At 40.0% G+C, this 57,671-nt stretch carries 52 protein-coding genes and 1 tRNA gene (1 of these 53 running past the window's edge); 39 read left to right on the top strand and 14 right to left on the bottom strand.

What is annotated here, in order from left to right; genetic code table 11:
• The 6 genes from phoU to ACH8E3_RS11215 form a co-directional block, all read left to right on the top strand.
• Positions 1-281: the 3' end of a phosphate signaling complex protein PhoU gene (phoU, locus tag ACH8E3_RS11240; RefSeq protein ID WP_458632727.1), read on the top strand. 379 nt of this gene lie to the left of the window's left edge; the window shows 281 of its 660 coding nt (coding positions 380-660); the start codon falls outside the window, past its left edge; the stop codon is at positions 279-281.
• A 107-nt stretch (positions 282-388) separates the two neighbouring features.
• Entirely contained in the window at positions 389-3,049 is a 2,661-nt protein-coding gene (polA, locus tag ACH8E3_RS11235) for a DNA polymerase I (protein ID WP_458632726.1), read from the top strand.
• 51 nt (positions 3,050-3,100) lie between these two features.
• On the top strand, positions 3,101-3,928 hold the full coding sequence (gene mutM, locus ACH8E3_RS11230; protein ID WP_458632725.1) for a DNA-formamidopyrimidine glycosylase: 828 nt from the start codon (positions 3,101-3,103) through the stop codon (positions 3,926-3,928).
• A 134-nt stretch (positions 3,929-4,062) separates the two neighbouring features.
• Entirely contained in the window at positions 4,063-4,746 is a 684-nt protein-coding gene (gene ytaF / locus ACH8E3_RS11225) for a sporulation membrane protein YtaF (RefSeq protein WP_458632724.1), read from the top strand.
• Positions 4,747-4,754: 8 nt separating this feature from the next.
• Positions 4,755-5,354, top strand: a complete 600-nt coding sequence (gene coaE / locus ACH8E3_RS11220) for a dephospho-CoA kinase (protein WP_458632723.1) — start codon at positions 4,755-4,757, stop codon at positions 5,352-5,354.
• Complete coding sequence (locus tag ACH8E3_RS11215; RefSeq protein ID WP_458632740.1) at positions 5,351-5,917, top strand: lytic transglycosylase domain-containing protein; 567 nt, start codon at positions 5,351-5,353, stop codon at positions 5,915-5,917. Before coaE ends, ACH8E3_RS11215 begins: the two co-directional genes overlap by 4 nt.
• 63 nt (positions 5,918-5,980) lie before the next feature.
• Here the strand turns inward: ACH8E3_RS11215 and ACH8E3_RS11210 are convergent, their stop codons facing one another.
• Positions 5,981-6,199, bottom strand: coding sequence for a small, acid-soluble spore protein, alpha/beta type (locus tag ACH8E3_RS11210; protein ID WP_458632722.1), 219 nt, complete (start codon positions 6,197-6,199; stop codon positions 5,981-5,983).
• Between the two features lie 137 nt (positions 6,200-6,336).
• Between ACH8E3_RS11210 and nrdR the strand changes: the two genes are divergently transcribed.
• Positions 6,337-6,804 (top strand): transcriptional regulator NrdR, encoded by a 468-nt coding sequence (gene nrdR / locus ACH8E3_RS11205; RefSeq protein WP_458632721.1) that lies wholly within the window; start codon positions 6,337-6,339, stop codon positions 6,802-6,804.
• Between the two features lie 66 nt (positions 6,805-6,870).
• Positions 6,871-6,946, top strand: a tRNA-Ala gene (locus ACH8E3_RS11200).
• Positions 6,947-7,260: 314 nt separating this feature from the next.
• On the opposite strand, the gene ACH8E3_RS11195 is transcribed toward ACH8E3_RS11200, so the two are convergent.
• Positions 7,261-8,061 carry a helix-turn-helix domain-containing protein gene (locus tag ACH8E3_RS11195; protein ID WP_458632720.1) on the bottom strand — a complete coding sequence of 267 codons (801 nt, stop codon included), beginning with the start codon at positions 8,059-8,061 and terminating at the stop codon, positions 7,261-7,263.
• 307 nt (positions 8,062-8,368) lie between these two features.
• Here ACH8E3_RS11195 and ACH8E3_RS11190 point away from each other — a divergent pair, with 307 nt between their 5' ends.
• From ACH8E3_RS11190 to ACH8E3_RS11180, 3 genes are all read left to right on the top strand, one after another.
• Positions 8,369-9,259: a hypothetical protein gene (locus ACH8E3_RS11190; protein WP_458632719.1), complete on the top strand. Its 891-nt coding sequence runs from the start codon at positions 8,369-8,371 to the stop codon at positions 9,257-9,259.
• A 40-nt stretch (positions 9,260-9,299) separates the two neighbouring features.
• Entirely contained in the window at positions 9,300-13,643 is a 4,344-nt protein-coding gene (locus tag ACH8E3_RS11185; protein WP_458632718.1) for a discoidin domain-containing protein, read from the top strand.
• Positions 13,644-13,777: 134 nt separating this feature from the next.
• Positions 13,778-14,014 carry a hypothetical protein gene (locus tag ACH8E3_RS11180; RefSeq protein WP_458632717.1) on the top strand — a complete coding sequence of 79 codons (237 nt, stop codon included), beginning with the start codon at positions 13,778-13,780 and terminating at the stop codon, positions 14,012-14,014.
• An 81-nt stretch (positions 14,015-14,095) separates the two neighbouring features.
• On the opposite strand, the gene guaD is transcribed toward ACH8E3_RS11180, so the two are convergent.
• On the bottom strand, positions 14,096-15,466 hold the full coding sequence (guaD, locus tag ACH8E3_RS11175) for a guanine deaminase (RefSeq protein ID WP_458632716.1): 1,371 nt from the start codon (positions 15,464-15,466) through the stop codon (positions 14,096-14,098).
• 220 nt (positions 15,467-15,686) lie between these two features.
• On the opposite strand from guaD, the gene ACH8E3_RS11170 reads away from it, so the two are divergent.
• Both ACH8E3_RS11170 and ACH8E3_RS11165 read left to right on the top strand, forming a co-directional pair.
• The gene (locus ACH8E3_RS11170) at positions 15,687-16,247 is read left to right on the top strand and encodes a hypothetical protein (RefSeq protein WP_458632715.1); all 561 of its coding nucleotides are present in this window, start codon (positions 15,687-15,689) and stop codon (positions 16,245-16,247) included.
• A 13-nt stretch (positions 16,248-16,260) separates the two neighbouring features.
• On the top strand, positions 16,261-17,520 hold the full coding sequence (locus ACH8E3_RS11165; protein WP_458632714.1) for a DEAD/DEAH box helicase: 1,260 nt from the start codon (positions 16,261-16,263) through the stop codon (positions 17,518-17,520).
• Positions 17,521-17,526: 6 nt separating this feature from the next.
• Here ACH8E3_RS11165 and ACH8E3_RS11160 read toward each other — a convergent pair whose 3' ends face one another.
• From ACH8E3_RS11160 to ACH8E3_RS11150, 3 genes are read right to left on the bottom strand one after another with little or no spacing between them, the layout of a single operon-like run.
• Positions 17,527-18,684, bottom strand: a complete 1,158-nt coding sequence (locus tag ACH8E3_RS11160) for a DHHW family protein (protein ID WP_458632713.1) — start codon at positions 18,682-18,684, stop codon at positions 17,527-17,529.
• Positions 18,685-18,720: 36 nt separating this feature from the next.
• The gene (locus ACH8E3_RS11155) at positions 18,721-20,106 is read right to left on the bottom strand and encodes an MBOAT family O-acyltransferase (protein WP_458632712.1); all 1,386 of its coding nucleotides are present in this window, start codon (positions 20,104-20,106) and stop codon (positions 18,721-18,723) included.
• A gap of 5 nt (positions 20,107-20,111) precedes the next feature.
• Entirely contained in the window at positions 20,112-20,603 is a 492-nt protein-coding gene (locus ACH8E3_RS11150; RefSeq protein WP_458632711.1) for a DUF4358 domain-containing protein, read from the bottom strand.
• Positions 20,604-20,844: 241 nt separating this feature from the next.
• On the opposite strand from ACH8E3_RS11150, the gene menA reads away from it, so the two are divergent.
• A complete protein-coding gene (gene menA / locus ACH8E3_RS11145; RefSeq protein ID WP_458632710.1) occupies positions 20,845-22,371 on the top strand; it encodes a 1,4-dihydroxy-2-naphthoate octaprenyltransferase in 1,527 nt (508 codons plus the stop codon).
• Positions 22,372-22,684: 313 nt separating this feature from the next.
• Here menA and ACH8E3_RS11140 read toward each other — a convergent pair whose 3' ends face one another.
• The 3 genes from ACH8E3_RS11140 to ACH8E3_RS11130 form a co-directional block, all read right to left on the bottom strand.
• Positions 22,685-23,887, bottom strand: coding sequence for an MFS transporter (locus ACH8E3_RS11140; protein ID WP_458632709.1), 1,203 nt, complete (start codon positions 23,885-23,887; stop codon positions 22,685-22,687).
• Positions 23,888-23,912: 25 nt separating this feature from the next.
• Positions 23,913-24,503 (bottom strand): TetR/AcrR family transcriptional regulator, encoded by a 591-nt coding sequence (locus tag ACH8E3_RS11135; RefSeq protein WP_458632708.1) that lies wholly within the window; start codon positions 24,501-24,503, stop codon positions 23,913-23,915.
• Between the two features lie 181 nt (positions 24,504-24,684).
• Positions 24,685-25,263 carry an LURP-one-related family protein gene (locus tag ACH8E3_RS11130; protein ID WP_458632707.1) on the bottom strand — a complete coding sequence of 193 codons (579 nt, stop codon included), beginning with the start codon at positions 25,261-25,263 and terminating at the stop codon, positions 24,685-24,687.
• 199 nt (positions 25,264-25,462) lie between these two features.
• On the opposite strand from ACH8E3_RS11130, the gene ACH8E3_RS11125 reads away from it, so the two are divergent.
• The 5 genes from ACH8E3_RS11125 (at position 25,463) to nspC (ending at position 33,666) form a co-directional block, all read left to right on the top strand.
• A complete protein-coding gene (locus ACH8E3_RS11125; RefSeq protein ID WP_458632706.1) occupies positions 25,463-27,223 on the top strand; it encodes a methyl-accepting chemotaxis protein in 1,761 nt (586 codons plus the stop codon).
• A gap of 135 nt (positions 27,224-27,358) precedes the next feature.
• Positions 27,359-29,206, top strand: coding sequence for an assimilatory sulfite reductase (NADPH) flavoprotein subunit (locus ACH8E3_RS11120; protein WP_458632739.1), 1,848 nt, complete (start codon positions 27,359-27,361; stop codon positions 29,204-29,206).
• 35 nt (positions 29,207-29,241) lie between these two features.
• Positions 29,242-30,966: an assimilatory sulfite reductase (NADPH) hemoprotein subunit gene (cysI, locus tag ACH8E3_RS11115; protein WP_458632705.1), complete on the top strand. Its 1,725-nt coding sequence runs from the start codon at positions 29,242-29,244 to the stop codon at positions 30,964-30,966.
• Positions 30,967-31,310: 344 nt separating this feature from the next.
• Positions 31,311-32,510 carry a saccharopine dehydrogenase family protein gene (locus ACH8E3_RS11110; RefSeq protein WP_458632704.1) on the top strand — a complete coding sequence of 400 codons (1,200 nt, stop codon included), beginning with the start codon at positions 31,311-31,313 and terminating at the stop codon, positions 32,508-32,510.
• A gap of 16 nt (positions 32,511-32,526) precedes the next feature.
• Positions 32,527-33,666 carry a carboxynorspermidine decarboxylase gene (gene nspC, locus ACH8E3_RS11105; protein ID WP_458632738.1) on the top strand — a complete coding sequence of 380 codons (1,140 nt, stop codon included), beginning with the start codon at positions 32,527-32,529 and terminating at the stop codon, positions 33,664-33,666.
• A 53-nt stretch (positions 33,667-33,719) separates the two neighbouring features.
• Here nspC and ACH8E3_RS11100 read toward each other — a convergent pair whose 3' ends face one another.
• A complete protein-coding gene (locus ACH8E3_RS11100; RefSeq protein ID WP_458632703.1) occupies positions 33,720-34,628 on the bottom strand; it encodes a LysR family transcriptional regulator in 909 nt (302 codons plus the stop codon).
• Positions 34,629-34,841: 213 nt separating this feature from the next.
• Between ACH8E3_RS11100 and ACH8E3_RS11095 the strand changes: the two genes are divergently transcribed.
• The 4 genes from ACH8E3_RS11095 to pstB all read left to right on the top strand — a co-directional run bounded on the left by ACH8E3_RS11095 (position 34,842) and on the right by pstB (position 38,421).
• A complete protein-coding gene (locus tag ACH8E3_RS11095) occupies positions 34,842-35,765 on the top strand; it encodes a phosphate ABC transporter substrate-binding protein (RefSeq protein ID WP_458632702.1) in 924 nt (307 codons plus the stop codon).
• Positions 35,766-35,854: 89 nt separating this feature from the next.
• Positions 35,855-36,760 (top strand): phosphate ABC transporter permease subunit PstC, encoded by a 906-nt coding sequence (gene pstC / locus ACH8E3_RS11090; RefSeq protein ID WP_458632701.1) that lies wholly within the window; start codon positions 35,855-35,857, stop codon positions 36,758-36,760.
• Positions 36,757-37,653 carry a phosphate ABC transporter permease PstA gene (gene pstA, locus ACH8E3_RS11085; protein ID WP_458632700.1) on the top strand — a complete coding sequence of 299 codons (897 nt, stop codon included), beginning with the start codon at positions 36,757-36,759 and terminating at the stop codon, positions 37,651-37,653. The genes pstC and pstA overlap by 4 nt, the downstream gene beginning before the upstream one ends.
• 12 nt (positions 37,654-37,665) lie before the next feature.
• The gene (gene pstB / locus ACH8E3_RS11080) at positions 37,666-38,421 is read left to right on the top strand and encodes a phosphate ABC transporter ATP-binding protein PstB (protein ID WP_458632699.1); all 756 of its coding nucleotides are present in this window, start codon (positions 37,666-37,668) and stop codon (positions 38,419-38,421) included.
• 93 nt (positions 38,422-38,514) lie between these two features.
• Here the strand turns inward: pstB and ACH8E3_RS11075 are convergent, their stop codons facing one another.
• On the bottom strand, positions 38,515-39,093 hold the full coding sequence (locus tag ACH8E3_RS11075; protein ID WP_458632698.1) for a helix-turn-helix domain-containing protein: 579 nt from the start codon (positions 39,091-39,093) through the stop codon (positions 38,515-38,517).
• Between the two features lie 188 nt (positions 39,094-39,281).
• On the opposite strand from ACH8E3_RS11075, the gene ACH8E3_RS11070 reads away from it, so the two are divergent.
• The 8 genes from ACH8E3_RS11070 to ACH8E3_RS11035 all read left to right on the top strand — a co-directional run bounded on the left by ACH8E3_RS11070 (position 39,282) and on the right by ACH8E3_RS11035 (position 44,669).
• Positions 39,282-39,707, top strand: coding sequence for a phage holin family protein (locus ACH8E3_RS11070; RefSeq protein WP_458632697.1), 426 nt, complete (start codon positions 39,282-39,284; stop codon positions 39,705-39,707).
• An 80-nt stretch (positions 39,708-39,787) separates the two neighbouring features.
• A complete protein-coding gene (locus tag ACH8E3_RS11065; RefSeq protein WP_458632696.1) occupies positions 39,788-40,075 on the top strand; it encodes a Dabb family protein in 288 nt (95 codons plus the stop codon).
• A gap of 39 nt (positions 40,076-40,114) precedes the next feature.
• On the top strand, positions 40,115-40,567 hold the full coding sequence (locus ACH8E3_RS11060; RefSeq protein ID WP_458632695.1) for a DUF86 domain-containing protein: 453 nt from the start codon (positions 40,115-40,117) through the stop codon (positions 40,565-40,567).
• Positions 40,564-41,493 (top strand): DUF4261 domain-containing protein, encoded by a 930-nt coding sequence (locus tag ACH8E3_RS11055; protein WP_458632694.1) that lies wholly within the window; start codon positions 40,564-40,566, stop codon positions 41,491-41,493. Before ACH8E3_RS11060 ends, ACH8E3_RS11055 begins: the two co-directional genes overlap by 4 nt.
• Positions 41,494-41,601: 108 nt before the next feature.
• Positions 41,602-41,886 (top strand): YtxH domain-containing protein, encoded by a 285-nt coding sequence (locus ACH8E3_RS11050; RefSeq protein WP_458632693.1) that lies wholly within the window; start codon positions 41,602-41,604, stop codon positions 41,884-41,886.
• Between the two features lie 188 nt (positions 41,887-42,074).
• Complete coding sequence (racE, locus tag ACH8E3_RS11045) at positions 42,075-42,887, top strand: glutamate racemase (protein WP_458632692.1); 813 nt, start codon at positions 42,075-42,077, stop codon at positions 42,885-42,887.
• Between the two features lie 105 nt (positions 42,888-42,992).
• On the top strand, positions 42,993-44,192 hold the full coding sequence (locus ACH8E3_RS11040) for a M14 family zinc carboxypeptidase (RefSeq protein ID WP_458632691.1): 1,200 nt from the start codon (positions 42,993-42,995) through the stop codon (positions 44,190-44,192).
• Positions 44,193-44,432: 240 nt separating this feature from the next.
• Complete coding sequence (locus ACH8E3_RS11035) at positions 44,433-44,669, top strand: YuzB family protein (protein ID WP_458632690.1); 237 nt, start codon at positions 44,433-44,435, stop codon at positions 44,667-44,669.
• A 122-nt stretch (positions 44,670-44,791) separates the two neighbouring features.
• Here ACH8E3_RS11035 and ACH8E3_RS11030 read toward each other — a convergent pair whose 3' ends face one another.
• Positions 44,792-46,720: an LTA synthase family protein gene (locus tag ACH8E3_RS11030; RefSeq protein WP_458632689.1), complete on the bottom strand. Its 1,929-nt coding sequence runs from the start codon at positions 46,718-46,720 to the stop codon at positions 44,792-44,794.
• A 131-nt stretch (positions 46,721-46,851) separates the two neighbouring features.
• On the bottom strand, positions 46,852-48,009 hold the full coding sequence (locus tag ACH8E3_RS11025; RefSeq protein WP_458632688.1) for a THUMP domain-containing class I SAM-dependent RNA methyltransferase: 1,158 nt from the start codon (positions 48,007-48,009) through the stop codon (positions 46,852-46,854).
• Positions 48,010-48,235: 226 nt separating this feature from the next.
• Between ACH8E3_RS11025 and ACH8E3_RS11020 the strand changes: the two genes are divergently transcribed.
• Positions 48,236-48,835 carry an O-methyltransferase gene (locus ACH8E3_RS11020; protein ID WP_458632737.1) on the top strand — a complete coding sequence of 200 codons (600 nt, stop codon included), beginning with the start codon at positions 48,236-48,238 and terminating at the stop codon, positions 48,833-48,835.
• A 30-nt stretch (positions 48,836-48,865) separates the two neighbouring features.
• Here the strand turns inward: ACH8E3_RS11020 and ACH8E3_RS11015 are convergent, their stop codons facing one another.
• Positions 48,866-50,074 (bottom strand): MFS transporter, encoded by a 1,209-nt coding sequence (locus ACH8E3_RS11015; protein WP_458632687.1) that lies wholly within the window; start codon positions 50,072-50,074, stop codon positions 48,866-48,868.
• Positions 50,075-50,274: 200 nt separating this feature from the next.
• Between ACH8E3_RS11015 and hemE the strand changes: the two genes are divergently transcribed.
• From hemE to ACH8E3_RS10980, 7 genes are all read left to right on the top strand, one after another.
• Positions 50,275-51,318: a uroporphyrinogen decarboxylase gene (gene hemE / locus ACH8E3_RS11010; RefSeq protein ID WP_458632686.1), complete on the top strand. Its 1,044-nt coding sequence runs from the start codon at positions 50,275-50,277 to the stop codon at positions 51,316-51,318.
• A 41-nt stretch (positions 51,319-51,359) separates the two neighbouring features.
• The gene (hemH, locus tag ACH8E3_RS11005; protein ID WP_458632685.1) at positions 51,360-52,295 is read left to right on the top strand and encodes a ferrochelatase; all 936 of its coding nucleotides are present in this window, start codon (positions 51,360-51,362) and stop codon (positions 52,293-52,295) included.
• Between the two features lie 144 nt (positions 52,296-52,439).
• Positions 52,440-53,729 (top strand): CapA family protein, encoded by a 1,290-nt coding sequence (locus tag ACH8E3_RS11000; RefSeq protein ID WP_458632684.1) that lies wholly within the window; start codon positions 52,440-52,442, stop codon positions 53,727-53,729.
• 58 nt (positions 53,730-53,787) lie between these two features.
• Positions 53,788-54,411 carry a fumarylacetoacetate hydrolase family protein gene (locus ACH8E3_RS10995; protein WP_458632736.1) on the top strand — a complete coding sequence of 208 codons (624 nt, stop codon included), beginning with the start codon at positions 53,788-53,790 and terminating at the stop codon, positions 54,409-54,411.
• A gap of 3 nt (positions 54,412-54,414) precedes the next feature.
• Positions 54,415-55,212, top strand: coding sequence for a DUF92 domain-containing protein (locus tag ACH8E3_RS10990; RefSeq protein WP_458632683.1), 798 nt, complete (start codon positions 54,415-54,417; stop codon positions 55,210-55,212).
• A gap of 47 nt (positions 55,213-55,259) precedes the next feature.
• Positions 55,260-57,194 carry an ABC-F family ATP-binding cassette domain-containing protein gene (locus ACH8E3_RS10985; protein WP_458632682.1) on the top strand — a complete coding sequence of 645 codons (1,935 nt, stop codon included), beginning with the start codon at positions 55,260-55,262 and terminating at the stop codon, positions 57,192-57,194.
• Positions 57,195-57,401: 207 nt separating this feature from the next.
• Complete coding sequence (locus ACH8E3_RS10980) at positions 57,402-57,554, top strand: hypothetical protein (RefSeq protein WP_458632681.1); 153 nt, start codon at positions 57,402-57,404, stop codon at positions 57,552-57,554.
• Positions 57,555-57,671 lie beyond the last annotated feature (117 nt).

Genomic DNA, 57,671 nt, shown 5'->3' with positions numbered 1-57,671 from the left:
TTGTAGATGTTATGATCTCTGAAGCGATTACTTCCTACTTAGATGAGAATACCGATTTGGCATTAAAAATGGCCAGAGATGATGATGAAGTGGATCATTTATATGGTCAGATTATAACAGAACTGTACGGGTTCATACCCTCGCATCCCGAATCCGTATCACAAGTGATGTTGATGACTTTAGTAGCTCGATACATTGAACGTATTGCCGACCATGCCACCAACATAGGTGAAAGTGTCATCTATCTCGTGACAGGAACAAGACCTGATCTTAATCAATAGCATCGAAGGATTTCAAGGAAGCATCGACAAATGTCGGTGCTTTTTCTCGATTATAGGGTACATATGGTATCATGATAGAAGAATGTTCTAAAAAGGGAAGGTGCTCTATGGAAAAGTTAATTCTTATTGATGGAAATAGTATTATATATCGTGCTTTTTTTGCTATGCCACCGCTTACGAATACGAAGGGTTGGCATACGAATGCAGTATATGGATTTACGAATATGTTGCTTCGAATTATCGAGGATTATAAGCCAACACATATGATGGTAGCTTTTGATGCGGGTAAGATCACGTTTCGACATGACACATACAAGGAATATAAGGGTGGAAGAGCTAAGACACCTCATGAATTATCGGAACAATTTCCCTTATTGAAGGAACTTTTGCAAGGATTAGGTATAGCCCAGTTTGAGCTGAGTGGATTTGAAGCAGATGATATCATTGGTACGCTAGCTAGACAAGCAGATGAGGCAGGACGTAAGGTGCTTATTATATCTGGAGATAAAGATATGTTCCAATTGGCATCAGATCATGTTCAGATTGGAATGACTCGTAAAGGAGTTACCGATATTGAGATATACGACCCCGCACAGATTCAAGAAAGATATGGTCTAGAACCACACCAGATCACTGATTTGAAAGGCCTTATGGGAGATACATCGGATAATATTCCTGGTGTACCAGGTGTAGGTGAGAAGACAGCTCTGAAGCTTCTACATCAATACGGTACGGTAGAAGAGGTTCTAGCTAACACACATGAGTTAAAGGGTAAAATGAAGGAAAAGATTGAGGCACATGCAGATGATGCCATCATGAGTAAGAAATTAGCTACGATATATCGTGAAGTTGAATTAAACAAAACAATTGATGAGCTAATATTCAATGGTCTGCAAGAGGAGACCGCTGGTCCAGCATTGGCACATTTAGAGTTCAAATCACTACTAGAGAGGCTATCTTTCACAAGTGATGGAGGAGATGATGGCGCAGCTAGTTCTCAACCTGCTCTGAATGTAGAGGTTACTATCATTACCGAAACGAATATGGACGAGTTGATTACTCGCCTTCCACAGATTGAAGTACTGCATGTGGAGACACATGGTGATAATCCACATCGCGCATCCATCATTGGAATCGTCTTTTCATCGCATGAACATCATGATTACGTGTCATTAGATGTATTAAGAACGCCATCTGCGGCACCTCTTCTAGATTGGTTACAAGATTCTTCCTATCCGAAACGAGGGTATGATTTGCATCGTATGGATCTGGCATTGCATTGGAATGAGATCCCTTTTGCAGGTGTTGAATTTGATGTGCAGTTGGCCGCTTACTTGCTTGATCCAACAGAATCTAATCAGACCGTGAGTGCCTTAGCATCTAAATATGGTCTGTTATCTATAGCAAATGAAGAAGAAGTGTTCGGAAAAGGTGCGAAATACAAGGTACCTGACTTAGATATTCTTAGTGAACATTTAGCACGGAAATCTGCAACGATACTCAGTATTATTCCGAAACAGGAAGAAGAATTAGCAACCAACGAGATGCTGTCGCTATTCCACGACTTGGAAATGCCTTTATCACGTATCTTGGCAGATATGGAGAAGCAAGGAATCAAGGTGAATTCTGAGGGGTTACAACAGCTAGGCAAAGAATTAGAAGAGCAAATTCATCACCTAGAGGAAGAAATCTATCGTATAGCGGATACAAAGTTCAATATTAATTCACCGAAACAGCTGGGAGAGATTCTATTCGTTAAGCTGGGACTTCCTGCTGTGAAAAAGACGAAGACTGGATTCTCCACGGATGCAGAAGTATTAGAAAAGTTAGCACCTTATCATGAAATTGTTCAACTTATTCTACAATACCGCACACTTGCGAAACTGCAATCAACGTATGTAGAAGGATTGTTGAAAGAGATCTCTCCGAAGACAGGTAAAGTGCATACGTATTATCGTCAGACGATTGCTGCAACAGGTAGATTGAGTAGTCAATTCCCCAATCTACAGAATATTCCGGTTCGACTTGAAGAAGGTCGTAAAATTCGTAAAGCGTTTGTACCTTCTGAATCAGGATGGTCGATCTTGGCGGCGGATTATTCACAGATCGAACTACGAGTATTGGCTCATATCTCGGATGATATCAATCTGAAAGAGGCCTTTGTCCAAGATATGGATATTCATACGAAAACGGCTATGGATGTGTTTGGCGTTAAGCCAGAAGAGGTTGATTCCAATATGCGACGCTCCGCGAAGGCCGTTAACTTTGGAATCGTATATGGCATTAGTGATTATGGATTATCGCAAAATCTGAACATCACACGTAATGAAGCTGCGAAATTTATTGAGCAATACTTCGAAGTATTCCAAGGTGTGAAGAAGTTCATGGGTGATATTGTGAAGGAAGCGAAAGAAAAGGGATATGTCACGACACTCTTAGGTAGAAGAAGATATCTTCCAGAGATTAATGCCAGTAACTTTAATATTCGATCTTTTGCAGAGCGTACTGCTATGAACACACCTATCCAAGGCACAGCTGCAGATATTATTAAGCTTGCTATGGTACATATGGATCAGGCACTTACGGATAAGAAACTCAAAAGTCGGATGTTACTTCAGGTTCATGATGAATTGGTCTTTGAAGTTCCGCAAGACGAACTTGAACTGATGAAATCACTTGTTCCGGAAATTATGGCCAAAGCGCTTGAACTAGCAGTACCCCTGAAGGCGGAAGTGAGTTACGGTAATAACTGGTATGAAGCTAAATAGTGCCCCTAAGCTAGCGTGAATCCGTTATAATGGGGGAGAGGTGAACGCATTATGCCGGAATTGCCGGAAGTAGAGACGATAAAGAATACGTTGAACATATTAGTGAAAGACAAAACTATAGATCGAGTCAGCGTTCATTTAGCACGAATTATACAGCGACCTGATGATATACATGAATTTTCCTTTAAGCTTGCAGGGCACACGATTCAAGGTGTCGAACGTCGCGGGAAGTTTCTTCGAATTGTAATGGATGGTCTTGTCCTCGTATCCCATTTGCGGATGGAAGGAAGATACGGATTGTATTCAAGCGAAGATCCAATTGAGAAACATACACATGTTATTTTTCATTTCAATGATGGTACTGAATTGCGTTATAAAGATGTTCGACAATTTGGCACCATGCATCTATTCCCAACGGGTGAAGATTTAGCGAATTTACCTTTATCTAAGCTAGGCGTAGAACCACTAGATGAGTCATTTACAGTACAACAATTCAAGACAATATTAAAAGGGAAGAAGACGAAGATTAAATCGGTTCTTCTAAACCAGGTATATGTCGTTGGGATTGGGAATATCTATGTGGATGAGTCTTTGTTTGAAGCGGGCATCCACCCTGAGCAACCAACAGATGCTATTGGGGACAAGCAGCTTACAGCATTACATGGTTCCATTGTCGGAATATTATCTAAGTCCATTGAAGCTGGAGGATCCTCAATCAAATCATTTGTGAATGGTCAAGGAGAGATGGGTATGTTCCAACAAGAACTTCAAGTATATGGACGCGAGAATAAACCTTGTATCCGCTGTGGCATGCTTATTCAGAAAATCGTTGTTGGCGGAAGAGGAACGCATTTCTGTCCAAGCTGTCAAAAGTTATAAAAAAAAGAATTCATCATAAGATTGTGCACCCACTCCTTTTCTCATCCATATACTATCGGAGGACATATCGACGGGGGTAAAGTAATGTTGGAATATGCATCCAACATCTTTACACGAGATAGGGAGGGAACTGGGTGCTCAGTCACATGTTTGCACTGATGTTACTAGCTTTCGCGGTTAGTTTGGATAGTTTTGGAGTGGGGATTACATATGGGCTAAGGCAAGTGAAAATCCCCTTGTTATCAATTGTGATTATTTCTACTCTTTCTGGTATTGTTATTTATTGTTCTATGCAATTAGGTGTTCTGTTATCGAATTTCGTATCTCCTTACGTAGCATCTGCAGTAGGGGCAAGTATACTCATTGTGATGGGATGTTGGTCACTCCTGCAGATGTTAATACAGAAAGAGAAGGAACAATTGGAGCAAGTGGTCATTGTTGATGAGGTGAAGATATCTCCCCAACCTCCAGTGGAACGCCAAGTATTCTTAATAGAAATTCGTAAAATGGGGCTTGTTATTCAAATTCTACGAACACCATCTTCGGCGGATGTGGATAAATCAGGTAGTATATCCGGTTATGAAGCGATGTGGTTAGGGATTGCATTATCACTAGATGCATTGGGTGCAGGGCTAGGAGCAGCATTATTAGGATTTAATCCTGTATCTACATCATTAGTGATCGCCGTCTTTAGTGGGAGTTTCTTGGTTATGGGCATGAATACAGGTTTTCGCTTCGCTACGAAATCTTGGACGCGACATATGGCCGCTTTACCAGCTTTAATGTTAATAATAATGGGAATAATGAAGCTATTATGAGGTGAAATATGAATATAGGATTAACAGGAGGAATAGCAACGGGAAAGAGCACGATATCCTCCCTTCTAGTACAGAGGGGAGCGTTGCTCATTGATGCGGATGCAATTGCACGAGACGTTATGCTTCCGGGGCAACCTGTACTTGCTGCAGTAACGGAATTTTTTGGACAAGATATATTACAAGCTAATGGAAATTTAGATCGTAAGAAGCTAGGGGATATTGTGTTTAATGACCAAGAAGCACTTCAAGTATTAAATCGTATTACTCACCCTGAAATACGTAAACAAATACACCAGCGTATGGAGAAGTTAGAGGAATTGAATCCTGATAAGCTCATTATAGTTGACATCCCTTTATTATTCGAATCAGAACTACAATCGATGTTTGAGCAAGTCTTGGTCGTGTATGTACCTAGGGGAATACAGAGATTGAGATTAATGAAGCGGGACGAGCTGACTACCGAACAAGCGGAGATTCGACTCCAGTCGCAAATGGATATCGAACTAAAGAAGTTACAAGCAGATCTAGTTATAGACAACAGCGGTAGTCTACATGCTACAGAGCAACAAGTAGATGCCATATGGCTCAAGCTAGGTCAGCAGCCATGAGAGTGTTTCGGAAGAAAAGGGTTCTCTTGCTTCTGTTCACATCATTTGTATTGTTATTATTCTTTAATAGTAATTGGATGTCTTGGGTGTATCCAATTCATTATAAAGAAGAAATTAAGATTCAAGCAGAGCATTATGAAGTAGATCCTTATTTAATAGCGGCCATCATTCGTGTAGAATCTAATTATAAAGCAGGTAAAGAATCCAGTAAGGGCGCTCTTGGAATTATGCAACTGATGCCTAGTACGGCAAATTGGGCAATGGAGATGGCGAATACGCCTCAAATATCTTTAGACCGGATTAAACATGAAGTGAGTCCTAATATTCAACTAGGAACATGGTATTTCTCCTCCTTAATGAAGCAATATGATGGGAATAAGGCCTTAGCCATTGCAGCCTATAATGCAGGTCCAGGAAATGTGAAGAGCTGGATGAGCAAAGGCTTGTGGAATGGACAAGCGGATACGGTAAAGGAGATTCCTATTGATCAGACTAGGCATTATGTAACTCGTGTATTATATTATTATGAGAAATACACTCGTCTTTACGAAGAGTTTGAATAACATATATGAAAAGAAGCATGGGTCAGCTCGTCAGCTAGACCAATGCTCCTTATCTAAAACATATTAGCTATATTGTCCAGCTAATTGTTGTTCTGCAATGGTTACCAATCGTTTGGTGATATATCCCCCGATGGATCCATTCTCATATGAAGTCATATTACCTTGATATCCATCTTGAGGAATGCTGATTCCAAGTTCTTGAGCAATTTCATATTTCATTTGTTCAAGTGCTCCAGTGGCTTTTGTTACAACTAAGTTGTTAGAGTTGCTGCTTGAGCTCATTGTTGTTCACCTCCTCGCTGTTGGTAAAAGTATTATGTGTCTTAAATACGAATTTCATTACAAAAATAAATAGAAAAATAAAGGAAATAAAATTGACAATTGCTGTCATACATTACGAAAAGGAAGTGTTGATAACCATGAAGTGCCCTTTCTGTGACTATTCCGGAACGAAAGTATTGGATTCTCGTCCAGCTAATGATAACAAATCAATTCGTCGCAGGCGTGAATGTGAACAATGTGCACGGAGATTCACGACATTCGAAATGGTCGAAGCTACACCGTTAATCGTCATTAAGAAAAATGGCAATAGAGAAGAGTTCAGTCGGGATAAAGTTCTTCGTGGATTGATCCGTGCCTGCGAGAAACGTCCTGTATCTGTAGAACAGTTCGATATGATCGTCTCAGAGGTCGAGAAGGCTCTTCGTAATACGGCTGTATCTGAAGTAGACAGTCAGCAAATCGGAGAATTGGTAATGGAAGAGCTATATCAAGTCGATGAGGTGGCTTACGTAAGATTTGCTTCTGTATATCGCCATTTTAAAGACATCAACATGTTCATGAAGGAGCTCAAAACATTATTGTCCAAAAGTCCTGCAGAGGAATAAGAGACAAATGGTTATTGACTTAACCTTCATTATTTGATAAGTTATTAGTTGTTGTCAAAGTTCAATGGGGCCTTAGCTCAGCTGGGAGAGCGCATCGCTGGCAGTGATGAGGTCAGGGGTTCGATCCCCCTAGGTTCCACCATACAAATAATTCAAGCCACTTCCTCGGAAGTGGCCTTTTGTTGTGGCGGAATGTGTTCTAAGGGAAACCCAAGCCCTTAATGTAATCAATATGACGTATTCCGATATCTAACGGAAATGAGAGACTTTATTAGGTGTATTTCTCCATAAACATGCCTGATTTCCACAAATAGAGCCATTCATTTCCGCTAAAATTCAACACTTGCGATAATGCTCTAAATAGCGTCAATGGTTTCCGTTAGAAAGACGCTAATGTGACACTAGGATAATTCAGCAACTGAAGTATGCGGTATCGCTACAATCCCAATGTCCTAACTACCCGATATTTCTAAGGCTGAATTCCCGTCGGTACTGCACGGGACTGTGACCTGTGATTTGTTTGAAGGCAGCAGAGAAGTGACCTGAATTGCAATAGCCAAGTTCTAATGAAATCTCCGAAATGTTCAGCGTTGTATTCTCGAGATATTCCTTACCTAATTCGATACGCACCCCATGGAAGTATTTAATAGGGGAAGTCCCTAATTCTTTATTGAAAATATAGATAAGTGTGCGTGTTGGTATGTTGATGAACTCAGAGAGTGCCTGCACAGTGAACTCTTTTAAATTATCCTTCATATATTCAAGGCACTTATTGATGACCGTTAAGTCATAAGACTTTACATGATGTACTAATTTATTAACAAGAATGCTATAGAAAAGGTAAAAGTAAGCAGAGGAAAGCTGTTGTTCTCCTTCCTTCAGGCTAAGAAGGGTCTGGTCGCATAAGTTGAAGAACTCCATTTGAAAGGGTAAATGATATAGGTAGTTAGCTTTTAATAATAAGGGTTCTGTCTTAAATTCAAAGAGCCAGAAATTCCATGTATCACTAGCACAATTATAAGCGAGGGACTTGGAAGCGTTTGCAAATATAAGGGTGTTTGCCTTCGTCTGAAAGACTTGACCATCCACTTGAATCACACCATTCCCATCTAAGGTGTAGAATAATATATATTTACTACTTTCTATAATGCGATGATTGATATCATATTCTTGTGTTGTGTATAATTTATAGACCGTTTTCACACTCATTGGATATGTCTTTGTCCAATCATTCAGCGAATAAAAATCGAAATACATATTACACGAACACCACCTCGTTATTTTTTTGTTTCACAATACAGCTAATAGTATACATAATGCTCCGTACGAAACATGCTTGTTTTTGTCGATGCATCAACATTTATTTAGCTTGATAGTGTTAAATCAATTCCATGGCATATCACCTCTTCTATATTGAAGGGGTTGTTTGTATTTTTGCGTTTTTTTATAATTGTTGCTCGTTTATAGATTTACATAAAATATAACTTCCATTAACCTTTTGATAAGGAAGAGATATGGTATAGCTGATTTCGTGAAATTTGGATTTATGAAGGGCGTGTCAATTGTGGGAATAAAAGGGATTATACCAATAATACTAAAAAAGCCGTTTGTAGTAGGAGTTGGAATTTTACTATCCATCGTGTGCGTGATTGCTTTGGCAGGTTTTTTAGTGATGCCCGATGAAACTTCACAACATGGCATAACAGATGACATCCGATCTTACTCAGGCTATACCCGTGTTATAGAACAGCCGGAATATGACTTCTATGCGTCTTTAGCTCAAAGAGAATTGGATGATAAAACGAATAGCGAGTTACTTGCACAAAAGACAAAACAATTCATCCAAACAGCGAATGCTCAGTTTTATTTGGCTAATCAATTAGGATTATATCAGCCTTACTCTTTTGAGAATATGCAAGAACAGATGAAACATGAGAACGCCAGACGCAAGATGGACAAGGAAAAGGGGCTTCCAATCTATGGCCCTGAAACCTTCGATATTGTTAGATATTATCAATATGTCTCAAGTAACCTAGAGGTTGATATTATCGACTATTTAGCTACACATGCAGATGAAAGAATGGTGAATGAAGCGGAAAATTATTTCATAGAAAATATAGATAAATACGATCATAGGGAACAAATTGTTTATGTGATTACAGAAAATGGAGAAGTAGTGGAGCATACCGTGGATTGGAAACAATTAAGCACATTGGAAAAGGCGGACTCACAACTAGGTGAATTTCTGAGAGTGGGTGATGAAAACCAGACGTTAACTTATAACTTCGGCAACATAGAAAGGCAAGTGAAGATTCAATCTATGACGTATGTGTCGACAGAATTCGAACAGCACAAGACTGAAATTGTAAGCGATTACCTAAGGGGTGGACAATATAAAAGGCTTCTGAGAGAGGTTGAATTGAATAACCCTGTAGAATTTGTTGAAATAAATTAATGTACCTTAACCACTAAGTATAGAAGAGAGAGGGAATCTGATGATGGGAATAATGAAGAAATACGGATTTTTGAAAAAAATGATGGCGATATCCATTGTGGTTTCGTTGGTATTCTCTATGGTACCACAGAATTTCTCGATGGCTGCATCTAGCGTTGTATTAGAAGAGAATTATCTCAAACACTCCACCTTTGAGGAAACAGATGTAAGTCTCTCCACAGACTTTCCGACTGATAAATTCGGTAACTGGTACGCTTTCCAAGGACCTATTAAAGTTCAAGGCAATGCTCATGAGGGAGATTGGTCGGTGAAGATGTCTACTGCGGGTCAATCGCTAGAACAGGATGTGAAAGGTTTACAGCCAGGTTTAACTTATGAATATGCTGTGTGGGTTAAAGCAGATGATGTAACGAAAGGCGCATTAAAGGTAGGTGTTAAAAACCATGGTAGCAGTGAAGCCAGAGTTACTGCGACTAGCAATGACTGGAAAAGGTATTCGCTAGAGTTCACTTCTACCACGGGTCGCGTTCGTACTTATGCGTGGCTAGATACCAATACTGCAGGCAACAACTTTTATATGGATGACGCGACATTGACACTTAAGAGCGATCTTAAACAAGTCGATGTTGTAAATGGTATGGTTACAGCACAATTTAAAGATGACTATTCGGGTATTCCTGATCCCAATTCGTTCGAGGTTACTTATTCATCATCTCTCGAACCTAACACGATCTTACCAGTTACCATTACGGATTCAAGCATTGCCACAGGCAACAAGATCCTTTCACTACATTTCACTCCGCTAGCAGCACAACCTCAAGCGCAGTTGATCACGATGTATGTGAAGTATAAGAAGAATAACACGAACCAGACGGTGACATTAGATTTCCCTATCGAAGCCTCGGGAGAGCAAGTGATTACAGCAGAGGTACAGACACTTGCCGCCACGAATGGCACGATTACAGCCGTACTGAATCAGGCTCCAACCATCGCACCTGTAGCTTCTGATTTCACGGTTACCTACAGTGTGAACGGTGGTACATTCAATAATTTAATTACTAAGGATTTTGAATACGACAAGAATTCGCATAACGTAACCTTTAACTATAATCAGTTATCATCATCACCAAGTGAGCAGACAGTTATCGTGAAAGTCATCTATCAGGGAAAAGAAACAACAAGCCAATTTATAATTGGTGTTGAGGAAGGTGTGACATATTATGTGTCCAACACTGGTTCCGACAGCAACAATGGATTATCGCCAGAAACAGCTTTCCAAACGATTGAGAAGTTGAACACCATGACATTTAAGCCGGGTGATCATATTCTTTTTAAAAAGGGCGATGTATTTAAAGGAGCATGGAAACCTATTGGATCTGGTTCACAAGGGTTTCCAATTATAGCTTCTAGCTACGGTCCTGAAGGAGCGCCAAGACCAGTATTAAATCCTAGTGACACGAATTGGTCGGCAACACTGATGAGTGCGGAATTTAGTTCAACCGTTACCGTTAATAATGTAATCTCATTTTACAATCAACAATATTGGGAAGTAAGAGATCTAGAACTCTCGGGTCCTAATCATGCACCTGATCAAAGTGTATATCGCAGAGGGATCAACATTACAGGAGAAGATGCCGGAGATCTGAATCATTTCTATTTCGATAATTTGGTTATTCACGGATTCCATGGACCTAACAGTAATTCTGGGAAATCATCAGGAGGAATCCTGATGGAGGTGCAAGCTACGGCGAACACACCAGCATCAGCACATATACCAACGTCTATTAACGATATTCGCATCACGAACAGTGAGCTATATGATCTTGGTCGTTCTGGGATAAACTTCGTATCGGTGTGGGCACGTAGAGCAGATACGACGGATACGAAATGGGGACCTTATCCAAGTAATCATGCTCCAGGTAGAGCGGGCTACACTTGGAAACCGTATGAAGACTTTTATCTAGCAAACAATCTCATTTATGATATTGACGGAGATGGAGCAATTATTGATAACACCAAGGATGCTGTGGTGGAGAATAATCTGGTATATCGTACTATGAAAGGTGCACCCTATGCGGTGGGATTGTTTAACTGGAATTCCGACAACACGATATTCCAATTCAATGAAGTGTACGATACCCAAAGAGGTGGCGATGGGCAGGGGATAGAGATCGATGCCCTGAATGATACGACATATGTGCAGTATAATTATCTTCATGATAACGCAGGCGGAACCTTTATGTGGTGTAACACACCAGGCTTATACGGTTTTAACGGAGTTTACCGGTACAATATTAGCCAGAATGACGATACTGAACATGGTGTGATTGATTGGCGTGGGGGGACCTTTGGTGCTCAGGCCTACAATAACACGATCTATATGAAAAAGGATGGTTATAAAAAGTTTGTTTACGGTAATGGGGGTAGCTCGGATGCTAAGTTCTATAATAATATTTTCTACTATCCAGGGGATACACCATTCCAAGTGACTAGCTTCAGCGAGAATAACATCGATTGGAAGAATAATATATTCTATAATTTCTCCAATACGCCTAGCAATGATAACGCTGTGATCACCTTAGATCCAATGTTCGTTGATCCAGGCAAAGGCGGTACAGGTGTAGGTAAGCCTGTTGATGTTGCAAGTCTTAATGGCTACAAGCTTAAACAAGGTTCGCCGGCGATAAATGCGGGTAGACCCATTGCGAACAATGGTGGCAGAGATTATTTCGGAAATCCACTGACGGGGATTCCAGATATCGGGGCATATGATTCTGGTCTAACCTCTATGAATGTTGGATCGACTGTCTACAATGTAAACCAAGCGCTAAGAACAATTTCGATAGCTGACACTGAAACATTAAACGTCACAGCACTTTTATCCAATCTTACTTATGATGCTGGTGTTCACTTGAAAGTCTACAGTGGGGCGGTTGAGATCACAGGAATGGAGATGTTTAAGGCAGGCGATACTTTGAAAGTCATAAGTGGTGTCGATGAAGTAATATATACCCTTTCCATTGTTCGTAATCCATCTTCCGATGCTAAGGATATTCCTTTGGCTAAGTTATCAGCTAATGCGGGTAGCTGGGAATCTAGTGGGGGAGCGTCTGAAGGACCTGCAAGTTTAGTGCTGGATAATAAAGTGAATACAATATGGCATTCTAAATGGGCCGGTGACTCTAGAGATAATCTTCATATTACGATTGCTCTTTCCGATGATGCTTATATGGTGGATGGCTTACGCTATCAGCCGCGTATAGGTGGCGGTGGTAATGGGATTATTAAGCAATATAAGATTCAGTACAGTACGAATGGTACAGATTTTGTGGATGTACCTGGTGCGACTGGAACTTGGAATACGACCGGATGGCAGAATGTTCAGTTTGCTCCGGTGGCTGCAAAATCCATACGTCTATATGCGATTGATTCCATAAGTGCAGAGAATAATAAATTATTCGCGAGTGCGGCAGAAATTCGATTGACTGGATTTGAAAAGGAAATGGTGGACACGACCCCTCCAACCGCTCCATCCAATCTGACGGTGTCGAATGTAGGAGATACAACAGCGATGATTACGTGGGTAGCTTCTACAGGGAATGTAGCGATTACAGGATATGAAGTGTTTGTAAATGACGTTTTATTCGATACAGTGAACACTACAAACCTTACGCTTACAGGCTTAATGAGCAATGTCGACAATCAAGTTAAAATTAGAGCGATGAATGCGAATGGGTTCAAATCGGACTTTAGCTCTGTTGTTGTAACAACTACGGTGGCTCCTTCAGAACCAATGGGTGTACTTTCAGGCAGTCAAGTAGTTCAGTTGGACGAAGAGTTTAACGTAGTATATGGATTGAATAATATAACGGATACTGTGTACGGGCAAGATATTACGTTTACGTATGACTCTGATAAGCTTGAGCTAGTTAATGTAAATGCTAGCCATGACCATTTCAGAATAGTTCAAAGTATCGATAACATACCTGGACAACTTCGTCTACTATCTGCAGGCTTAGGAAGTGGTATTATGAATGAGGAGACCTTAATAATTACCTTTAAAGCTAAGGCGGTTATAAACACACCGGGTACTGTAATTCATGCAGTAAATGGAATTGTCGCGAATGGGGTCGGGCAAGAAGTAAGCTTAAAGGATGCGGCATTGAATATTGTTATTACGGATATTCCTGTGGTTACGATTCCAGGAGATGTTAACCTAGATGGCAAAGTGTCCATTGGTGATTTGGCACTTATCGCTGTTGCCTATGGTAAGAATTCAACAGATCCAGATTGGAATAAATACCGCATACTTGATGTCAATAAGGATAATCAGATCAATATTGAAGACTTGGCATTCGTGGCATCTAAGATACTAGGTAACTAAATCATAAAACATGAGTCACAAGGATAGGGATACTCCCCATACAATTCCTTATATAGGATTGTCCTCTGTAATAAGATATAATAGATTCAATCGTCATCATACACGTTATAAAAGGATCTATATAAGGAGACAACATGGGGAATTATCAGATTTGTGATTATTGCGGGAATTTACATGAGAAAAGAAATAAAAGGATTTGTCTGAAATGCGAGAATGAATATCAAAGATTACGTAGCGTAGTTGAAGAACATCCAGATACAATAGTGCTAGAACTTGCTAACCTAACGGGTGTAGGAGTAAGTCGAATTCTATCCTTCGTAAGTAACGGATATTTCATCATGAAGGAAGGTTCTATAGCGCTTTTTGAATAACCTAAACATGACGAAGAAGCTTGGAAGGTCTACACAGACTCTCCAAGCTTCTTTCATGTTTATATCTATGGGGAATGATGGCTATATCGTACGTGAATGCACCATTTCTCCCTGTACCCATACTTCGCGGATATTCTCAGGACGTGCAAGATATAGAATTTTCTGAAAAATATCATTTAAATCTTCATCTACTTGAAAAATAGGGATCTTTGCAGAAGCGACAGTGGTATCAATGATTTGAACATCCCAAACATAGTCCTTTTCTATGCGACCGATTGGCAAGCTAAGGCTATCACCACCGCCAGCTGTAGCGAGATAGAATGCTTCGTTCACCGTAATGCGTGAATTCGGTACACCACGTTCTTCAGCAGGAAGAGCTGTATTCACACCATCTTCCAGCATTCTGGACGAGATGACAGCTTGTCTGATGTTATCAAATAGGCTTGGTGAGAAACCACCAGAGAGATCGGAGCCCAAGCCAATCTCGACGTCCTTGGTATGCAGATGTGCAATGGGAATCACACTATTAGCGAAATAAGCATTCGAGATCGGACAATGGCATACGGCCGTACCCGTCTGTGCGAATAAATCAGCATCGTCATCATTTATGAAGTTGCAATGGGCCATGATGGACTTATCTCGTAATAGTCCGAAGTCATGTAAGGCAAAAGCATCATTCTTATCGAAACGATCTTGAACATAGCCATGGGCCCAATCACTTTCGCTGCAATGCGATTGTACATAAGTATTATGCTTGGCAGCTAAAGCACCTAATCCTTCTAACGCTTCATCAGTACAGCTTGGAATAAACCGGGGCGTAACTACAGGGTACACCCCTTGTTTCGTAGACTTAGCTAATTCCTTTATCGCGATAATAAATTCCTCTGTATCAGCTAACGCTGTTTGCGTATCAGCGTCACGATAGTATGCCGGGTTGTTCTCAGGATGGTCCATAACCACTTTACCAACTAATCCGCGTTGACCTTGTTCGGCACAAATCTCAGCTAGCAATATACTTGCTTCTTTATGAATTGTGGCGAAATATAGTGCGGTAGTCGTTCCATTAGCAAGCAAAGTCTTTACGACATCTTGATAGACGACTTGTGCGAAATCTAGATTAGAGAATTTAGATTCTAATGGAAACGTGTACGTGTGTAACCAATCGTGGAGCGGAATATCTAGTGCCGTTCCAGCTTGGGCCCATTGCGGGGCATGTACATGTAAATCGATGAACCCAGGTAAGAAATACTGCCCTTCATTTAAACGATGGAAGTAATCCTTGTCTTGATGTGCATCGATTAGAGTCTGATAATGTGTATCTTCTGGTGCAATAACTTGATCAATCATACCGTTACTAAGTACAACAAAAAGATAATCTTGTAAAATATTCACTTCAGTTAGAGATTGGGAGGAAAATGCGGTACCTTGGAAAATCTGCGTATGTTTATCCATAAATTCCACCTTAATATTCGTATTATTGTTGAATGATATTGATAGTATAGGGCATGAGAAATATAAAGTCTATTGTTCAAAGTTATTAAAATATGGTATAATAAACTCTTTCGTAAAAATGCATGCTACTTATGGGCTGAGCATGATAAGGGTCGTATAATGGGATGTTGTTAGGAAACAATAGTTAGATGAACAGAGAAGAAATATTGGAGGTAACAACATGAGAAATACTAACATTAGTTTGAAAAAGAGAAGTTCTATTCTGTCGATACTCCTTATCTGCGTAGTCCTACTTCTAAGCAGTTGTGCTAAGGCACAACCCGAAGCACAAGAATCAACGTCTATGGAAGAAGATGTACCTTCGACGCAAACGAATACGAACGATGCTCCTGAGCTAACCGATCCACAATCAGATATAGTAGACACCCCAACGGTTGGACTTCCGGAAGGTGTTACTGTTAAAAGAGTATTAAATGATGTGATGATCAAAAATAAATACCGTAAAAAGGTTGAATTGCTATCTGACGGTGGCAAGCATGTTACTATTACTGATCCCAATGGGGAAGTTGTGATACAGAAAATTGAATATGATGGTGTGATTCAATCTGTTCAAGGAAATCAAGTGACAGTGAAGGTTGATCAAGGTGGGCAACAAACCATTACGATCCCTAACAATATCGTTATTGATGATGAGGATAACTTCGGATTGAATAAAGGTGTTGAGATTGAATGGGAAGTAGATACAGATGGACAAATTCTAAGCGTGGAACTGGATGATTAATAAAGGAGATCATATGACATTTAATGAATTGAATATTATACCTGAGATTTTACAAGCTTTAAGTAAAGAGAACTATACTACACCTACGCCTATCCAAGAACAGGCGATTCCAGCTGTATTAGCTGGGAGAGATTTCTTAGGATGTGCACAGACTGGTACAGGGAAAACAGCAGCATTTGCCATACCCATTATTCAACGTTTGAATGAGAAGTTAAGTAAACCAAATGTAGCTCGTCGTGTTCGTTCTTTGATTTTGACACCAACTAGAGAACTAGCATTACAAATTGCGGATAATATCAAAGCGTATAGCCAATATACGGATGTGAAGTGCACGGCGATCGTGGGTGGAGTATCTCAGAAAGTACAAGAGCGAGCATTAAATCACGGTGCAGACATTATTATTGCTACACCAGGTAGACTTATCGATCTTATAGGGCAGAAGCGTATTGATCTACAATATGTTGAAATTGTAGTCCTTGATGAAGCCGATCGGATGTTAGATATGGGCTTTATTCATGATGTGAAGAGAATTGTTGCCAAAATGCCTGCAAAAAAACAGACCTTATTCTTCTCGGCTACGATGCCTCCTGAAATTGCTAAAATGGTGAAGTCACTATTGAATAATCCCGTGAAAGTCGAGATTACGCCAGTATCATCGACAGCGGATAGAATTGAACAATCTCTTTATTTACTATCCACAGGGAACAAGCAGAAACAACTTAACGAACTTTTACTTGATAAAGCTATCGTTTCGGCCCTTGTATTTACACGTACGAAACGTGGTGCTGACCGTGTGGTACGTGATCTGGGTAAAGTTAATGTCTCAGCGCGAGCCATTCATGGCAATAAATCTCAAACAGATCGACAAGTGGCATTAACTCAATTCAAAAATGGCACAACACGTGTCTTAGTGGCAACAGATATCGCAGCAAGAGGAATAGATATTGACGAACTTACGCATGTCATTAACTTCAATCTACCTAATATTCCAGAAACATACGTTCATCGAATTGGTCGTACCGGAAGAGCGGGATTAAGTGGAAGTGCGATTTCTTTTTGTGAGGTGGATGAACTTCCTTATCTCAAAGATATTGAAAAATTGATTGGGAAGTCCATACCAGAAGTGAAAGGACATTCGTATCCTATGCCTAGATCTAGCCAATCTGCAAAGCTAGAAGCTACATTCAAGCCTGCAGCGAATAAACCTGTCAAAGCAAAGTCTAATAATCCTGCCCGTAAGCCCAAGAGCGAATGGTTCAAGAATAAGAAGTAGGCAATATTAATAGGCTAGCTTTAATATTTCTCTATTATCAATAAATGTTGTAGTGTTAAACAACATCAATACTTCATGAATGTCATGCTCCTTCATGTAATCACCAATATTACCATTGTAATAACGCAGGTCGATGACATGAATCTCTGGCACATGAAGGGCTAGAAATGGAAGTACACTATGTGCGTAGGAATCCTTGAGGACGAGTAGTTTATGCTGTTCGATATCTGCTGATTTAAGATCACTTGTTATCGTCATGAGCGCATGAACTCCGCCAAGGAAATAAGAGTATTTATCTTTTTTCATCAAATACTGATTATCATATAAACCATCTATGGTCTCAGTTGTATCCGCGATATACATTTTCGAATGTACAGACTGTTTGGGTAGGTAGACTTCAATGGAATCGGCATCTTGTCTATTGAACTGACTACGTGTCTGAAAGCTCCCAAGAAACGAATCGGTGACTTTGTTTATTGTAAAGTCCGATTCTTTTTTTGCGTTCCAATTCATCTTTTGTGCATACGCTTGATAAGTTAAGTAAGCTCCATACGTTGTCCAATGGTGGTCTGTTCGATAATATATGGGCTTGTTGTTATTAGAAGCAGGGCTTAAATAATCAAATCCATCTATAAAAGATAAATGATCTCCCACTTGCTCGTTAACGAACGTGTTGACCTTCGATTGCGGATAAGCCGAAGCAAGCCAAGGCAACCGTTCCGGGTACATACCAACGGAGTTAGGTGCGAGCATGAATGTGATATGGGAATCAGGATGATGTGTTGTAAATGTATTAACAGCATCTGTATAGCTCTGAATCTTTTCATAATCAGGAGTGTCGAACTTCTCGAATAAATAGCCATCTTGTCCGTTGTAGATCCCATTATTCTCTTGTTGTAGTCGTAGTTGTTCCATGGTCGACTTCACAGCAACCCATTGATCACGATAGGGAAAATGATCCGTAATATAAATTTCAGTCTGATCTGAGAATTTCTTAGACCAAAGATTATCCCAAGTGAACTGTGGAGCCTTTGCCAGATTACGATTCTCTGTATTGGAGAAATAGGACTTAGGTAGAAATAGGAATAAGATGAGCATGGCGAATAGAATAGTGACAAATCCAATGATATACAATTGATCAACACGTTTATTGATTTCGTTCATGCTCCTTTAAGTAATTAGATATAATAACTATCTTAACTAGAATCGGAAGTACAGAAATGGATTAAATGTTGCATCAACCAAGTACGCAATAGAGAGTATTAACAATAGAACATGCCAAGTCAGTTGAAGATAAGGTCTAGATTCCATACGATGTTTGGTTGGATCTGATATTGAAGCGATGACTAATATAGCAAGCAATATCACATTAGTGTATAAAAGATAGAACGATTCAGTACTCCATAATGCTTGTCCATGTAATCCCATTAGCGCGCTAAAATATGATCTCATGGCAGGCATTTCGTCAAACGCGAATAGCACCCAACCGATCAGTATCAGAAGTACAGCATAGAAATGGCGAACCCAACGTGGTGCACGTTGCAGTATTTGTAGGCCTATCCATTTCTCTAATATTAGAATTAGGCCGAAGTACAATCCCCACAAGATGAAGTTCCAGCTTGCACCATGCCATATGCCCGTTAGTAACCATACGATAAGAATATTACGTATTTGAATCCACAGTCCACGGCGATTACCGCCTAAGGGTATATATACATAGTCACGGAACCAGGAACTTAATGAAATATGCCAACGTCTCCAGAAGTCGGTAATACTTTGAGCTATGTAAGGTTTATTAAAGTTCTCATTAAAGCGGAAGCCGAACATAAGTCCAAGCCCTATTGCCATATCTGAATAACCACTGAAATCGAAATAGATTTGAAATCCGAACGCGATGATGCCAATCCATGCAGTCAGAACGGATAATGAATCTGGATTGGTGGATGAAATGGTGTTCCAGAGTAATCCGATATTGTTGGCTAGTAACACTTTTTTTGCAAGTCCAACAGTGAAACGTCGCACGCCTTCTGCGAATATCTCTCTGTTCACAATGCGATTGCGTAATTGTTCAGCAATCGTGGAATATTGCACAATGGGACCAGCGACTAATTGCGGGAACAAAGCGACGTATGTTCCGAAATTAAGCCAATTGCGTTGTGCAGGGGTCTTTCTTCTATACACATCAATAATATAGGATAAGGATTGAAAGGTATAAAAGGAGATCCCGATCGGTAAGGGTAATTCAGTTAATGGAATATGAGTACCTAGTAAGGTGTTAATGTTGTCGATTACAAAATCTGCATATTTGAAATAAGATAGTAATGTTAAGTTAACAATTATAGAAAATATGACAATCCATTTACGTTTAAGATCACTGAACTTTGGCCTATCAAGAAGCAGGCCAAAGCAGTAATCGGTGAAGGTGGAGAATAACATAATAACGATATAGATAGGCTCGCCCCACGCATAGAATACAATACTCGCAATGAATAAGATTAGATTCTTTAGCGGTTGAGGCGATCCGAAATAGATCGCCAATACAGCAGGCAAGAACAAGAATAGAAAGAGTAGGCTACTGAATACCATATGGCTTAAGGCTTAACAAAGAATTTTTCGAATGCTGTCTCAATTTCAGCTGCGTTCTCTGAAATAATGAAGATGACATAGTTACCTTTTGTGATCATTTTATAATTCTTTGCATTCTCATATTGATCAGGTAAATAAGTCTCGAATTGTTTCTGAACATCTGTTGCACGTTGTTTCACAGCTGTCTCTACGGCCTCGATGTCTTTCGCATCTTTCACTTTAAGAACGGCAATTTCATTGGTTTTTACATTCATCATCGGCATCATAATCGTATATTGCTCAAGCAGAACCGTATCCAAATGGTAGAATTGGAGAACCATATCTTCGGGCATCTCCATTAATGAAGGTTGCTCAATTTGTGCTAATACGGTATCCACCATTTCTTTGGTGGATTGTGTCGGCTGGTAGACTTCTTCTTTCTTGTTCGATCCCCCACATGCAGTTAGCATAATTCCAAGTACAATAACCATAATCATTAGCGCATTCTTTTTTCTCATTTTATATTCCCCTTAGTTGTATATTTTGTTGATCTCCTCTTAGACGAGGTGAATATCTTAAATGTTGCAACTAGTCCAACAGTATTCCCATAATACGACTAATCATGCATTCTGCAAAGGATCATGGATATTTCAATACTAAGGCTATGTCTTCTTACATTGTTATAGTAATATAGAATAGTTACTTAAATATCATCATGGTATTTCAATATAATTAGAAAAGTACGGAGGAGATTGGGTTATGGCACAGCGTAGCAAGCAAGACGTGTTCGAATATTTAGGACGGGCTGAAGTTGCAGCAGTAGGTACTTCCAACATGGGATTACCTCGACAGCGAATGATGCATTTCGCAGTGGATGAACAATTTAACTTCTATTTAACAAGCACAAAGGGTGATCCCAAAGTCATTCAATGGATTAATATACCAGAGACGGCTATATTAATTCACCAAGGTGCAACTTTCATGGAGATGGAAGAATGTGAAGTGATCGGTAGAGCAGAGGTATTGAAAGATGAGAAAGATCGTAATAAGGCCATTGAACTGCTTGTCAATCGTTCACCGATTGTAGGTCAATTCCATGCCATTGGTGCTCTAGATAGATTGGAGTTCATCATTGTGAAGCCATATACAGTTAAATATCGTCATGTGCCAGAAATACTCCAAGGCGAACCGCCAACCGTGTTTGAATTCGAACACAATCGTGAGAATGTCCATGTCTGGGATGATGTTAAAGCTAAGGCAAGAGCATGGAAAGAAGCCATCCGTCCGTTATCGCTTACAGCATCATTAGTACCTATTCTTTTGGGTGCGGCATTAGCATTTTCACATACAAATATGTTTAATTGGTTCACCTTTTTACTAACGCTCTTCGGTGCTATTATGATCCAAGCTGGAACGAATATGATCAATGACTGGAAAGATGCTGAACGTGATAGTGAGAATCGTACAGGTGTCCGCCCATTTACGGGTGGATCACGGATGATCCAACTCGGTTTAATATCCAGAGCAGATATGTGTTTCTTTGGGATCACCTTATCCACCAGTGCCGTCCTCATCGGGATATACTTAATTTTTGCTAGTGGACTTGGATTAATCCCATTAATTGCTTATGGTTTGATTGCAGGTATATTTTACACAGGTGGAAAAGGTAAGCTATCCTTCATTAATATGGGGACGGGTGTCGCTGAATTCTTGATTGCTACAACGTACGGGATATTGATGACGATGGGCGCTTACTATGTACAGACTGGACATTTCTCATTACAAGCATTCCTGATCTCGCTTCCAGTGGCTCTATTTATTAATAATGTCTTAATCATTAATCAGTTCCCAGATGAAGAGTCAGACCACAATTCACAGAAGAAAACATTGGTCGTTCGTCTTGGTAAGAAGAAGGCGAAGAATGTATTTATCCTAAGTTTTATCCTTGGATATGCGATCATCGCTGCTCTTCCTTTATTAGGGTATGCACCTTATTCGTTATACTTCTCATTTCTATCTATTCCATTTGCAGCACAGGCTATACGCTATGCGCAACAGTACTATGATAAGAATGCGGTGGATTTGATCCCAAGTAATGCACATACAGCAATTAACCATCTGTTCAGTGGTTTACTACTCGTTTTTGCTTATCTATTAAATAGCCTTAATATCATTTTACCTATCTTGTATTTCATTGCTTCGCTTATGTTAGTCTTTTGGGTCTGGAATTATATTGAACGACATAGAAAAGTTATGAATGATTTTAGATTGGCTTTTAAAAAGTAATATTAGATGCATAGCTCATGTGATAAGTAATGCCAAACCTCTTGTTTAATGAGAGGTTTGGCATTTTTTATGAACTGCAAGAATATATAAGTTTCACTTGATACTTTCTTATATCTTGGCAAACCGAATACCGTCCTTCAAAAGTATGGCGTGGCCAAGTCAACATGCATATTCAAATGCTCTTGGTTTCTGAAGAAATTGGAAACCTCGAGTGAAACGGGGGCTTTTCACATTTATATATCATACAAAAAATCGGGAAATGGGATATTTTTAAGTCTTCAATCGTGTTGTATGTAGCTGGTCATTCTTTATATTAATGTGCCAAGCTGCTACCGGATTGTTGTTCTTTCCACATCATCGTAATGACAAGACCAATAAACATAATGACAGCAGAAAAGAGATACGGATAGTTGATGTTCACATCAAATAATATACCGGCTAATGCAGGACCAACAATATTACCCAAGCTAGTATATGTTGAGTTCATTCCAGCGATAAATCCTTGTTCTTGTTCGGCAGATCTTGATAAATAGGTCGTCAATGCAGGGCGCAGCAAGTCAAATGCGAGAAAGATCAAGCAAGTGATTAGTAAAATGGTTAAATAGCTAGAAACCATAGTGGATGCTACTGCTAATACTACGCCAGCAATTAAGCATATCTGGATAAGTTTCTTTTCACCGAGTTTATCTACCAATTTACCAAACATAAAGACCTGAACGATAACCCCGAAGATGGCGCTTATTGTAATAATGGTAGCAATATCTCGTGGAGTGAAACCGAATTTGTGATCAGAATACAGACTAAATACCGTTTCATATGCTGATAAACCAAAAGCCAGTACAAATACAATAATAAAGGCAATAATATATAGAGGCTGAAGCGATCGTTTGAGATCAGTTACTAAGTTCGTCTCTTTTTTAAGATGACTGATTTCCAAAAGTTGCTGTTTGGTTAGTGGCTCTTTGAGAATAAATAGCGATGAAATACATGTTATTAATGCAAAGCCAGCAGCGAAGTAGAATGGAGCACGCACACCTAGCTCGGCAATGAATCCTCCAATACCTGGACCAATAATAAAACCGGTACTAATGGCGGCAGAAATATAGCCCATCGCTTTGGGTCTTTCCTCTACCGAGGTAATATCTGCAACAAAGGCAGTTACGGCAGGCATAATAAAGGCACCACTAATCCCTCCTAGAATTCTGGAGAAATAAAGCACGGATACATGAGTACCTAAACCAAAGATGATCTCCGATATACTGAAAAGGAATAATCCGATGACGATCATTTTCTTTCTACCATAAGTATCAATCCAACGTCCTGCAAGGGGAGACATAAGTAATTGTGCGAACGCAAAGGCCGCCATCAGATAACCCATCGTTTGACCTGATAAATGCATCAAATTCATAAAGGATGGCATGACAGGGACGATAAGTCCGACGCCTAGAAAAACAATGAATATATTACTTAATAGAATGAGTAAAACTGTCTTTTGTTCTCTTAATGGTTTCTTCATGAAATAATACCTCTCTTTTGTGAAATCATAGCTGTGAAATACCTCTCCAAAATACGGTCCAGGAGGCATTTAGTTTATCGTGTAAACGTTGTTCATTATTTCCATAAGCAAGTTCGAGCATGATCGAATCAACGATACCTAAAAAGGCAAGAGTAGGTATCGTTGCTGTATCTTTCATGATGGCTTTGGCATCGATCCATTCTTGGAATTTGCTTTCCAGTACGGTTTGAATTTGTTCTTCTGAGTCGATTACTTCCTCACTAATTGCTATTGCAAGATGGAGAGGTGGAAAAAAGGACATACGTAGCCAAAACTTTAACTGTTCGCTCTGTTGAAACAAATCAATGACCAATTGCAGATATCCTAATAAATCTGCTTTAGGATTATGGGTATCCACTGTACTCAAATATTGTAGTATCGATGAGATTTCTGTCTCTTTGGCATCGTGTAAAACTTGTAGAAATAGATCGTCTTTCCCCTTGAAATGAGCATAGAGAGATTGCTTTCTCAAACCGACATGCTCTGAGATTTGCGACATAGATGCTCCCTCATACCCATGGATTGCGAAAAATTTTAAAGCGACCTCTTTAATCTCTTTATGTTTCAATCGAATCACCTCTATATTAACGAACGTTCGTCAGTTATTCTAACAAATTTAATTTTTTTATACAATTGAAAATTTTAACATGATGGAGTCCACACTTTGTATCGTGCGGGTGAAGGACATGTTAGTCGTACATCAGCATATCAAAAAAATCGCCTAGTCATAAGTTCATGATCTGGGCGGTCTTAGTGTGCTATTGTTGTTTACCTTCGATTGCACTTAGCAAGACACTAGCCGCAATCCCTAGTCTGCGATCCAAGAGATGGCCGTGATCCATAGAGAAATCAAGTTCAATCTTTTGGATGAAAGGATTAAATCGTTGGTTAAAAGTAAGAACTTTATTGTGCCCCACTGTACCATGGAAAGACTGAGGAATGAGACTGGATAGAGATCTACGGATGAGAGCTAGCATCATATTATCTTCTGTAATAAGTCCAATGTTATGTTCATGAGTGTCAAGAATGATCCATTCATCCTTGAGGAACGATTTCATTCCCTTTCTTCTAAAGCTACCAATTAACTCGTTCGTTAGGGTGTCATAGACATCGTATGTAGCGGAGAAGTCAATCCTTGATCGTGATCTAATAACTAAGATTTCTTCTGTCATGTCATCTGAACTATATATTCTAATATCTTCCTTAAGTTTAAATGCCTTTTGTTTAACGTAAAAAGCTAGTCCGCCCTGAGAATCATAAATATGGAAGGCGTCGCCGAATATTTTAAACACTTTTTTGCGAATTAAATAGGTAGGATGGTTAAATCGATCAGTCATGAGTATAATTGCTCCTTTTTAATACCATTTATTCTTATTATCTCATATTTTTATATAAGATGGATCATGGAATTAATAAAATGTTTCTTACAATCCTTTTACACAATCATGCTAATCCATTAACAGTTCTTTTATACAATCAAGAAGCTGGTAAAAAAGACCTATATTACGTGATAGGAACAATGGAGGATGATGAGGTATGAAAGGAAACACGATGCACTTTTCTATGAAATGGAAGTTAATTATGAGTTTCTCTGTCATTGTTTTAATATTTTTGGGTGTGGCTCTATTTCAGAGTTATACAATAAAGCTTGTACAATCTTCGATGGTAATGCAGCGGACGGAAGTTGAGAAGACGATTACACTGTCACAGATGAGCCAACTGTTACAAGAATTAAATGCATTGGAGCATTCCTTCGTTCAATCTAGTGACCTACAATTTGCGGATTCCTTCAAAGAAACGCAACATAAGTTACAAACGAAATTAGCTAGTGTAGATTTTGAAGAACAATCTTCAGCGTACAGAAACGTACAATTGTTACAGAATCAGCTTAAGAAATATCGAGGGAATGTGGATGAATTAATTAACATGATGCAGACGCAAGTTAGTGAGGCAATGATGAGTCTTGAGGAAATCAGTAACTTACATATTGAAGCACTTGCGATGAATAATGCCATGTTAAATACGAATCAACAATTGTATATGGCAGCAGAAGAGAATGCTCAGAAGGCAGAAGATTATTCGCTAGATTTATTACAAAACACAACTATGTTTGCTGCTTATGCGGTTGCTTTCGTCATGATTATGACGCTTGTTATCGCCGTATTACTTATACGATCATTCTTATCACCATTGAATAAATTGCAATCTGCTGTTTATCGCATGTCAGAAGGGGATTTGCGCTATCTCATACATTCGCCATACCAAGATGAGTTAGGTCGGTTAAGTCATCATTTCGATCATATGGTGCAAAAGGTCAAAGATATGCTTCACAATACGCAATCCGCAGCATCCTTATTAGCAAATCAAGCAAATGACTTTCAACAATATTCCGCGATCACGGCTCACACGAATCAAGAAATCCTAAGGACTATTCAGGAGATATCTTCAGGGGCTATACATCAAGCTGAACAAACCGAGTATAGTGCAGAACTTATTCAAACGTTAGACCGTGGAATACATGAGATTACAGAATATACGCAGCACATGGTATTGACTAGTGAAACGGTTAATAGCAACACACGTAAAGGGTTTGTAGCAGTCACAGATTTGCGAGAGGTGTCCGAACGCTCCCGGGATTCATTAGCCAATGTCTATCATGCGTTAATCACGTTAGTTGCGCAATCGAAAGAAATATCAAGTATCACGAATTCAATTACAGATATCTCCAATCAAACGAATCTTCTCTCATTAAATGCAGCGATTGAGGCGGCACAGGCTGGAACCCATGGAAAGGGGTTTTCTGTTATTGCAAATGAAGTAAGGAAGTTGTCTGTACAAACGAAACAATCATCCGTACATATTGGCACGATCATCCATGATTTACAAAAAAGTATGGTCGAATTTCAAAAAGATATGCTTGTGACAAAAGAAAACTTTGAGATGCAGGACTGCAAAGTTGCTGAGACCCTTACTTGTTTTGAGAATATTGATCAATCGATAGCAGAGATGAGTAAACAAATGGAATATATTCACGATAAAGTTCAAATTACGCGAATGAATAATACCCAACTAACAGAATCGGTTCACCATGTAGCATCTATTGCTGAGGAGACGGCCGCGGGTGTACAGGAAGTAAATGCATCCAGCTTGGAACAAAATGAATCGATTAGCGAAATAGCGAAACAGGCTATTCAAATCAATGAAATTTCACAAATGCTTTTTCAAGAAATGAATATATTTAAGATGAATACGGATGAGATGGAAGAGACAAATGAAATTGTTGTCCTCAAAAGATGAATTCATTTAGAAATTAAGTTGCAATAATGTCATTGACGTTATTGTTGGTTTATGATAGGTTGGAATCATATAATAACTAATTCATATATGTATACTTGGTTTTAAAATAATTGTATTTTTGTGAGGTGGATAATGTTGCAACTTCAAGTCGTGAATAGCCCATTTAATCAAGAACAAGTCGATTTACTTAACCGTCTCTTACCATCATTAACAGGTTCACAACAGGTATGGCTTAGTGGATATTTAACGGCTAGCTCTAATGTGTATTCTTCATTAATATCAGAGGATAGCGTTCAAGCGGTGTCAGCAGTAACAGCAACGTTGGGTGCTACTAGTTCTGCTCTAGAATCTCGTGATGTTACAGTCTTATTCGGATCACAGACTGGGAATTGTCAAAGATTAGCGAAGGCCGTATCCCTTAAGTTGGAGGAACAAGGATATCAAGTTGCACTCTCGTCTATGAGTAACTTCAAAGCTAACACGCTCAAACAGGTGCAGAACTTGCTTATACTCGTAAGCACTCACGGCGAAGGGGATGCCCCAGATAATGCTTTACCTTTCTATGAATTCCTTCACAGTAAGCGTGCACCACAACTGAACAATCTAAAGTTCTCAGTCCTTGCCTTAGGAGATACATCATATGAATTTTATTGCCAGACCGGTAAAGATTTAGATAAACGTCTAGAAGAGTTGGGTGGCAATCGGTTCACACCGCGTGTGGACTGTGATGTGGATTACGATGATGACGCTGCGCAGTGGATAGAGAATGTATTGGCTGGATTACATACAAATGCAGGCGTAGGTCATGTAGATACGCAATCATTGACAGCATCCGAGGTTGCCCGAGAGGCGACAGCATATTCTAGAACACAGCCTTTTCCTGCGGAAGTGCTTGATAATGTCAATCTAAATGGACGTGGCTCAGATCGAGAGACTCGTCATTTAGAGTTATCTCTTGAAGGTTCGAATTTTCAATACGAGCCAGGTGATTGTGTGGGGATTTACCCTGAGAATAATGCTGAATTAGCGGATGCACTTATCAATCATATGAGATGGCAACCCGATCTACTTGTTCCAATTAATAAGAAAGGCGATGTCCGGTTGCTACGCGATGCATTACTACATCATGTGGAAATTACCGTTCTGACGAAGCCTCTACTAGAACAAGTAATATCCTTTACGTCTAACCACGAATTGAAGGAACTTCTAGAACCAGGTAATGAAGATAAGCTTAGGACGTATCTCTCGGAACGAGATTTGTTAGATTTAGTGCAAGACTTCGGTCCTTGGCAAGCTTCAGCTACTGAGTTTGTAAGCATTCTGAGGAAATTACCTTATCGTCTCTATTCCATTGCTAGTAGTTCAAAAGCTAACCCAGATGAGGTTCATCTTACGATAAGAACGGTGCGCTATGAAGTGAATGGACGTGATAGGTATGGTGTATGTTCAACACAATGTGCGGAACGACTGGAACCTGGTGACTCCTTACCGATATTTATCCATGAGAATCCTAATTTCAAGCTTCCAACGGATCCACAAATTCCGATCATTATGATCGGACCTGGAACTGGCGTAGCGCCATTTCGAGCCTTTATCGAAGAGAGAGAGGCTGCAGGATCGCAAGGGAAGAACTGGCTATTCTATGGAGATCAACATTTTGTTACAGATTTTCTCTATCAACTCGATTTCCAACGGTGGGTTAAAGACGGCGTACTAACACACATGGATGTCGCATTCTCTCGGGATTCGGATAAGAAGGTGTATGTACAACATCGTATGCTTGAGAAAAGTCAAGAACTCTACCAATGGATAGAGCAGGGTGCCAGCGTATATGTTTGTGGTGATGAGAAATACATGGCTCATGATGTACATAACACCTTGCTTCAAATCATTGAACAAGAGGGCGGGAAGAGTTCGGACGAAGCGATAGCGTATGTTGCAAAGATGCAACAAGAGATGCGTTACCAACGTGATGTGTATTAACACTTAGGGATGTATGTGAAAGGAGCGAGTAATGTATGACACTTAATAAGCCGGTTATAGTACAGGATGGGCCACCTAGTGACGTAGAAGATATTAAAATACGGAGTCGCTACTTGCGAGGCGAACTTGAAGAAGCTCTCAAAGATGGGATCACAGGGTCCATGTCGGATGATGAGAATCGATTGATGAAATTCCATGGCAGTTATATGCAAGATGACCGGGATTTACGTAACGAACGACATCGACAAAAGTTGGAAGCTGCTTATCAATTTATGGTGCGAATCCGTGCACCTGGTGGCATACTAACATCCGCGCAATGGTTAGAAATGGATCGTCTTGCACGTGAATATACTACGGGCTCTATACGTATTACAACACGCCAAGCAATCCAATTCCACGGCATCTTGAAATGGAACCTGAAGAAAAGTATTCGAACGATAAATGATGCATTATTAACGACATTAGCTGCTTGTGGTGATGTGAATCGTAATATTATGTGTAACCCGAATCCATATCAATCAGAGGTTCATGAGGAAGTATATGATTGGGCGACAAAGATAAGTAATCACCTATCTCCACGTACCAATGCTTATCATGAGATTTGGCTAGATGGTGACAAGGTAATAGATACAGATAGAAATGAGGAAGAGATTGAACCTATCTACGGAAAGGTCTATCTGCCCCGTAAATTCAAAATTGGTGTAGCCGTGCCGCCGAACAATGATATCGATGTCTTTTCTCAAGACCTTGGTTTGATTGCCATCTATGAAGATAATCAGCTCAAAGGATTTAACGTAGCGGTTGGTGGTGGAATGGGTATGACTTATGGTGATACGCAGACTTACCCGCAGTTAGCTAGAGTTGTTGGGTTCTGTACTCCTGAACAAATTATTGATGTGGCAGAGAAAACAGTGATGATCCAAAGAGATTATGGAAACCGTTCGGTACGCAAATATGCTCGATTCAAATATACGATTGATCGATATGGTCTAGATTGGTTTATCAATGAACTACACGATAGACTCGGATGGAAGCTTGAAGAAGCAAGACCGTATTTTTTCAAACATAATGGTGATCGGTATGGGTGGATAAAAGGAACAAATAAGAAATGGTATCTGACCCTTTATATTCAGAGCGGTAGAGTGGAAGACCAAGAGAACTATCCACTGATGAGTGGATTGCGAGAAATTGCCAAAATACATACAGGTGATTTCCGTCTTAGTCCCAACCAGAACCTTGTTATTGGCAACGTAACGAGTCAGAATAAGCGTAAGATTGAGGGAATTATTGAAGCCTATGGGCTTACGGATGGACTGCATTACTCAGCTTTGCGTAGAAGTGCTGTTTCCTGTGTAGCTCTTCCTACTTGTGGTATGGCTATGGCTGAAGCGGAACGCTATCTTCCTAGTCTACTTGAGAAAATAGAGCCTATGCTAGCAGAAGTAGGACTTCATGATGAGGAGATCAATATTCGGATCACAGGTTGTCCAAACGGATGTGCCCGTCCAGCGTTGGGGGAAATTGCCTTTATGGGTAAAGGTCCAGGTAAATACAATATGTATTTAGGTGCTGGATTTGCTGGTGAGCGATTGAATAAAATGTACCGAGAGAATATTGGTGAGGAAGAGATATTATCCATCTTGAAGCCGATGTTTCATCAATTTGCGGAAGAACGTTTAACGGGAGAACATTTCGGTGATTTCGTTGTCCGTGTAGGTCATGTTAAGGTTGTTCAATCCGGACTGGATTTCCATGATTAGGTTATAAATATGAAGTGTAAAATTATTAGGAGTGTCCTTTACGAAGATTAATCTTCGCAGAGGACACTCATTTTTAATATAGATCATAGTGGTAGATGTAACCCTACGTTTACAATGATTATGATACGGGTAATAGATAATAAGTCTATGTATAAATATCTTCTTCCAAGCGTTAAAAACGATGGGATTTGTAGAAAGTCGATGGATGGCTGAGGGATTAATGAATAATGAAGTGCTTTTAACGAAAAATGGTGGAAATTTGCCATTTTTATTGATTATTTGTACAATCTTTTGTATAATCGTTCTTGTTGATTTTGCATATGAATTATAGGAGGTTATCAATTTTGGGAAAAGCTTTGATTATTGGCGCTGGCGGCGTATCTAGTGTGGTAGTGCACAAATGTTGCCAGAACCCGGATGTTTTTGAAGAGATTTGCATAGCAAGTAGAACAGTATCTAAATGCGAAGATCTAAAAAATAAATTGGCCGGAGGCCGTACGATTATTCACACGGCTCAGCTGGATGCTGATAATACTGATGAGGTAATTGAGTTGATTAAGAGTTTTGGACCCGATGTTGTAATCAACGTGGCTCTCCCTTATCAGGACTTGACCATTATGGATGCATGCCTTGCAACAGGTGTTCATTACGTGGATACTGCTAACTATGAGCCACTAGATACACCGAAGTTCGAATACAAATGGCAATGGGATTACAAAGAAAGATTCGAGAAGGCAGGTATTACTGCACTGCTTGGAAGTGGATTTGACCCAGGCGTTACCGGTGTTTTTGTAGCACATGCTCAAAAACATCATTTCGACGAGATTCACACGATCGATATTGTGGATGCGAATGCTGGCGATCATGGCTATGCTTTTGCAACGAATTTCAATCCTGAGATTAATATCCGTGAGATTACAGCTAAAGGTCGTTATTTCGAGAATGGCGAATGGATTGAGACAGAACCACTTTCTGAGAAAAAGGTCTATGATCTTCCAGAGATCGGTCCGAAAGATATCTATCTGTTGTACCACGAAGAATTAGAGTCTTTGGCAGTTAATATTAAAGGTGTTAAAAAGATTAGATTCTGGATGACGTTCTCTCAGAATTATCTTAATCATTTAAAAGTGCTTGAAAATGTGGGGATGACCTCCATCGAGCCGATTCTATATGAAGGTAAAGAGATTGTTCCTCTGCAATTCTTAAAGGCGATTCTGCCAGATCCGGCTTCACTGGGTCCAAGAACAAAAGGGAAAACAAATATCGGATGTATCATCCAAGGAATCAAAGACGGGAAACCTAAGACATACTACGTATACAACGTTTGTGTACATGAAGAATGTTATGCAGAAGTAGGTTCTCAGGCGATTTCATATACAACAGGCGTTCCTGCCATGATTGGTGCAATGATGATTATCAAAGGCATCTGGAAGAAACCTGGTGTATATAATGTGGAAGAATTCGATCCAGATCCATTTATGGAAGCATTAAATAAGCATGGATTGCCTTGGCAAGAAGACTTCTCGCCAACGTTATTGGATTAAGGGATTCGACATGAGTATAGATATTGATATTCGTGCGCTACCGTCCCCCTGTTATATCGTGGATGAGAGACTACTCATCAAGAATCTTGAGGTTCTGAATGCTGTTCAAGAGCGTACGGGAGCTAATATTCTGCTTGCGTTAAAAGGATTCTCCATGTTCTCAGTCTTCCCTTTGGTAGGTAAATATTTAAAGGGTGTGACTTCAAGCTCATTATTTGAGGCCCGACTTGGTTATGAAAAGATGGGTAAAGAAGTACATGCGTATGCGCCAGCTTACATTGACAGTGAATTTGATGAACTCCTTGGTTATGTTGATCACTTGGTATTTAACTCCTTTGATCAATGGCTTAAGTTCAAGGACAAGGTGCAAGCTGTTGATTCCAAAACGATAGAATGCGGCATCCGCGTTAATCCTGAATATTCTGAAATTGAGACACCTCTATATGATCCTTGTTATGATCATTCTAGACTTGGGGTGACACTCGCCAATTTCAGAGCTGAGGATCTAGATGGTATTGACGGGATTCATTTTCATACGATGTGTGAGCAGAACTCGGATACACTGGAGCGTACAGTGAAAGTAGTAGAAGAGAAATTCGGAGAATACATCAAGGATATGAAGTGGCTTAACCTAGGTGGCGGTCATCATATCACAAGAGCTGATTATGATATTGAGAAGTTGATCCAGACGATCATCCATCTGAAGGAGAAGTATTCAGTAGACATATATCTTGAGCCTGGTGAAGCCATTGCATTGAACACGGGATACCTTGTGGCTACAGTGCTTGATATTGTGGATAATGGCATGAATATTGCGATATTGGATACATCTGCTGAATGTCATATGCCTGATGTCCTTGCAATGCCATATAGACCGAATATCATTGATGCCGGTGAATCGGATGAATTCGAGTATACGTACAGACTTGGTGGAATGACTTGTCTTGCTGGTGATGTTATCGGTGACTATTCGTTTAAAGAACCTTTGAAGCCAGGAGATAAGCTGGTATTCTGTGATATGGGGCACTATACGATGGTTAAGAATCACATGTTCAATGGTGTGAATCTTCCTTCGATTGCAACATACAACGAGACCGATGGGATTAAAGTGATTAGACAATTCAGTTATGAAGATTATAGTTCCCGCTTATCCTAATAAACGTAGATCAACGCTTAACGGCAATTTATAACGCCGTTAAGCGTTTTTTCTTATGAAAAGGTATAATTTCTGGCGAAATCCACAAACTCATTACGTAGGGAATGTTGGGTTGAATCTTGTTGAGTAGCTATGACGCAATTTAGTTGGCTATTCATATTCTCAGGAATAGGAAGATATTTAAGAGTTCCAAGTTCAAGTTCAAGTTGCACGCTCTGTTTGGGGAAGAATGTAATATAGTTGCCTGCTTGTACAGCTAGTTTAATGGTTTCTGGACAATCCATCTGCATACGTTCCCATACGTGAATATTATTGTTGTCAGACCATTTATCCGTAAATGTCTTCACAAAGGTCCCTTCGGCATGTTGGATGAAGAATTCCTCGCCAACATGCTGTGTTTCGACTTCTTGCATATTAGAGAAACGATGATTGCGTCCGAAGATAATGACTAATTCATCATCTAATAAAGGTTCTATTATCGTTGACTCATCCTTAATGAATTGATGTTCGCTGGAATGAATAATAGCAATATCAATATTACGATCCTTTAACATCGTTCTAATCATCTGTGTTGGTTGTATCGTTACATGAAGTTGAATGCCAGTATAACGAGTAGTAAAGGCAGTGATTAATTCAGGTAAAGGATAAATACCACTTCCCCAATCCGCACCAATCCGAAGTATTCCTTTATCCAATAATGTGAAATCTTGAATCACCTTTCTGGCTTCCGTAGCTAGTCCAGTTATTTTCAACGCATAGGGATATAGGGCTTTCCCTGCTTCCGTTAATAGCATACGCCCTCTCTTGGATTCGAATAGAATGGTGCCAAGTTCCTCTTCAAGACTCTTCATATGAAATGTTACTGAAGGCTGCTTCATATTCATTTCTCTTGCAACATCGGTTACTTTCTTATATTTCTCCATATGCACAAGAATCATTAATTTAACGATATTGATGTCCATCACACCCCAACTTGTATTGATAATATCAATCTAATGCTCGTATTCATTATAGATAAAATCTATAAATAAATATAGTTTATATATTGATATTTATTATTCAGTTTACATAGTAACGATTTTGACCAAATGATTGAGAATTATAATGAGTTTATGAGTTGAGAAGATGCGACTTAAGATATATAAATCAGATATTCATAGGGGGAGAAGAAACAAATGAGATTAAAGAAACCGTTTCTGATTTTGGGGTCATTGGTATTGATTATGGCATTAGCGGCATGCGGAACGAATAATTCAACAAATTCAGGAGCAACGAATAGCAATGGAAATGATGAAAGTATAAGTGGTTCAATTCTGGCAGTAGGGTCTACGGCATTACAACCATTAGTTGAACAAGTAGGTCAGAAGTTTATGGCAGATGCACGTTATTCTGGCGTTGCAGTTCAAGTACAAGGTGGGGGTAGTGGAACAGGACTAACGCAGGTTTCTGGCGGTCAAGCGGATATTGGGAACTCGGATGTTTTTGCGGAAGAGAAACTGAAAGAAACAGAAAAGGCAAATGAATTGGTGGATCATCAAGTGGCTGTCGTAGCCATGGCAACCGTAGCTAATAAAGATATCGGAGTAGACAGTTTGAATAAGCAACAACTAGTTGATATCTTCACCGGAACAATAAAGAATTGGAAAGAGCTTGGCGGGATTGATGAGGGTATTGTGATAATTAACCGTCCGAGTAGTTCTGGAACACGTAGTACTTTTGAGAAATATGCATTAGGGACAAAGGTTGAAGATATAGCGGGTTCCATTATAGAGGAGTCTTCAGGAAATGTTAGGAAGCTTGTTGGTGAGACACCTGGTGCCATTGGATATCTAGCCTTGTCTTACCTGAATGATTCAATCAAATCAGTGCAATACGATGGTATTGATGCTACTGTAGAGAACGTAACAACAGGTGATTATCCCGTGTGGGCTTACGAGCACATGTATACCAAGGGTGAACCTACCACTGTGGTTAAAGCTTTCCTAGATTATATGATATCAGATGAAGTTCAAAATGGTGATGTTGTTGAATTGGGTTACATTCCAGCTACTCAAATGAAAGTCACACGTGATGCGGCGGGAACGGTAACTAAGAAGTAATATTGATGAACGGATCAAATAGGGGCTTATATAGCCCACAAGAGGCGTCTTTATAGCCTCTATTTTCATTTTAAGAAAGTAGGATAACTATGAATGCTAAAAAGCCACCTCGTGTTCTTATCAAAAAGCATCACTTGGAAGATTGGACGGGACGTATATATACGACATTTTGTGTGTCGCTTCTAGTGATCATTATTGTTTCTATGATCTATTTCGTCGCATCCAAGGGTCTTGCGACATTTGTTAAAGATGGCATACATATTAGTGATTTCTTATTTGGCACGAAATGGAGCCCTGATGCAGACAATCCATTATATGGTGCACTTCCGTTCATTGCGGGATCGTTTGCAACCTCATTATTAGCAGCGTTAATAGCCAGTCCATTAAGCATCTGTGCATCATTATTTATGACAGAAATTGTTCCAGGCTGGGGTAAGCGAATTCTCCAACCTGTTATAGAGTTACTTGCAGGTATACCTTCTGTTGTGTACGGCTTCGTTGGCTTATCTGTGATCGTTCCTCTCTTTCGCGATGTTTTTCCTGGACAAGGAATTGGTATTGCTGCAGGGGCACTAGTGCTGTCTATCATGATACTTCCAACGATCACAAGTATTACAACAGATGCACTAAGTTCACTACCTAAAGGTCTGAAAGAATCATCTTTCGCACTGGGTGCTACACGGTGGCAGACGATAGCAGGAGTAGTGATTCCAACCGTATTGCCATCCATTCTTACAGGAATCGTACTAGGTATGGCCCGAGCATTTGGTGAGGCCTTAGCCGTACAGATGGTTATTGGAAATGCACCACATATTCCTACTTCCCTATTTCAGTCGGCATCGACATTAACAAGTGTTATTACCTTGAATATGGGGAATACCGTTGGGGGATCTGTAGAGAATAATGCACTGTGGAGTATGGCTCTTGCGCTCATGATCATGACGTTTATATTTGTAATCATAGTAAGACTATTGGAAAGGAGGCATCGGTTATGAAGCCAAAAACCGTTGATAAAATTGCTACTGCAGTGATCGTTACGCTATCCTTAATCATTGTTGCTGTACTAGTAGCTTTACTGGGATATATACTTTTTCGCGGTCTCAGTCATATTAGTTGGTCCTTCTTAACTTCCGTTCCACAAACGATCAGAGAAGGCGGGGGGATTGGGCCACAGTTGTTTAACTCTTTGTTCTTACTTGTATTAACACTGATTATAACCATCCCATTAGGATTAGGTGCAGGAATATATATGGCAGAATATGCCAAGCCCGGCAAAATTACGGGGGCGATTCGCCTAGTTGTTGAAGTTCTTTCTTCATTCCCGTCCATCGTAGTAGGCTTATTTGGTCTATTGCTTATTGTGAATACATTTGGATTTGGATTCTCTTTATTCTCAGGAGCGTTAGTATTGACTATATTTAACCTTCCTCTAATGGTACGTGTGACAGAGCAAGCTTTCAGAGGTGTTGCAAAAGAGCAAAAGGAAGCGGGTCTTGCACTGGGGCTGTCGAAATGGAAAATTATTCACTCCATTCTACTCCCAGTAGCTTTACCGAGTCTTGTGACAGGTACGGTTCTTGCCGCAGGAAGAGTGTTTGGTGAGGCTGCTGCATTATTATTTACAGCTGGGATGTCCACACCAAGGCTTGACTTTACGAATTGGAATCCACTAAGTCCAACATCACCTATTAATCCATTTCGTCCGGCAGAAACGTTGGCAGTTCATATTTGGAAAATAAATAGCGAAGGCTTAGCACCAGATGCTATTCAAATTGCTGCTGGAGCCTCAGCAGTGCTAGTCATCCTTGTATTAGTGTTTAACTTATTGGCTAGATGGCTAGGTAGAGTCGTATATCGCTACTTCACAGCATCTAAAGTTATGGAATAGGGGTATAAACATATGAATACATCCTTTCGAACAGAGAAACTTAGCGTGTTTTACGGTAATTATGAAGCGGTAAAAGGGATTGATCTTAACTTTCCTGAGCAAAGTGTCACTGCTTTAATTGGTCCATCAGGTTGTGGTAAATCCACATTCCTAAGATCCTTGAACCGTATGAATGATGAGATTGTTGGTTCTAGAATACAAGGAAAGATATGGATCGAAGACGTAGACATCAATGCACCAGGGACAGATGTGATTGAATTAAGACAAAAGATAGGTATGGTATGGCAGCGGCCTAATCCATTCTACAAATCTATATATGAGAATATTGCCTTTGGACCGAAATATCATGGAATCAAGAATAAGCAGCAATTGGATGAAATTGTGGAGAATAGCTTGAGGAAAGCGGCATTGTGGGATGAAGTAAAAGATCGATTGAAACAATCGGCTCTCTCTTTATCTGGAGGACAACAGCAAAGGTTGTGTATTGCCAGAGCGTTGTCTGTCAATCCACGAATTCTATTGTTGGATGAACCTGCCTCAGCGCTTGATCCTGTGTCAACAGCCAAGGTGGAAGAACTTATTGTTGAATTGAAAAAAGAATTAAGTATTGTTATCGTTACGCATAATATGCAGCAAGCGGCAAGAATATCTGATTATACCGCTTATTTCTATTTAGGAACACTGATGGAATATGATGCAACGGACATCATATTCACTAATCCATCCAATCCAAGGACCCAGGACTATATTACAGGTCGTTTTGGCTAATGTATCTAAGAAGACGATGTCATCTTGTCATTGATTAGTATGAATAAAGCTCAGAGGTCGGTGTTGTTCACCAGACCTCTGAGCTTTATTGAATTACAAGTTGCAATCTGCAAATAGAATGGACTTTGGAATCCGAAAGAAATCCTCAGCCTTTTGTTGGAATAATATGGATGGGAGTGTACCCTGATGCAACCATTTGCGAAATGTGCCCGGATGGACATCCATCCATCGACTGACATCGCTAACCGAAAGGTCATAAACCATACAAACACCCGTAAGAATATGATTCTTCACAGGAGAACGTGTTATTGTTCTTTGCATAAACTTGGAGGCGGATGGTTGACTAATCACAGGACTGGTGTTGAGATGTTGTTCATTAAACAGAATATGTCTAGGATAACCTAAGAATTTACATACATTGTCCATATTCTTCTTGCTTGGGATACGTCCTTCATAGACCCATGCACTCACACTTCGTGAGGATATAGACAGTTCCTCCGCTAAGGCAGACAGCTTAATATCCCTTACCATTAATATCCCTAATAGGACACGGTTGCGGATTTGGCAACGTGTTGGTTTGCGAAAACGTTTAACACGGACACCTTTTCCTAAATACTTACGGTTAATCTCAGCCCATTCTTGAATCGAGTGTTTCTCTAGTTGTGTAGGCATAATTCCTCCATGATTGAATTAAACATTGTACATGTACGTACTGATTATGCATCCATAATACCATTAATCATCTTGAATTCAAAATATACTGGCGCTATAGGTTGATGATAGCAATGGTATAAGCCATCGCATTCTATCATATTCAACATATGATGAAGTATGTGGTACGTGATGAAGGGGTGATGAATATGAATATTCACTATTTAAATGCAATAAGTGGATTCATTGGAACGGTCCTTGCCTATTCCTTTGGAGGTTGGACGCAATTACTCAATGTTTTCTTGATCGTTATTATCATTGATTATATCACTGGTGTACTAGCAGCGATTAAGACAGGTTCAGGGCTTAATAGTGACATTGGATTCTGGGGATTAACTAGAAAGGCTCTCATGTTCCTAGTCATCCTATTAGCACATCAAATCGATATTCTTCTAGAGCATGACGTTGGTGCTGTGAAAAGTGGCGTAATCTATTTTTATATGGCGAACGAACTGATTTCTATTACCGAGAATTATGGGCGTTTAGGACTACCTTTACCTGACCAAATAACGAGATTGATTGCTGTTTTGAAGAATAAGGATAAGAATGATGAAGATGTTCGTAACAAGTTATAAATGACAATCGCCTTTCCCAAAATTCTAGGATATGTTATATTTTTGATGAACCTATTATATTTGATGATAAGGAGTAATCCATGATTAAACATATTGTTCTATTTAAATTAAAAGATAGTTCTATTGAGAGCATTAAGAGAACTGCAGATGTACTTCGTAATATGGAAGGGAAGATTCCTGAACTGTTATCCATTGAAGTAGGAATTGATATCATGCGTTCTGATCGATCATACGACATATCACTAATGACAGAAGTTGCATCTTTAGAAGCTCTACATGCCTATCAAGTTCACCCGCTACACCAAGAAGTAATTCAGCATATGAATGAGTTCAAAGAAAATTCAATAGCAGTAGATTATGAGTTGTAAATAGAGAACACTTCTAACAAACTTCATGGAGGTCAGGCTGTGTATTATGTCAATAGAGAACAGATTGAGAGACGCCTTCATACCATACCTGAGATTGTAAAAGGTCTAGAAATGGTAGCAGATCAATGGGATGGTGGATTGCTCTTGGGATTTGCTCAAGAGAGAGCTTTGCATTTATCCATTGAGGTCGTAACAGACGTAGGAAGCTATCTTATTGATGGTTTCATCTTGCGAGATGCAAGTAGTTACGAAGATATTCTAGATATTACACACGAAGCGAAGGCATTCAGCGATACCGTGCATATGGCTTTGATTTCATTAGTCAAGTTGCGCAGACCATTAGTACAGAATTATTACGAATGGGAACGTTCCTTACTTCATCCTTTAACGAAAAGTCTTCCTGCTATCTTGAACGAATTCTCTTCTTCTATTAGAAAATATATAGACGACGAGTTAGGGGTTTTTGATGAGGAAGGAGTGATGATAGAATGACTACTGAAGTTGAATTAAACAATAAAGAAAATCATCTAACTTCAGATAATGAACTAATGGGGTTCGAACTCGCCTACAACATTGAATTTCTGTATGATCAACAGCCTATAGTGTCTATGGCGAAATTGTATGAGACGATTGAACAATATACAGGGAAACTGAAAGTGTCAGGGTCAGATGGTCAATTAACCTCCCCATTCGGTAAAGAGTTGACACGCTCGGAGGAAGAGAACAAAAGTCACCATGTTATATTTCATATGGATCATAAAGTAACTTTTGATGATGAAGAAATATACGCTCAGAGCTGTATATATGAACCAAGTGTTATTGAAGATTATGATCGATTTGAACGTGGAATACAGCAGAGTTTTCACTGGCAGAATGTTGACAAGACAGTTGAACAATGTAAGTATAGTCTGCGAATCCATGATTTATATACAGCAGGAATACACTATAAGAAACGACTTGAACTTCTATTAGGTCTAGTGAATGCGATTCAAGAAACGGCGCCCTGTAAGGCAATTTATTGGCACACAAGTGAGAAATTTGTTCAACCAGATATTTATTTGGAAGCGATTGATCAGGGCGAGAAGTTATATGGTGCTGTCAATCTTCGTCTATACAATACGGGTGTAGAAAAGGCAATGATTATGGATACCCTCGGATTATCTTCTCTGGGTATACCAGATCTTCAATGTCACTTCTATGATATGAATCCTAGTGAAGTTGCACGCGACTTGTTGGGGATATCTAAATATCTATTTGATCAGGGCGATATTATTCAAGACGGTGAGTCGATTGGCACATCAACAGACAGAGCGTATCAATGTGAGCATCAACATGCGTTAGTTATTCCGGAACGTTATGTACTTGATCTTAATGCTGGACCTGAACATGATGCAACACAGATCAAACAAAGTAAATAAATAATAGATAATTAAGGTTGTCTCGAGTGTCAAGTCAAGCTCCTTCTGATTATAATGCATTAAGAAATAGGCATTCGCCCGATTGTAGCGATGAAGAAGGAGAGATGTATGATGAAGGACAACAATAAAAGCTTTATATGTGGAGCATTAGTAGGCAGTTTTATCGGATCTATCACGGCATTACTATTAGCACCGAAACCTGGTTCTGAATTACGCAAGGATATTGTGGATACGACTCGTCAAGTTAGTAACAAGACACAGGAGCTAGCGAATGTCGCTAGTGCTCAGGGAGCAAATGTCTACAGCATAGTGAAGGGCAAGGCTACGGATATTGCACAAGAAGTACAATCGTGGCGTCCATGTAAGAAAGAAGAATCCGATGAAGTGATCTAACAAGATATGGAAGACTAGACCTTATCCTGAATAATGGGGATGCAAGGTCTTTTTTCATGAGATATGAGGGGAATATATATGTTGAAGGTCCCATTGAACTGGAGTACTATTTAGGTACGTTCAAGAACTATTGGACATATAGTACATGGTAGAAATCAGAAATTAACATAGAAGGAAGCGGTGTGTTCGTGCAACATGCAATTGCGATATTGGACTCGGGAGTAGGGGGATTGACTGTTGCTAAAGAAGTCATGCGACAACTTCCAAGAGAGAAAATCATATATTTTGGGGATACGGCTCGTACTCCATACGGATCAAGGTCATCAGAGCAAGTAAAAGCGTTTACTGAGCAAATTGTAGATCACCTCATACAGTTCGAACCGAAGATGATAGTGATCGCTTGTAATACTGCCACTGCAGTAGCGTTAAATTATATATCGGAGAAAGTATCGATTCCCGTCATTGGTGTTATCCATCCCGGAGCCCGTGCAGCTATCAGTGCGACTAAGACGGGTGAGGTCGGTGTTATCGGTACGGTCGGTACAATAAGGAGTGGAGCTTACACAGAAGCATTACAAGAGTTATCTCCGTATGTAAATGTTACAAGTGAAGCTTGTCCACAACTTGTACCCTTAGTGGAACAGGGGTTATTTCACAGTAAAGAGACAACGGATGTAGTGAAGCAATCTCTGGAAAATATCCGTAGTACTTCGATTGATTGTCTGATACTTGGTTGTACCCATTATCCATTCCTAATGGATACTATTCAAGAAGTCATGGGGAGTAAAGTGAAGTTGATTAGTTCTGCGGATGAGACAGCCAGAGAGATCAGTACAATTTTGTATGATAAAGGTCAGTTAGCCAAGAATGACGAATCACCTATTCATCAATTTATCTGTAGCGGAGATGGTGAAATATTCAAGAAAATTGCAACACAGTGGTTAGGAGAACATATACAGAGAACGCCTGTCGAATGGCAAGTGACTAAATTTGATGAATAAAGTGAAATAATAAGGCATGAAGAAATGCTATGTATGCATACAATCTAACCACATGATCTTTGCTGTTCGCGGATCACTCTGATTTCCGCAGAAAGGGAGGTTTGTATGCTACAATATACTGTTCGTAAAGGGGATACACTAGCAAGGATTGCTGCCAAGAGAGGCCTTAAGCTTGAGAATATTGTATATGCTAATCCTTGGTCTTCGGATCAACCTTATCTTATTCCTGGTCAAATCCTTTATCTTCCTTCCACACCTAGACGTAGATATGAAATACAAGCAGGCGATACGATGAAGAATGTATTGGCGCAATTCTGTGTCAACGAACAAGCTTTTAAAGAAATGAACCCCGGCATTTCACATGATCGATTTCCTACTGGACTTGTTCTTGTGCTACCCAACCCAGAAGCTAAATGTATTGTTGAGCCACAAGGGGAATATGGTTACACGCAAATGATGGATAATATTGCTGAAATGGTGGATAAATATCCTTTTATTGCGACACAGGAAATTGGTCTTAGTGTAATGGGTAAACCACTTATCATGTTAAGAATAGGTAATGGTGATCGACAAATTCATATCAATGCGTCCATGCATGCCAATGAGTGGATAACGACTTTATCTCTAATGAAATGTATTGAAGAATATGCGGTGGCATACGATGCGAACCAACAGTGGAATAATTATGATTCGCAGGAGTTGTTCGAACAATGTACGCTGTGGATCGTGCCTATGGCAAATCCAGATGGAGTCGAATTAGTTCAAGAAGGCGTTACACACGAACATATCTATGCGGAGCAATTAATGACATACAATCATCATCGCAAAGACTTCAAACATTGGAAAGCTAATATCCGAGGTGTAGATCTTGGCGATCAATTCCCAGCTTACTGGGAAGAAGAAGTTGAACGTAGAGGGACTATATTCCCTGCACCGCGGGATTATGGTGGGGAATATCCATTAAGTGAGCCAGAAGCAGCAGCACTGGCTAAGAGTACGGTTGATATCTCGCCAGACGCAGTGATTTCATTACACAGTCAGGGGCAAGAAATTTATTGGAATTATCGTGATTATGAACCGAAAGAGAGTCAACAGATCAGCAATAGGCTAGCCCAGGTGAGTGGTTATCGATCAGTTCAATTACAAGGCAGCGATGCAGGATATAAAGATTGGTTCATTTATCAATTTAGTCGTCCAGGATTTACTGTGGAAGTGGGTCAAGGAATAAACCCGCTACCCATAGAACATTATCGAAATATAAGTCTTGAAATCGGTAAAATTATTGCTGAATTAATGAGAATATAGAGTTGAATTGAACAACTTAATGATAATCAAAAGGAAAGCAACCACTTTATGGTGATCATTGGAATATTGTGGTTGCTCCCATACGCTAGTTCTTATCGAATAATAAACTGTCGAATCCATTGTCGTAAATAAGGACAAGTCTTGAATTACCTTGCGAAATAGGGTTAGTTAATTTAGAATTAAAATGACGCAAAAGGAATAGCTAGAGAATTCAAATTAGTAAAGAAGGTTGGATTAGAAATGGCAAACGATATTCGCGTATGTGAGAAGTGTAGACATGTACGGCTCAAAAGTATTATTCCTAAATTAGAAAAGATGGCACCTGACGCTGAGATTAAGGTGGGGTGTAAATCTTATTGTGGTCCTTGTGGGAAAAGAGCATTCGTCTACATTAATGGTCGATACGTGAGTGCGGCTACTGAGGAAGAAGTGCTTGCTAAAGCAGCTCCATTTGTAAAAGGCGTAGTTGACATTTAATGAGTATGAATAGTGTGTTCCATAAGGAACTTTCAATAAAATATCAGACAAGCAAAAACGCAGCTTCAGTATAGGAGATAATCTAATACTGAAGCTGCGGTTTTTTGCATCTGTTACTTCATTCACCTAAGGAGATCATATTGAATGACCTGATCTGATGAGTTGAGTTCAAGTTGCGCTTGATCAAATCCAGTACGACACGACCCAATCTCCATAGGTTCTCGTGTATTAAGGTTATAGCAACTGCCATTCTCGAAACGACCATCAGCAGAAGGAAGATAGAACACTTCACGATTTGTGAATGCCCCTGAACGAAGAACTACGAATCGATCGCTATCCACGAATAGATTGTTGCCCAACATATGATAGGAATCGGTCGGAATACCCAACAGATGAAGAAGCGAGGGCGACATATCTAGCTGTCCTGAAGGATCATCATATTCACCTGCCAAGCTATTGTCTGGTAGATGAATAAGTAATGGAACTTGATTCATGATTTGCTCCATATCGAGATCATTTAAGCTTTTTCTTAGAAATTGTTCATAAACAGATTTATCTTTAATGGAACTATCGTGATCTCCATAGACAATAAGGATCGTATTGTCCCATAGGCCGTCCTGTTTCATTTGTTCAGTAAATAATCCTAGTGCCTCATCTGCGTAATGGATAGCATGAAGATAATCGCCAAATATGTTGCCCTTATACTCGCCCACATCCAATGATTGCTTGCTAGCAGGGATAGTGTACGGATGATGACTGGTCAGTGTAATTAGAAAAGAATAGAAAGGCTGTTTGATCGATTTCATTTGTTCTAAGGATTGTGTAAGGAATGAGTTGTCACCTAGTGACCACCCCATAGGCTCATCGATTAGATAATCTTTTTTGCTGAAGTAGCGGTCGTAACCCATGTGGTTATACATAATAGTTCGATTCCAAAAGCTGCTATCATATGCATGAAAGACGTTAGGGGAATAACCATGATCTTGTAATATTAAAGGTAACATATCGTATGTGTGATCAGGATAGCGAATGAACACAGAACCTGTAGGTAGAGCATGTAAAGAACTATGGACACTAAAGTCAGCATCAGATGTTCTTCCTTGGCCAGTCTGATGATAGAACTGATTGAAATACATACTCTCTTTCATAAGACGATTGAAGTGAGGTGTAATTTCTTGTCCCTGTATACGCTGACCTATCATGAAATTCATAAAAGCTTCAACTTGAATCACAATCACATTACTGTTCTTGTATTTCCCGAACGTTTCATTATGTATGTTCCGTTGTGCGACCTTCCCTTTGAATATATCTGCAATTCGATCTAATTCAGCTTGGTTTAGGTCATATGTTGGGCCTAAATGTTCTTTCGTGTAACGATAAATATCGTACCCATGAAATCCAAGTAATCCCGTTACGTTGTATATGCTCATATTCCACCAATTGCTTGCGAATAAGCCTTTAGCCCATGTGTCGGTGTAGTGTTTAATCGGCGCAAAGGTAAGAACAGAACCTACAGTGAGAATTAGAATGCCTGTAACTAAACGACGGCCAATTCCAATACGTGTAACAGGGGTCTTTCTTCTGAATCTAGGTATTATACGGATGATGAAATACATCAGCAATAGTAACCAATCTATAAAGAAATATAGATCATTCCAGTTCAATAAAGATTGTATACTGTCACCTAGTGAGCTGATCTGTCCCGTCTGAAGTAGAACAGGAATCGTAATGAAATCTTCGAAATAGCGATAATATACAAGATCGGAGTACATGATCATAGTCAGTACCATGTTTAGTAATACGAGAGATATGATAAATCCACGATGCGGTAGCCATAATGTCCAGAAAGATATGAGCATGATGGATCCTATAGCAATGACATAGTCTAAGAAATCGAGAGATATATAGGGTAAATTTAGATATCGATCTATAAAGGTTAACTTAAACAGGATGAAGCAGATAAATAACGGATAGATGATGTAACGATAGTGATGTCTATGGGTCTGGCGACTAAAGCTATAAGAGTTGACGCTATCTTTGTGATGTTTCACGAATGCCGTCCCCTTTCTGACCGAATGATTGTCGGGATTATATAGTTGTTGAACATAAAAGGAGGGCATCCCTAACCATGTGTAATGGATTCGGGGACACCCTCCTTTGTATCAACCTATAGAGTAGATAGTTATTCAAGAAGAGATTCTTGCTTATGTCTTGGTGGAAGAGGTCCGAAATATTGATAATATTGACATTCGATCGTTCCATTATATAACTTACGACGCTTATCAGCTTTCTTATTGAACAATTGTTCAAACCGCTTCGTTGAGCTAATGGCGAAGAATGACCAAGAAGGAAGAGATACTGACATTCTTCCTAATTCACGAATAAGTACGTCCACTTCCTCGATTTCACTTAAACGTTCTCCATACGGTGGATTGGTAATGATACATCCATAATCACCTTTAGGTCTAGCTTTAGTGATAGGTAGAACCTCCAATTGAATATCTTTCGCGAAGCCAGCACTATTCACGGCTGCTTGAGCAACTTCTATAGCTGCTGGGTCAATATCACTTCCGGAAATCTGTAAAGGAATATCATCTCGAATGGAATCAAATGCTTCTTCCCTAGCTTCAGACCATAATGACTCTGGAATAATAGGCCAATCCTCAGAATTAAACGTTCGACGTAATCCAGGAGCAATATTCCATCCAATCATTGCGGCCTCAACTAACATGGTCCCAGAACCACAACAAGGGTCATAGAAGGGTCTTGTGGGATTCCATCGGCTTAATTGGATTAGAGCAGCTGCCATCGTTTCTTTGATTGGTGCTTCAGTAACGAGCTTACGATATCCACGTTTGTGAAGACCTGAGCCGGTTGTATCCAATGTGATCAATGCTACATCATTTAACATAATAACTTCAATGACATAGCGTGGACCATCTTCAGGGAACCATTCTGTATGATAAGTTTGATTTAATTTATCAACGATAGCTTTCTTAACGATACTTTGACAAGCAGGAACACTGCTTAGTTGTGATTTAAGAGAACGACCTTCAACAGGGAATTCACCATTACGAGGAATCACGTCCTGCCATGGTAATGCCTTTGTTCCTTCGAACAATTGATCAAAAGTAGTTGCTGTGAATTCGCCCATCTTAATCAGAATGCGATCTGAAGTGCGAAGCCATAAATTACAACGACAGATATCAATTAAGTCTCCACTAAAAATGACACGTCCATTCTCGACTGTCATATCATGGTATCCCAGTTGCTTCAATTCACGAGCTACAACGGACTCTAAACCCATGGGTGCTGTAGCAATAAGTTGCAAGTGAGCCATTTAACCTTTCAACTCCATCCGGACATCCTTTGCGCATCATGGCACATCAGGAGACCTTTAAATTTAACGTAACTTGCCGGTTATCGACAAAACCAATACAATAATGAGATTAACATCATAATGCGATATAACCAAGCTTCAATTATAAAACAAATAGGCTAATATGGAAAGTTAGTTCGAGGAGGAACTGCAATTGGATATCACCCAAGAAGAATATGTTGATGAAATGTACAAAGATGATGTGGAACTAGAGCGAGTGAAAGAAAGTATTAGAGAGAAGGACATGCCAGAAGTATCCGTAGCTCCAGCATATGGGAGACTTCTGTCAATACTTGTTCAGTCAACGGGTGCAAAGAGTGCCCTAGAGATTGGCGCGCTCGGTGGATACAGTGGGATTCGGATCGCCAAGGGGCTTCCTGTCGATGGACAACTGCTCTCATTGGAGTTGAAAGAGGAATATGCAACATTAGCACAGGAGAACTTAGAGAGAGCAGGGTACGGGTCCAACGTTCAATATATGGTAGGTCCTGCACTTGAGAGCCTAGAAGAACTTAAACAAGAAGGCAAAACGTTTGATTTCTTCTTTATCGATGCGGATAAAGAAAATTATCCAATATATCTGGAATATGCTATCCAATTGGCCAATCCTGGAGCCATGATTGTAGGAGATAATTGTTTCTTGCGCGGTAGAACCTTAGATCCGCAGAAGAACGGACCAGCAGTACAAGGGATGCGTCGATTTAACGAGCAGGTAGCCACGGATACTAGATTGATGAGCACATTGCTTGCAGATTATGATGGTCTATCCATCTCATTGGTGATATAACCGGCATCAAGTGATGTATGATGATCCTAATTAATCACGCTGTCGTTGCTTGTGGGTATAGAGCTTGGATCTTACCCACACTACGTTTAACAGAAGTAAACAACCAGCAACGATGAATAATCCCTCAATGCCTATAAATCCTGATAACAATCCGCCAACGAGTGCACCAGTCATATTGCCAAGAGCAAGTGTACTACTATTGAATCCGAAAGCTCGACTCTCCATCCCATCGGGAGTATAGGAACGTATAAGGGCGTTGACACTAGGTAATAACCCTCCCATAAAGATACCCATGAAGAACCTAATCATGATCAATTGCCATACATTCTGAACGAAAGCTTGTGGGATGATCGTTAACGTCGTACCGATTAAGGCAAAGGTGAGAATGCGATGTGCCCCTAGTCTATCACTGACTTTCCCAAGAATTGGGGATGAGATCATATTTGAAATGCCTGTGACAGCAACAACCATTCCTGCCCAGAATGAAATATTTAGCGGCGAAGCATGTAGTTTTTGCACATATAGTGGTAACAAAGACATGGGACTAACCATCGCGAACTGGAGTAAGAAAGTCACTGCAAACAAGGCTAATAATTGAGGAATATGAGCGAGTTCTTTGAAACCTTGAATGACGGAGTCCTGTACGGTGTGAGCAGCTTCTTCGCGGTTGAAATTCTCTTTTACAAATATAAGAGCTAGAAGGGAAGCAACAAGGATTAGGGCACCAGTTATGTAGAAAATAGGACGGAAGCCGACAAGATCAGCTAGACTTCCTCCAATCAACGGTCCTAGAATGGTTCCAGCAACGGCGCCTGACTGCATAATCCCCATAGCATACCCCATTTGGGATTTAGGTGTCGTTCCTGATATAAGAGAGATCGCAGCGGGATTGAATCCAGATATGGTTCCATTCAGTAGACGAAGAAATAATAATTCCCACGGACTCCGGGCGAAACCCATGAGCACAATGACAATTGCCATACCAAACCCTGAGCGTAATAACATAATTTTACGTCCATAACGGTCGGATAGTTTCCCCCAGAGTGGTTGGAAGAAGAATGCAGTCATGAAATTCGCTGCAAATATAACACCGGCCCATATGCCAATTTCATAATCACCATGAACACCAAGATCCTTGGATAAATATAAAGCTAGAAAAGGCGTAATCATCGTAACACCAGCATTGACTAGAAATTGACCGATCCATAATACAATGAGGTTTATTCTCCATGTTGTCATCTGTAGACACGACCTTTCTAAGCTGTGATTTCGTAACTCCTCGAAAAACGACAAAATATAAGTATAACATAAAAGAATATATCGCATCGTTAACATTGTCATAGTTTTGTCATGAGATTCACTTAAGGTATAGTTGTTACTTCGTTTTGAAGCGTGCATACTATATAGAGCAAGCAAATGATGATATTGGAGGCTAACCGATGACTTACAATGATGTGTTCACCAGAGCTTGTAATAAGCAACAGATCGATCATGTGCCTGTATGGTATATGAGACAAGCAGGTAGAACGGACCCTGATTATCGCAAAATAAAAGAAAAATATAGCCTCCTTGAAATTTGCCGTCAACCCGAACTTGCGGCCGAAATCACACTAATGCCAGTAAAGAAGTTAGGCGTTGATGCCGCTATCCTTTATTCTGACATTATGAATCCAGTAGCTTCACTTGGAATAGATTTCGATATTGTCAAGAATATCGGTCCAGTTATTCACAATCCGATTCGAACAGCAGCTGATATTGAGCGCCTTCGTCCAATCGATGTAGATAAAGATCTGAATCATATTATGGAGACGATACAAATCCTTGATAAGGCTTTACAAGTTCCACTTATCACTTTTGCAGGCGCTCCATTTACAATTGCTAGTTATTTAATTGAAGGACGACCATCCAAAAGTTATATTCACACCAAAACATTGATGTATAATGAGCCACATCTTTGGCATGCTTTAATGCATAAGCTTGGAGACATGGTCATTACTTATGCTAGAGCTCAAATTGCGAATGGTGGCAAGGCTTTTCAACTATTTGATAGCTGGGTTGGTGCCTTATCCCCGAAGGATTTCGAAGTGTTCGTGTTGCCAACGATTACTCGTATCTTTTCCGAATTAAGCGATTTGAATGTACCCAAGATATATTTCCCAGGTGTTAGTTCGGGAGAGTTATTACCATTACTCACCAATCTTCAATGTCAGGTGCTAGGTCTGGATTGGAGAGTGTCTATATCTGAAGGACGAAGAAGAACAAATGATGGTTTCGCAATGCAAGGTAACTTAGATCCCTATATTTTAACTGCACCTATAGATGTTATTACACAACAGGCCAAACACATCATCGATGAAGGCATTCAGAAACCTGGATTCATATTTAATTTAGGTCATGGACTATTCCCAGAAGCATCCTTAGATAAGGTTCGTGAGTTAACACAATTTGTACATGAATATTCTGCTTCACAATTGAAATTATAAACATACGAATTAAACCTATACTAAGTTGAGGTGGTTATGTCTTGAAATCCAAAGTAGGCGTATTAGTTATGTCTTACGGAACACCAGAGAGTCTAGAAGGAATTGAGGCTTACTATACACATATTCGCAGAGGTCGCCCCCCAACGCCGGACCAACTTCAAGATTTAGTTAGTCGGTATGAAGCTATTGCTGGGGGAGTATTTCCTTTGCGTGAGAACACGAACCAGCAGGTGAGGGCTTTAGAGGAACTTCTGAACGAGACTAAGGATGTATCTGAAGTGGAGTATGTCTGTTATCAGGGACTAAAGCATGCATCGCCTTATATAGAAGATGGTGTAGAACAGATGGTCCGCGATGGTATTAAGCGTGCAGTAGGTGTGGTGCTTGCTCCACACTATTCAGTCATGAGTGTAGGAACGTATATAAAGAGAGCTGAAGAAAAGGCTGCAGAGCTCGGGATTGAGATGACTTTTGTTAAGGAGTATCATCTTCACCCTCAATTGATTCAAGCGCTTAGTGAACGTGTAAGTGCGAAGTTGGATATGTTTAAAGAAACCGGCGCTAAGCGTGATGATGTGTTTGTGTTATTCAGTGCACATAGTCTACCGGCAAGAATTGTTGATATGGGAGACCCTTATCCAGAACAATTACTAGAGACTTCTCGTGCGATTGCACAACGTATAGGAATTAAACAATGGAAGTTCTCATGGCAAAGTGCTGGAAGAACAGCCGAACCATGGCTTGGCCCAGATGTGCTGGATACGATTCAAGAACTCAACAAAGAACAAAAGAAGAATATCCTCGTTGCTCCAATTGGGTTCGTATCTGATCATTTAGAAGTGTTGTATGATCTAGATATCGAAGCACAAGTGATCGCGAAAGAACTGGATATCCGTTTGATGAGAACAGATTCATTGAATAGTGATCGGTTATACATCGAGACACTCCGTGATGTTGTAAAAGCTTCTATTCAATAAGTCATTCATCACATGATGACATAATACAAGCTTTTCGATGAGCCTCCGAATGTATTCGGGGGTTCTATTTGTTTGGCTTAACCTGATATACTAGATAGAGTCTCGAAAAAGACGGTATTCATATCGCGTGTGAAGGAGTCAATCATGCACTTATCCCGTACTAATAACAAAAGATCCGATCGAAAAAGAAAGAATAAATATTTCAACAAATCATCGATCATACTTAATGTCATCCTGATGGTTGCCATTGGTGCTGTGTTGTCTGTCTATTGGATTACGGAAGGTAAATATACAGAAGATATTCAACCGATCACAACGACCCAGCCTACACAGGAGACTCCCACGGATATCCTAGAACCGACAGTTGTCGCAGAACCTATAGTTGTTCCAGAACCAACAGTGAATGCGTTACCGCCTGCAAAAGAAGATGTTCATGTCAATGAGCCATCTAAACCAGATCAATCTAATGAATTCATCGCGAATTCAGATAGCATGCTAACGATTAACTTCGCAGGGGATATGATGTTTGCAGGAAAAGTAGAAAGTTTGTTGAAGGAAAAAGGGTATGATTATCCTTTTCAACATTTGGGTGACCTATTTCATCATGATGATCTGACCATGGCTAATCTCGAGACACCTATAACGACTTCTGGGATAGGAGCTACGAACAAACAATTTGTGTTCAAATCATCTCCCAAGGCGCTTGATGCTTTGAAGAAGGCAGGAATGGATGCGGTAGGTCTAGCTAACAATCATATACTTGATCAAGGCGTGACGGGAATGCTAGATACAATTAAGCACCTGAATAAAAGCGGTATCCAGTATGCGGGTGCAGGTAAAGATCATATTGAAGCCTATGCACCTACTTACTTCAAGCGTCAAGGTGTGAAGATTGCGCTTGTTGCGCTAAGCCGTGTTGTTCCTGAAGAGAGTTGGCATGCAGGAAAAGACAAACCGGGTGTTGCCACAGTGTACACACCTGACCTAGCGCTTAAATCTATTGCTAAAGCCCGAGTAAATGCGGATATCGTTATCGTTATGGCACACTGGGGGCAAGAAAGAAATTTGAACCCGATTAAGAATCAGATTGATCTAGCTCATCAATTCGTTGATGCAGGAGCAGACCTTGTGATAGGTGCACATCCACATGTTCTACAAGGATTAGAGCAATATAAGGGAAAATGGATCGCGTATAGTACAGGTAATTTCATATTTACGAAATCGAGTACGGCTTCTACATGGAGAACAGCCATATTCTCAACAAGCTGTACACCAAAAGGGGATTGTAAGATGAAATTGATCCCATTCCATGCGGAGATAGGTCAACCGGTACCCATGTCAGCACAAGAGGGCCAACAACTGTTTAAAGATATAGAGAAGTTATCTATTGGTGGTGTCAAGATCAATAAAGATGGTACTGTTATCAAGCCATAACGATAATCAATGCGACGATATATGTCGTAAATCATAAATATAAAGGATGAATGACATGATGAATTCAATAATTCGCAACGTCTATTGTGTAGGTCGTAACTATAGATTACACGCCGCAGAGCTCGGAAATGCTATACCGCAGGAACCAATGATATTTCTTAAGCCATCGCATGCTGTTGTTCAACTGGATAAAAACGTTATTTCGTTGCCGAAAAATGAAGGCGAAGTTCATTACGAAGGCGAATTGGTGTTTCATATCAATCAGGAATATGTACCAGGCATCGCAGTAGATGAATTGGTCGATTACATGGCAATGGGCATTGATTTCACTTTGCGTGATGTCCAACAAGGCATTAAGGAGAAAGGTCATCCATGGACGGCAGCGAAAGGATTCAAATCATCTGCACCGCTGACAGCGTTTATTCCTTTTCCCGGGATAAAGGAGTTAACATCGCAAGATTTCACAGTTCTAAAGAATGATGTAGAAGTACAGCGGGGTAATGCGAGTGATATGATCTTTACTGTGCAGGAAATCGTAGATCATATTGGTTTGCGTTATGGCTTAAGTACAGGAGATATAATATTTACAGGTACTCCAGCAGGAGTTGGACCTGTATCTTCCGGCGACCATTTCACACTCGTATGGGGAGATAACCAGCTTGGAAGCTGTGTCATTGAATAACAGATGTTGTGGATAGTAGGTGCGCTCTGTGCACTCATCGTGTCTAGTGTGGCTTACTGGAGACAGTCACTCTCAGGCTCAGGTGCAATCGCGGCGATGATCATGGGGACGACTTATTTTGCTGTAGGTGGTCTATTCTGGTTCGGGATTCTACTCGTATTCTTTGGTTCTTCTTCTATAATATCTAAGTTCCGACAACATGATAAAGAAAACATGGAGAAGTCCTATGCTAAGACTGGACGACGCGATGCAGGACAAGTGTTAGCCAATGGTGGTCTAGGTATGCTCCTGTGTATTCTTAATGCGATATGGCCTTCCCCGGGGTGGGCAATGTTATTTATTGGTGTGATGGCTACAGTGACCGCAGATACATGGGCTACAGAGATCGGAAGCTTAAGTCGTAAGCCTCCACGTTCCGTGTTGAATGCTAAGGTGTTGCCAGTGGGAACATCCGGTGGGGTATCTCTTCTTGGAAGTGCTGCTGCGGCAACAGGCGGAGCCATGATTGGGGGATTCGCTTGGTTTTTCGAGACATTATTGGCCTGGGACCTACAATTCCATACCCTTCTATTGTGGATAATCATAGGACTTGTCTCTGGTCTAGCGGGGGCTTTCACAGATTCGATATTAGGGGCTTCTATACAGGTGATGTATCAATGCCAAGAATGTGGTAAGGAAGTGGAAGTGGTACAACACTGTGGTCAGGCTACAACAAAAATTCGTGGTTGGATCAGGATGAATAATGATGTAGTAAATCTAACCAGCTCCATAGTTGGAGGGATTGTAGCCTTCATGCTATAATCATATATTGCCAGCCAAATAAGATATGTTAGTAGGGAAAATAAGAGATGAATATATTAACCGTTGAACATATAAGTAAGAGTTATGGAGAAAAGATTTTATTTCAAGATGCCTCTTTTGGAATGGAGGATCAAGACAAGATTGGAATCGTTGGTGTGAACGGAACAGGTAAATCTACCTTGTTACAGATCATTGCGGGCCTGGAGAAGCCGGATGGAGGCCAAATCTCAATCGGAAATGGTGTTAGAGTTCGTACACTTGCTCAGAATCCTGATTATGATCCGGAAATGACTGTACTACAACAAGTATTTCAGGGTAATGACCCACAAATGAAAGTCGTAGCTGATTATACAGTCACGATGGATTTACTGGATTCTGATCCGTCCAATGAAAAAGTGCTAGAAAGATTGTTAGATCTTAATCAGGAGATGGATACTTTACAGGCTTGGAATCTGGAAAGTGAAGCCAAGATCATTCTGAATAAGCTTGGAATCACCCAATTCGAGGATTTGATGGGGACACTATCTGGTGGGCAACGTAAGCGAGTCGCGTTGGCGAATGCCTTAATTCAGCCATGTGAATTATTAATTCTGGATGAGCCAACGAACCATATTGACACGGATTCGGTGGCTTGGCTAGAACAGTATCTACAGAAACGTCGTGGGGCATTACTCATGATTACCGATGATCGGTATTTCCTTGATCGTGTGGCGAATGTCATGTTGGAACTTGATTATGGAAGACTATTCCGATATCAAGCCAACTATTCTGCATTCTTAGAGTTGAAGGCAGAGCGTGAAGAGAGAGAAGCATCCACTGAACATAAACGACAGAATCTACTGCGTACAGAACTTGCATGGATGCGTAAAGGACCAAAGGCAAGATCTACGAAACAAAAGGCAAGAATTGATCGTTATGAAGAGCTAAAAGATACCCAAGGAATACAGCGCGCCGCATCGATGGATATGTCCGTTGCTTCAAGCCGCTTAGGACGTAAAATATTAGAGATCGATCATTTACACAAGACCAATGATGGGATCGTACTCATTCAGGATTTCAATTATATCGCTGTACCTGAAGATCGTGTAGGTATTGTAGGATCTAATGGTACAGGGAAGTCCACGCTACTGAATCTCATTGCGGGAAGACTCCAGCCAGATGGTGGAGAAATTAGTGTAGGTACAACTGTAAAAATAGGTTATTTCACGCAAGAACATCAAGAAATGAATGAGAAGCAGCGTGTCATTGAATATATTAAAGATGTAGCAGAAGTGATTAAAACAGCAGACGGAAGCACGATCACAGCCGGACAGATGCTCGAAAGATTCTTGTTCTCTCCGACTCTGCAATGGACACCTATCTCAAAGCTCTCTGGTGGAGAGAAGAGACGTCTTTATTTGTTAAGGGTACTTATGGGTGCACCCAATGTGCTGTTGCTAGATGAGCCCACCAATGACCTTGATATTCAGACATTGGCCGTATTGGAACAATATTTAGATGATTTTCCAGGTGTGGTCATTGTAGTATCCCATGACCGATACTTCTTGGATCGTACCGTGGATAAGATTGTTGCTTTTGAAGGTGGAGGCAATCTAAGACTTCATGTAGGTTCATATACGGAATACGAGGAATGGATGGCCAAGAATGTGCCACATGAAGCTGACCGTAACCGTGATGTTCCTTCTGTAACGAATGTGAATAAGTCCAATGTGGATTCGAAAAAGGATTTTGAGCCCCAAATATCACATGAAAAAGTGAAATTTAGCTTCAAAGAAAAGCGTGAATATGATCAGATTGATGAAATGATTCAAGCAGCTGAACAGAACATTGTGGATACCAACCAGCAAATGGAATTACACTTTAATGATTCTGCTAAACTACAGGAGCTTATGGTAAAGCTTCAGTTGGGACAGCAAGAGCTTGAACAATTAATGGAACGTTGGACGTATTTGAATGAAATAGCGGAAAAAATGGATATGTAAAGATACGAGCGCAATGAAGGGGGCTTTCCCATAAGTAGATGTTCTACAAGCGAAGACCGGTTCTCTCCATTCTCAAAACAGTAAAGTTCAAAAAAGCAGCGATTCTCCCGTTATTGGAGGATCGCTGTTTTAACTTCTACTAGTGGGCAGTTAGAAAAATTGGTAGTATTGTCAGGAGAGTCCTATGGGAGAACCGATGGATTTATAATGGATACTGGTGAAACACAGGCTAGCGATGTTCCATTAAAACTAGGGATTAAGTTAAACGAAATGTGTGGATATCAAGTTAGTGGAAATGGAGAAACAAATATTAAAGAATTATATATTATAGGAGATACCACAAATGTTTTTCAGGATTAATTAAAACAGCTAGTGAAGGATATGAAATTGGAGCAATAATCAATGGCGAGATGGTAGTTGTAGGGTCTGTCAAATCTTTTGTGTAAACTCTTTTAATAAGTCATCTCCCCGAGGGGA

The sequence above is a fragment of the Paenibacillus sp. CMAA1364 genome, assembly GCF_054373195.1.
This window is presented reverse-complemented; position numbering and strand designations above follow the sequence as displayed.

Coding starts and splice junctions, on each gene's coding strand:
- polA (WP_458632726.1), top strand. CDS start 389: ATGGAAAAGTTAATTCTTATTGATGGAAATAGTATTATATATCGTGCT.
- mutM (WP_458632725.1), top strand. CDS start 3,101: ATGCCGGAATTGCCGGAAGTAGAGACGATAAAGAATACGTTGAACATA.
- coaE (WP_458632723.1), top strand. CDS start 4,755: ATGAATATAGGATTAACAGGAGGAATAGCAACGGGAAAGAGCACGATA.
- ACH8E3_RS11215 (WP_458632740.1), top strand. CDS start 5,351: ATGAGAGTGTTTCGGAAGAAAAGGGTTCTCTTGCTTCTGTTCACATCA.
- ACH8E3_RS11210 (WP_458632722.1), bottom strand. CDS start 6,199: ATGAGCTCAAGCAGCAACTCTAACAACTTAGTTGTAACAAAAGCCACT.
- nrdR (WP_458632721.1), top strand. CDS start 6,337: ATGAAGTGCCCTTTCTGTGACTATTCCGGAACGAAAGTATTGGATTCT.
- ACH8E3_RS11195 (WP_458632720.1), bottom strand. CDS start 8,061: ATGTATTTCGATTTTTATTCGCTGAATGATTGGACAAAGACATATCCA.
- ACH8E3_RS11185 (WP_458632718.1), top strand. CDS start 9,300: ATGATGGGAATAATGAAGAAATACGGATTTTTGAAAAAAATGATGGCG.
- ACH8E3_RS11180 (WP_458632717.1), top strand. CDS start 13,778: ATGGGGAATTATCAGATTTGTGATTATTGCGGGAATTTACATGAGAAA.
- guaD (WP_458632716.1), bottom strand. CDS start 15,466: ATGGATAAACATACGCAGATTTTCCAAGGTACCGCATTTTCCTCCCAA.
- ACH8E3_RS11170 (WP_458632715.1), top strand. CDS start 15,687: ATGAGAAATACTAACATTAGTTTGAAAAAGAGAAGTTCTATTCTGTCG.
- ACH8E3_RS11165 (WP_458632714.1), top strand. CDS start 16,261: ATGACATTTAATGAATTGAATATTATACCTGAGATTTTACAAGCTTTA.
- ACH8E3_RS11160 (WP_458632713.1), bottom strand. CDS start 18,684: ATGAACGAAATCAATAAACGTGTTGATCAATTGTATATCATTGGATTT.
- ACH8E3_RS11155 (WP_458632712.1), bottom strand. CDS start 20,106: ATGGTATTCAGTAGCCTACTCTTTCTATTCTTGTTCTTGCCTGCTGTA.
- ACH8E3_RS11150 (WP_458632711.1), bottom strand. CDS start 20,603: ATGAGAAAAAAGAATGCGCTAATGATTATGGTTATTGTACTTGGAATT.
- menA (WP_458632710.1), top strand. CDS start 20,845: ATGGCACAGCGTAGCAAGCAAGACGTGTTCGAATATTTAGGACGGGCT.
- ACH8E3_RS11140 (WP_458632709.1), bottom strand. CDS start 23,887: ATGAAGAAACCATTAAGAGAACAAAAGACAGTTTTACTCATTCTATTA.
- ACH8E3_RS11130 (WP_458632707.1), bottom strand. CDS start 25,263: ATGACTGATCGATTTAACCATCCTACCTATTTAATTCGCAAAAAAGTG.
- ACH8E3_RS11125 (WP_458632706.1), top strand. CDS start 25,463: ATGAAAGGAAACACGATGCACTTTTCTATGAAATGGAAGTTAATTATG.
- cysI (WP_458632705.1), top strand. CDS start 29,242: ATGACACTTAATAAGCCGGTTATAGTACAGGATGGGCCACCTAGTGAC.
- ACH8E3_RS11100 (WP_458632703.1), bottom strand. CDS start 34,628: ATGGACATCAATATCGTTAAATTAATGATTCTTGTGCATATGGAGAAA.
- ACH8E3_RS11095 (WP_458632702.1), top strand. CDS start 34,842: ATGAGATTAAAGAAACCGTTTCTGATTTTGGGGTCATTGGTATTGATT.
- pstC (WP_458632701.1), top strand. CDS start 35,855: ATGAATGCTAAAAAGCCACCTCGTGTTCTTATCAAAAAGCATCACTTG.
- pstA (WP_458632700.1), top strand. CDS start 36,757: ATGAAGCCAAAAACCGTTGATAAAATTGCTACTGCAGTGATCGTTACG.
- pstB (WP_458632699.1), top strand. CDS start 37,666: ATGAATACATCCTTTCGAACAGAGAAACTTAGCGTGTTTTACGGTAAT.
- ACH8E3_RS11075 (WP_458632698.1), bottom strand. CDS start 39,093: ATGCCTACACAACTAGAGAAACACTCGATTCAAGAATGGGCTGAGATT.
- ACH8E3_RS11070 (WP_458632697.1), top strand. CDS start 39,282: ATGAATATTCACTATTTAAATGCAATAAGTGGATTCATTGGAACGGTC.
- ACH8E3_RS11065 (WP_458632696.1), top strand. CDS start 39,788: ATGATTAAACATATTGTTCTATTTAAATTAAAAGATAGTTCTATTGAG.
- ACH8E3_RS11055 (WP_458632694.1), top strand. CDS start 40,564: ATGACTACTGAAGTTGAATTAAACAATAAAGAAAATCATCTAACTTCA.
- ACH8E3_RS11050 (WP_458632693.1), top strand. CDS start 41,602: ATGATGAAGGACAACAATAAAAGCTTTATATGTGGAGCATTAGTAGGC.
- ACH8E3_RS11040 (WP_458632691.1), top strand. CDS start 42,993: ATGCTACAATATACTGTTCGTAAAGGGGATACACTAGCAAGGATTGCT.
- ACH8E3_RS11035 (WP_458632690.1), top strand. CDS start 44,433: ATGGCAAACGATATTCGCGTATGTGAGAAGTGTAGACATGTACGGCTC.
- ACH8E3_RS11025 (WP_458632688.1), bottom strand. CDS start 48,009: ATGGCTCACTTGCAACTTATTGCTACAGCACCCATGGGTTTAGAGTCC.
- ACH8E3_RS11020 (WP_458632737.1), top strand. CDS start 48,236: ATGTACAAAGATGATGTGGAACTAGAGCGAGTGAAAGAAAGTATTAGA.
- ACH8E3_RS11015 (WP_458632687.1), bottom strand. CDS start 50,074: ATGACAACATGGAGAATAAACCTCATTGTATTATGGATCGGTCAATTT.
- hemE (WP_458632686.1), top strand. CDS start 50,275: ATGACTTACAATGATGTGTTCACCAGAGCTTGTAATAAGCAACAGATC.
- ACH8E3_RS11000 (WP_458632684.1), top strand. CDS start 52,440: ATGCACTTATCCCGTACTAATAACAAAAGATCCGATCGAAAAAGAAAG.
- ACH8E3_RS10995 (WP_458632736.1), top strand. CDS start 53,788: ATGAATTCAATAATTCGCAACGTCTATTGTGTAGGTCGTAACTATAGA.
- ACH8E3_RS10990 (WP_458632683.1), top strand. CDS start 54,415: ATGTTGTGGATAGTAGGTGCGCTCTGTGCACTCATCGTGTCTAGTGTG.
- ACH8E3_RS10985 (WP_458632682.1), top strand. CDS start 55,260: ATGAATATATTAACCGTTGAACATATAAGTAAGAGTTATGGAGAAAAG.
- ACH8E3_RS10980 (WP_458632681.1), top strand. CDS start 57,402: ATGGATACTGGTGAAACACAGGCTAGCGATGTTCCATTAAAACTAGGG.